Origin of the sequence: Herbaspirillum sp. C7C8, from assembly GCF_022627875.1 — a bacterium.
Lineage (GTDB): Bacteria > Pseudomonadota > Gammaproteobacteria > Burkholderiales > Burkholderiaceae_D > Herbaspirillum.
In genome coordinates this window covers 57,194-114,456 of record NZ_JABXGG010000012.1, presented here as the reverse complement: position 1 = coordinate 114,456, position 57,263 = coordinate 57,194, and the positions used below count along the sequence as shown (strand labels likewise).

Here is a 57,263-nt window from a genome sequence, read left to right as displayed (position 1 = left end):
CAGGCAGCCTGGGACAGGCCCGGGTCATCGATGCGCTTGTTGCGCATGATGGCGCGCATGATGTTTTCCTGCGTGGCCTCGGCCTTGGGCAGGTGGCCCACGAACTGGCCTTCGTTCATCACGTAGATGCGGTCGCACATGCCCAGCAGTTCCGGCATTTCCGACGAGATCATGATGATGCACTTGCCCTCGGCGGCCAGCTTGCTGATGATGTTGTAGATCTCGAACTTGGCGCCCACGTCGATGCCGCGCGTGGGTTCATCCAGGATCAGCACTTCCGGCTGCGAGAACAGCCACTTCGACAGCACCACCTTCTGCTGATTGCCGCCGGAGAGGTTGACCACTTTCTGCAGCACGCTGGAACAGCGGATGCGCATCTGTTGCTTGAAATCGGCCGCGATCTTGTACTCGCGCGCCTCGTCGATGACTGTGCGCTCGGCCACGCCGCCCAGGTTGGCCAGCGAGATGTTCTTCTTGATGTCTTCTTCCAGCACCAGACCATCACCCTTGCGGTCTTCGGTGACGTAGGCGATGCCCTTGGCGATGGCCTTCTCGATGGTGGACAGGTCCACTTCCTTGCCATGCAGGAAGGCCTGGCCGGTAATCTTCTTGCCGTAGGCACGGCCAAAGATGCTCTTGGCCAGTTCGGTACGACCGGCGCCCATGAGCCCGGCAATACCGACGATCTCGCCGGCACGCACGGTCATGTTGACGTCCTTGATGGCCAGGCGATCCGAGTGCAGCGGGTGGTGTACACGCCAGTCGCGCACTTCGAAGATGACCTCGCCGATCTGTGGATCGCGCTGCGGATAGCGGTCGGCCATCTCGCGGCCCACCATGTGCTGGATGATGCGGTCTTCGCTGATCGGCTCGGCGCGGCAGTCGAAGGTATCGACGGTGGTGCCGTCGCGCAGCACGGTGATGGAATCGGCGACCTTGGAAATTTCGTTGAGCTTGTGCGAAATGAGGATCGAGGCAATGCCCTGGCGCTTCAGTTCCAGCAGCAGTTCCAGCAGGGCATCGGAGTCGCTTTCATTGAGGCTGGCAGTGGGCTCGTCCAGGATCAGCAGCTTGACTTCCTTGGAGAGCGCCTTGGCGATTTCGATGAGTTGCTGCTTGCCCACGCCCAGGTCGCCGACCTTGGTCAGGGGTGACTCCTTCAGGCCGACCTTGGCCAGCAGTTCCTTGGCGCGCACGTAGGAGTGCTCCCAGTCGATGACGCCGCCACTGGCTTGCTCGTTGCCCAGGAACAGGTTTTCCATCACCGACAGCAGAGGCACCAGGGCCAGCTCCTGGTGGATGATGATGATGCCCAGGTGTTCGCTGTCGCGAATATCCTTGAAGGCACGCACCTCACCTTTGTAGACGATGTCGCCGGAATAGCTGCCGTGCGGGTACACACCCGAAAGCACCTTCATCAGCGTGGATTTGCCGGCGCCGTTCTCGCCGACGATCGCATGGATCTCGCCTTCGCGCACTGCCAGGTTGACGTTGTTCAACGCCTTCACACCCGGGAAGCTCTTTTCGATGCCGCGCATTTCCAGAATGTTGCTCATGATGCTGACCTCTCTTTTGCCGGTCTTGCGTGGGTGACGTAGCCGGACTTGCCTGTCTCGTTTGCGTTGCACGGGGGCAAGCGCAACGCTGAAAGAATTAGTCCCGCACAGAGCGGGACCATGCTGTTCTTCTTGCCTGCTTCTGCTTGTTGTTCTTGTCGGGTACGGCGGTGACACACTCTTGCCACGCGCGGCAGCGTCATTGACGCTGCCGCCCGCGTATTACCTCAAACGATTACTTCAGTTGCGCTTCGGTGTAGTAGCCGCTGCCCACCAGGATCTGCTTCCAGTTCGACTTGTCGACCACGACCGGCTTCAACAGGTAGGACGGCACGACCTTCACGCCGTTGTTGTAGGTCTTGGTATCGTTGATCTGGGGCTGCTTGCCGCCCATGAGTGCATCCACCATACCGACGGTGACCTTGGCCAGTTCGCGGGTGTCCTTGAAGATGGTGGAATACTGCTCGCCACGGATGATGGACTTGACCGAAGGAATTTCGGCATCCTGACCCGAGACATACGGGAACGGCTGTTGCGGAGTACCGTAGCCCACGCCGCGCAGCGAGGACAGAATACCGATGGACAGGCCGTCATACGGGGACAGCACGGCGTTGACCTTGGCATTGGTGTAGTAGGCCGACAGCAGGTTGTCCATACGGGCCTGGGCGGTTGCCGGATCCCAGCGCAGGGTCGCGACCTTGTCCATGCCCATCTGCTTGGAACGCACCACCAGCTTGCCGCTGTCGATGTAGGGCTTCAGGACCGACATGGCGCCGTTGTAGAAGAAGAAGGCGTTGTTGTCGTCCGAGGAACCGCCGAACAGTTCGATGTTGAACGGGCCCTTGCCTTCCTTCAGGCCCAGAGCCTTTTCCAGCGACTGCGCCTGCAGCACGCCGACCTGGAAGTTGTCGAAGGTGGCGTAGTAGTCGACGTTCTTGGAACCACGGATCAGGCGGTCATAGGCGATGACCTTGACGCCCTTGTCGGCGGCCTTCTGCAGCACGTCGGTCAGGGTGGTGCCGTCGATGGCGGCGATCACCAGCACCTTGGCGCCCTTGGTCAGCATGTTCTCAATCTGGGACAGCTGGTTGGGGATGTCGTCTTCGGCGTATTGCAGGTCGGTCTGGTAGCCCTTTTCCTTGAGGACCTTGACCATGTTGTTGCCGTCGGCAATCCAGCGGGCCGAAGACTTGGTGGGCATGGCCACACCGACCAGTGCCTTGCTCTGCGCGCTCACCTGTGCGCTGATGGACATCAGGGTCACACCCAGGCCGAGGGCGATACCGCTCAATACGGATTTGATTTTCATGCTTCGAGTCTCCAGTCTCATTGTTGGAATGGCGTGTTGTAGTTATCTAAAACAGCGCCGCTATTTCTGATGAATGTCATGCAGAGCAACTGTTTTGCGGGCTCTACATTAATTGCTTTACCAATACATTTCTAATGATTTTTTGAGCGTAATGGATATGTTTTTCGGTATAACTCCCTCTATGTAAAGTTATCTTAATTAAGCTTAAAAAATCCCGCCTAAGCCCCGGCTGGCGCGGCTTTCGCCGATCCGGCCGGTTTGCCGCGCAGGGCTCCCAGAGAAATGACGCGCTGTGCGACACAAAAGACGAACAACAGCGCGCCGATGAAGATCCTGGTCCACCAGGAACTGAGGCTGCCATCGAAGGCAATGAGGGTCTGGATCACGCCAAGGATGAGTACGCCGGTCAGTGTTCCGGCCACGTAACCATAGCCGCCGGTGAGCAGGGTCCCGCCGATGACCACGGCCGCAATCGCATCGAGCTCCACACCTTGTGCATGCAGCCCGTATCCCGAGAGCATGTAGAAGGAAAACAGCAAGCCGGCCACCGATGCGCAGAAGCCGCTGAAGGCATACACCAGAACCTTGGTGCGTCCCACCGGCAAGCCCATCAGAAGAGCTGACTGCTCGCTGCCACCGATGGCATAGACGGCACGACCGAAGCGGGTGCCATGTGCCATCCAGATCGCCACGGCCAGCACCAGCAACGCGATGACCACGCTGGGAGAAATGAACAGACCGGCGAACTCGATCCGCGTCTGCGACAACGTGACGAACAGCGGATCATCGATGGTGATGGAATTGATGCTGATGAGGTAGCACAGCCCGCGCGCCAGGAACATCCCGGCCAGCGTGACGATGAAGGCTTGCAGCCGGAAGTAATGGATCAGCGCCCCCATGGCCGCGCCAAAGCCGGCGCCCATGAGCAACACGGCAGCCATCACCAGCAGCGGCGGCCAGTGCCAGTTCTGCAGCAGGAAAGCCGCCACCATCGTGGTCAGTGCCAGCACCGAGCCGACCGAGAGATCGATGCCGCCGGAGAGGATGACGAAGGTCATGCCGATGGCCACCACCAAGAGGAAGGCATTGTCGATCAAGAGATTGAGCATCACCTGGGGCGACAGGAAACCATCATAGCCCATTGCCCCGACTACCAGCATGAGCACCAGCAACACCACCGTGACCATGGACGTGAACCACGGCGCGTGCGAAGCACGCCGCAAGAAAGAAACAGGCATCATGATTTGGACATCCTCAACATGCGGCGGAACTCCGGCGACTGCGACAGGCAGACCAGGAACACCACGATGGACTTGACCACCATATTGACTTCAGGCGGCACGCCCAGCGAATAGATCGTATAGGTCAGCGTCTGGATGATGAGCGCGCCGATGACGCTGCCCACCAGGCTGAACTTGCCCCCGGCCAGGGAGGTGCCGCCCAGGGTGACGGCGAGGATCGCATCGAGCTCCAGCAACAGGCCAGCATTGTTGGCGTCGGCACTCTTGATGTTGGAGGCGATCATCAGTCCGGCCAGCCCGGCACAGGCGCTGCAGAACATGTAGACAAAGAAGATCAGCGCAGCGGTACGGATACCGGCCAGGCGCGAGGCCACCGGATTGATGCCGACCGACTGGATGAACAGGCCCAGCGCAGTCTTCTTCATCAACAGCGCCAGCAGCAGGAACATGGCCGCGGCGATATAGAGCGAGAACGGCAGTCCGAACAGATAGCCGCCCCCCAGGAAGAAGAAGGGCTTGTAATACACCGTCACGATCTGACCATCCGTAAACAACTGCGCCAGCCCGCGTCCGGCCACCATCAGGATCAGCGTGGCGATGATGGGTTGCAGCCCGAGACCGGCCACCAGCAGGCCGTTCCATGCGCCACACAGCAGCGCCGCCGCCATCGCCGCGCACAGTGCCCACACCATCGGCACGTTGCTGACGTATTCCGGGACGCCATTGACCACCACCATCTTGCCGCCGATGAGAACGGCCGCGACCGCACCGGAGATGGCCACTACCGCCCCCACCGAGATGTCGACGCCGCGCGTGGCGATGACCAGGGTCATGCCCAGCGCCGCCAGCATCAGCGGTGCGGCGCGGTTGATGATGTCGATGACCGCGCCATAGAGGTGGCCATCCTTGATCTCCAGCCGGAAGAAGCCGGGCACCATCAGAAAATCGATCAGCAGCAGCAAGGCCAGCGCCGCCAGCGGACGCATCAGCGGATGACGCAGCAGTACCGCGAAGACCGGCGCGCTGCCGGTGGCGGCGCTGTCGGGAATGAGTTTGGAATCCATGGATGCACTCATGCGGCCTCTCCCGCGATTACCTGCAAGACCGACTGCTCGTCGAGCTCGCCGCGCCGATACTGGCCGCAGGCACGGCGGTCGCGCAGCACCAGCATACGGTCGCTGCAGCGCAGGACCTCGGGGATTTCCGAGGAAATGAAAAGAATAGCCTTGCCCTTGCGACACATGGCGATGACGAAATCCATGATCTCCTGCTTGGCGCGCACGTCGATGCCGCGCGTGGGTTCATCCAGGATCAACATGCCCGGATCGGTGGCCAGCCAGCGCGCCAGCAAGGCTTTCTGCTGGTTGCCGCCGGAGAGCAGGCCGATGGGGGTTTCCAGGTCGGCGGTCTTGATGCCCAGCCACTTGACGTAATCTGATGCGATCTGGTTCTGGCGCTTGCGCGGCAGCACCCGGAACAGACCCTGGCTTGCCTGCAACGCCAGGATGATGTTCTCGCGCACGGACAATTCGAGGATCGCACCTTCCTTCTTGCGGTCTTCCGAACAAAAACCGATGCCCGCCGCAATTGCATCGCGCGGCACGTTGAACTTCACGCTGCGGCCCTCGACGCGCAGTTCTCCGCAATCGGCGCGGTCGGCACCGAACAGCAGGCGCGCCATCTCGGTCCGCCCTGAACCGAGCAGACCGCACAGACCGAACACTTCACCGCGCCGCAATTCCAGATCCTGCGGGGCCAGTACGCCGTGGCGGCCAAAGCCATCGGCCTGCAGAAAGACCTCGCCCTTGCCGGATTCATCGCCGGACAGTTCCGAGGCCAGGGCCTCGGCACCGGCGTCGACCTGACGATGATCGACCGCGCTCACGCCCACCATCTTGTTGACCAGCTCCAGTCGCGACAGGTCAGCAACCAGATACTCGCCCTCGCGCACGCCATTGCGCAGTACGGTGATGCGATCCGATATGTCATAAGTCTGGTCCAGGAAGTGCGTGACGAAGAGAATCGCCATGCCCTGTTCGCGCAGGCGGCGCAGCACCTTGAACAGTTGCTGGACCTCGGCATCATCAAGACTGGAAGTCGGTTCATCCAGGATCAATACCTTGGCCGAAACCGAGAGGGCGCGAGAGATTGCCACCATCTGCTGGATCGCCAGCGGATAGGACGACAATTGCGCGCCCACATCGATATCGATCTGCAACTGCTGCAGCAGCTGCCTGGATTGTGCATGTACGCTTTTCCAGTCGATGCGCCCGAAGCGGCGCGGATAGCGGCCCACGAAGATATTCTCCGCCACCGACAGGTTGGGACACAGGTTGACTTCCTGATAGACCGTGCTGATGCCCAGCGACTGCGCCTCCAGGGTGGAGGCCGGCGCAATGGCGCGGCCATCCAGTTCAATCCTGCCTTGATCGGGTTCGTGCACGCCGGTGAGCACCTTGATCAGCGTGGACTTGCCTGCGCCATTCTGTCCCATCAGGGTATGGACTTCCCCCGGGAACAGCCGCAAGCCGACATCGGTGAGCGCCTTCACGCCCGCAAATGCCTTGTGGATACCGCTCAATTCCAGCATGGGACGCGCCTGCGCCCCGACAGACATCGTCATCGCAACTCCATCAGAACCATCGGAACCCCGATGCAGGGCCGCTGCGCAAGCAGCGCCCGGCATCAGGCCAAACCAGCACGGCGCGCGCCCTGGAAGCTCCAGTGCGCGCGTCGGGCCGTCATGCCGCGATCAGTACTTGCGGTTGGGGAATTCCTTGGCGGCCACTTCGGCCGGGAAAACGCCTTCCACGGTGGTGATGCGCTTGGGGACTTCCTTGCCTGCCTTGATGTCCTTGGCCACCTGCATCAGTTGCGGGCCCAGCAGCGGGCTGCATTCCACGGTCACATTGAGCTTGCCGGCCATCATGGCTTCGAAGGCGCCCTTGACGCCATCGATGGAGATGATGGTGATGTCCTTGCCGGGCTTGAGACCTGCCTCTTCGATGGCCTGGATGGCGCCGATGGCCATGTCGTCGTTGTGGGCGAAGAGCACATTGATCTTCTTGCCCTCGGCCTTGAGGAAGGCTTCCATCACTTCCTTGCCCTTGGCGCGGGTGAAGTCGCCGGTCTGCGAACGGATGATCTTCAGGCGCGGTTCGCTCTTGATGACTTCTTCGAAGCCAGCCTTGCGATCGATGGCCGGGGCCGAACCCACGGTACCCTGCAATTCCACGATGTTGATATCACCGGCCGGCATGGACTTGGCCTTTTCCAGCAGCCAGCGGCCGGCGCGACGTCCTTCCTCCACGAAGTCCGAACCGATGAAGGTGACATAGAGCGACTTGTCGCTGACATTGACGGCGCGGTCGGTCAGGATCACCGGGATCTTGGCAGCCTTGGCCTCACGCAGCACGGTTTCCCAGCCCGATTCCACCACCGGGGAGAAGGCGATCACGTCGACCTTTTGCGCGATGAAGGAGCGGATCGCCTTGACCTGGTTTTCCTGCTTCTGCTGGGCGTCGGCGAATTTCAGGTTGACACCGGCCGCCTTGGCGGCCTCCTTGATCGATACGGTATTGGCGGTGCGCCATTCACTTTCGGCACCCACCTGCGAGAAGCCCATGGTCAGTGGTTTGTCGGCGGCAAAGGCCGAGAAGCTCACGGCGCTGCTGCCCAGGCTCATGCAAATGGCTGCGCCCAGAAGCGCTCTTCTCTTCGAGTTCATTGTCAGTCTCCGTTGGCAGGGAATTGTGGACTTCCCTTTTTTCTATGCGTGGGGTGCGCTGCGCCGCAATGCGTTTGATTTGTAGGTATGAATTGGAAGCGGCGCGGTGCGGTTGGAATCGCGGACAGCCCTGATCGCCCTTGATTCGCGCTCAATATTAGGCAAGCGACCAATCCGTATCCAATGAATTTTTAATGTTTCTCGATATCGTTTCGCACATCGTTGGAAGCAACCGGTCTCTTCGTGAGGCGTACCGGGGCACGCAGGCCGGTCGTTTTGCTTGCCGGCATGCGGCGCGCATTTTTGATATCGTTTGCGATGTTTTTTTCATTATTCCCTATCGGAGTGCAGTGATAGGATCAGCCAGATTTTTTTTGAAGCGCACTGCATGAAGACCGGGCGCGAACCCACGTGAACCGACTCCCTCTTCCTGCCGACGACTTCAGACAGCCCCAAGAGGGACGACGCGTTGGACAACGCGTCCCTGTGCCGACGATGCACGCAGCACTCCATAACAAGATACGAGACACCATGCCATCCCGAGCAAGCGATGCCCAACCCGCAGGCGCCCAGGGGCTGCCGGAAATCCATACCCTGCAATCGGGGCGCCAGCGTCTGCACGTGCTGCCAGCGCTAGGCGGCGCACTGGCCGGCTGGGAATGGCAGCGTGAGCGCAAGTGGCTGCCGCTGCTGCGCCCTTGGAGTGCCGACCCGGCCAAACTGTACGCGACCGCGTGCTTCCCCCTGCTGCCCTGGTCCAATCGCATCACCGGCGGCGGCTTCGAGTTCAACGGCAAGCATTACCCGCTGGCACCCAACCGCGCCGGCGAACCCTATCCCATCCACGGCGACAGCTGGCGTCAGGCGTGGTCCATCGTGGCCCAGGCCGAGGACCGCATGACCCTGGAACTGGACTCGGATCGCTGTGACGGCAACCCTTATGTCTATCGTGCGCGCCAGGTGCTGACCCTGCGCGAGAATGCGCTGGAAATCGAACTGCGCGTGACCAACACCGGCGACGAGACCCTGCCCTACGGTCTGGGCCTGCATCCGTATTTCCTGCATGACGCACAAACCCGCCTGCAATTCCGCTCGCGCGGGGTGTGGCTGTCGGGACCGGATCGCATCCCGACGGCTTTCTCGCGTGAACTGCCGGCCGACTGGGACTACAACCGCGCCGCATCGCTGCAGGGCGGCCTGATCGACAATTGCTTCGAGGGCTGGGATGGCCTGGCCATGATCGAAGATCCCACGCGCGGCCTGCGCCTGCAGATGCACACCACGGATCGCAGCGGCTATGTGCTGATGTTCCGCCCCAATGGCCTGCCGTATTTCTGCCTGGAGCCGGTCACGCATCCCATCGATGCCTTCCACCTGCCCAAGCAACCCGGCCTGATCGCCCTGGCCCCGGGCGAGGACATGGTACTGCTGACCCGCTTCACGGTCTGCGAGATCGCCCAGGACCCGGTGCAGGGCACTCCCCGACAAACGAGCCTTGCGCGCTGACGCGCCCTCATGAAGATGAACCAGGAATTGAATCAAGACTGTGCCCTGATCGCCCTAGACTGGGGGACCTCCTCGCTACGCTGCTATCGTTTCGATGGCAGCGGCCAGGTGGTCGAGCGCCGCGCCCATCCGTGGGGCATCATGAACCTGCCAGCCGTCGGCCATGGCGAAGATGCCCAGGCGCCCTACCGCGCGGCGCTGGAAGCAGCCTGCGCAGACTGGCTCAAGGCGGCCCCCGCCGCTCCTCTGATTGCCGCCGGCATGGTCGGCAGCAAGCAGGGCTGGCGCGAAGCCGCCTACCTGAACGTACCGCTGGCCCCCGCGCTGATCGGCCGCCAGCTGACCGAAGTCGATACCGGTCTGGGTCGCCCTCTGTGGATCGTGCCGGGCCTGCTGGAACAGGGGACGCTACCCAACGTCATGCGCGGCGAAGAGACCCAGGTCATCGGTGCCCTGCAAACCCGCCAGGAGCGCGAACTGCTGATCGGCCTGCCCGGCACGCATTCCAAGTGGGTGCGCGTGCTTGAGGGACGCATCGCGCATTTCGACACCTTCATGACCGGCGAAGTCTATGGCGCCCTGTGTGCCCACACCATTCTCGGACGCACCATGCACAAGCCCGAGGTGGCCGACGACGAAGCCTTTCTGCGCGGTGCCGGTGTGGCAAAGAGCGAGCAGGGCCAGAGCGGCGTACTGTCCAACATCTTCAGCAGCCGTACCCTGGGCCTGACCGGCGCGCTGGCGGCGGAGGCGCAGCCAGACTACCTGTCAGGCCTGTTGATCGGCCACGAAATCGCTGCACTCAAACGCCTGTATCCGTCCACCCCGGACATCGTCCTCATCGGCGACCCCGGCCTGTGCCGCCGCTACCAGCTGGTCCTGGACCTGTATGGACTGGGCCCGGCCAGCCAGGCCGACGCCGCCACCGAAACGGGCCTGTGGATACTGGCGCAGCACGCCGGTCTGCTGGCCTGATCGCCCCTCACTGCACAACGTACCCCGCATCACGAAAAAGACCATGACCACCCACTCCCAACGATTCCACGACGCCCTGCGCAGTACCGGCATGATCGCCATCCTGCGCGGCGTGCGCAATGAGGAAGCCCAAGCCATCGGCGCTGCCCTCTACGAGAGCGGCTTTCGCATCATCGAAGTCCCGCTCAATTCGCCCGCACCGCTGGCCAGCATCAGCATCCTGCGCAAGAGCCTGCCGGCCGACTGCATCGTCGGTGCCGGCACCGTCTTGAAACCGACCCAGGTGCAGGAGGTCAAGGATGCCGGGGGTGAGTTGATCGTCATGCCGCACAGCGATGGCGCCGTGATCCGTGCGGCGCGCGAGGCTGGCCTCTACAGCGCCCCGGGCGTGGCCACCGTGACCGAGGCCTTTGCGGCCTTGGACAATGGGGCCGATGTGCTCAAGATGTTCCCGGCTGAACAGCTGGGCCCGCAGGTGGTCAAGGCCTGGCGTGCCGTGATCGCCCGTGACATCGCCCTGCTGCCCGTGGGTGGCATCACCCCCGAAGGCATGGCCGTGTTCCGCGCGGCGGGTGCCTCCGGCTTCGGCCTGGGTTCTGCGCTCTACACCCCGGGCCTGAGCGCCGATGCCGTGCGTTCGCGCGCGCAGGCCTTCGTGGCCGCCTGGCAGGCGCTGGGCTGATTTCGCTCACAAGACATACAAGACATACAGGACATACATCGTCGTCACCGATCGCATGGCGATCATTCATCTGCACAACAGATTAAACGCATAACCGGACAGAACAATGAAAATCACCAAGATCTCCACCTTCATCGTGCCCCCGCGCTGGTGCTTCCTCAAGATCGAGACCGACGAAGGTATCGTCGGCTGGGGTGAGCCCATCGTGGAAGGCCGCGCGCACAGCGTGGCCGCGGCGGTGGACGAACTGGCCGACTACCTGGTCGGCAAGGACCCGCGCAACATCGAGGACCACTGGACCGTGCTCTATCGCGGCGGTTTCTATCGTGGCGGCGCCATCCACATGAGCGCCCTGGCCGGCATCGACCAGGCCCTGTGGGACATCAAGGGCAAGGCCCTGGGCGTACCGGTGCACCAGTTGCTCGGTGGCGCGGTGCGCAACTCCATTCGCGTGTATTCCTGGATCGGCGGCGACCGGCCGGCCGATACCGCTGCTGCGGCCAAGAACGCGGTGGCGCGCGGTTTCACCGCCGTGAAGATGAACGGCACCGAAGAACTGCAATTCATCGACAGCCACGACAAGATCGAACTGACCCTGGCCAATGTGCAAGCCGTGCGTGAAGCGGTGGGCCCGAACGTGGGCATCGGCGTGGACTTCCATGGCCGCGTGCACAAGCCCATGGCCAAGGTCCTGATCAAGGAACTGGAGCCGTACAAGCTGATGTTCATCGAAGAGCCGGTGCTGTCGGAGAACTCGGAAGCCCTGAAGGAAATCGCCCACCTGACCTCGACCCCGATCGCGCTGGGCGAGCGTCTGTATTCGCGCTGGGACTTCAAGCGCATCCTCTCCGAGGGTTACGTGGACATCATCCAGCCCGACGTCTCGCACGCCGGCGGCATCACCGAGACCCGCAAGATCGCCATGATGGCCGAAGCCTACGACGTGGCGCTGGCGCTGCACTGCCCGCTGGGCCCGATCGCACTGGCGTCCTGCCTGCAGGTCGATGCCGGCAGCTACAACGCCTTCATCCAGGAGCAGAGCCTGGGCATCCACTACAACGAAAGCAATGACCTGCTGGACTACATCCGCGACAAGAACGTGTTCGCGTATGAAGACGGCTACGTCAAGATCCCGCAAGGCCCGGGCCTGGGCATCGAGATCAATGAAGAATATGTCCGTCAGCGCGCCGAAGTCGGCCACCGCTGGCGCAACCCGATCTGGCGCCACAAGGATGGCAGCTTTGCCGAATGGTAAAGCGATAAGCCGAAACCTCCTCCTCGGTAGTCCCTCAACCCGGTCCGGCGCAAGCTGGCCGGGTTTTTTTGCGCACCTTGAGGCTGGAGGCAGCTTGTGTTCGACAAGAATACGGTGTGCCATTTCACCAGATTGAGGGGTTTCAGCAAACGCTGAAAGTGCCCTTTCCAGTGAAATCCGGCGCGGCACGCCCTACTGCGCTGCGGCGAGAGCCACCACATTCATCTGTGGAATCGATCAAGCCGATCTGAATAATCCATTTAACGAATGAATCAAAAACTGGCACAGTGACGCTCTTTGACTTTCGCCAGACCTCTCCATGCTTTCAGGCAGCTCATCCGCACCCGCTTGCGAACCACACCGCATCCGCCACGCCACCCGCGCCACCATGGCGCAGTTCTTCGTCAATGGTGCCACCTTCGCCACCTGGGGCATCCTGATTCCCTCGGTGAAGGATCGCTTCGCCCTGTCGGACGCGGTGTTGTCGCTGGCCATGCTGGCCGTGGCCGGGGGAGCCCTGCTGACCATGGGCCAGTCCGGCAAATGGATTGCGCGAGTGGGCAGCGCGCGCGCCTTGCGCCAGGCCGGCATCCTCTACGCGGCCACGCTGCTGCTGATCCCGCTGGCGCCGCAGTTCTGGATGCTGGTGGCGCTGCTGCTGGTGTTCGGCAGCGCCATGGCGGCTTTTGACGTCGCGATGTCGGTCCAGGCCGCGTTGGTGGAAGGTCGCCGCAGCCGGCCCATCATGTCCACCCTGCATGCCATGTTCAGCATCGGTGGTATCGCCGGTTCGGCCCTGGGCGCCCTGCCCGGCCTGTCGCCGCTGGCCCATGCCGGGCTGGTGGCAGTGGTGACGCTGTCGGTGGCCTTGTCCATCGGCCCCTTCGCCCTGCCTGACGATGCCCACGATGAAACGGCAGCCACGCCCGGCAGCGACAGGTCGGCTCGCCGCATGGTGCTGGTGCTGGGCGTGATCTCCTTCCTGGCGCTCATGTGCGAGGGCGGCATGTATGACTGGGCTGCGGTATACATGCGCGACATCGCCCAGTCGCCCGCCGCCTGGGTCAGCTACAGCTACGCCGCGTTTTCTACCGGCATGGCCGCCGGGCGCCTGACGGGCGACCGCATCCGCGCCCGTATCGGCGGCCTGCGTACCTTGCTCTGGAGCGGCGTGGCGGGTGCTGCCGGCATCGCACTGGCGGCGACCTTGCCGACCCCGCTGGCGACCATGGCCGGGCTGCTGCTGGCCGGGCTGGGGATTGCCAACCTGATGCCGATCTTCTTCCTGGCAGCGGCCCGCGTACCGGGCATGCCCGCCGCCGAAAGCATCGCCGCCGTGGCACGCTTTGCCTACGTCGGCATGCTGCTGGGGCCGGTGTGCATCGGTGGCGTGGCCGAGCACCTGGGGCTGCGGGCGAGCTTTGCGGGAGTAGCGCTGGTAATGATGGTGGTGGCACTGTTCGGGCCACGGGCGGTCAAACGCTTCATCTGACGCCCACAGGGGCGACGGAAATCGGCTACGGTGGCGCCCCCACCTGAAGCTGTCTTCATATCGCCCTGAAACCACCCAAGCGCAGGACATCGCGTGCTGATGGTAGTGCCGCGTTGTCATGCGGCCTTGTTCGAGGACGCGGGCCGGTCATCCAACATGCAGCGCCGAGTGGGGCGCAATCCTGCCGGGCCGCTGATTCAGCTTTTTTCCCGGGCCTGCGCCTGCTCCATCAACAAGGCCAGAAACGCCGCCGGTGCCGCATCGAGCACCAGTACGCCATTGCGGGCCGCCGCTTTGTGCGTAACCACCAGTTCCCAGCACAACTCCACCCCGCGCAGCTTGATGCAAGCCAGCCTGCCCCGCCGCGAGCGCACCAGGTCGCGCGGCAACAGCGCCACGCCCAGCCCATGCCCGACCAGATCCAGCAAGGTCACCAGGTCACTCACCTCAAAGGCCACACGACGCCGCAGGCCCGCTTCGGCAAAACCGCGATCGACCAGCGCACGCGTGCCCAACCCGGTTTCAAAATCGACGAAACCCTCGCCGGCCAGTTGTTCCAGCGTCACCGAACGCGCCTTGCCCAGGCGATGGCCGGGGTGGCAGGCCAGCACCAGTTCGTCGCAGGCGATGATGTGTTGCTGCAAACCCTCCCCGCTTTCCTCGATGGGCAGGATGGCCAGGTCCAGCTGGCGGGCATCGATCTTCTCGTTCAGTTCGCCCGCCGCCCCCTGGCACAGCCGCACCTCCACCGCCGGATGGCGACGGTGAAAACGTGCCAGCAGCGCCGGCAGATCAACAAAGGAGGGCAGGCTCTGTACCGTGCCGATGCAAAGCCGGCCGCGCCGCATGGCATTGACGTCGGCCACGTCGGTAGCCCCCTGCTCCAGGGCCGCCAGCGAACGGCGCGCGCTCTCCAGGAAGGCTTCGCCAGCCGCCGTCAGCTCCACCCGGCGCGTGGTGCGCACGAACAATGCGGCCGCCAGTTCTTCTTCCAGCAGGCGGATCGAGGACGACAGCGCCGATTGCACGACATGGCAGCGCGTGGCCGCCCGGGTAAAACTTTTTTCTTCTGCCAGCGCGATGAATTGGCGCAGTTGCCTCAGTTCCATGGAGTCCGTTGTGGTCGGTGATGCTGTGGGATTGATCAATGCAGTGAATGAATCATGCCGTTTGCATCGATTCTACTGACAAGTCTGCGCCAGCACCGCTGTTTGAAAAATTCTGCATCCTTCCTCGAAAAATCGCCAGGAACACGGAGCGATGCGGCAGCCGCCTGCCAGCCCGGCTAAAATAGTCGCCCGAACGACCGCTGCGCACCGCGCGGCACCCACCGAACAGACAAGCATGAGAAAAGTGAAGCTGCGCACCGCCGCAGAAATCGCCCAGGCCCGCGTGGCCGGGCAACTGGCGGCCGAAGTGCTGCACATCGTGGCCGAGCACGTCAAGGCCGGTGTCACCACCGACGAGCTGGACCGCATCTGCCATGACCACATCGTCAAGGTGCAACAGGCCACCCCCGCCAACATCGGCTACCACGGCTTCCCCAAGACCATCTGCAGTTCCGTCAACGACGTGATCTGCCATGGCATCCCGGGTGGCCAGGTGCTCAAGGATGGCGACATCATCAACATCGACGTGGCCGTCATCAAGGATGGCTGGTACGGCGACTGCAGCCGCATGTACTTGGTCGGCTCCCCCAACGCCACCGCGCGCAAGCTGGTCAACACCACTTATGAGGCCATGTGCGCGGGCATCCGCGCGGTGCGTCCGGGCGCCACCCTGGGCGATATCGGCCACGCCATCCAGACCGTGGCGCAGCGCGACGGCTTCTCGGTAGTGCGCGAATACTGCGGCCACGGCATCGGCACCATCTATCACGATGAACCACAAGTGCTGCACTACGGCCAGCGCAACAGCGGACTGCCACTCAAGGAAGGCATGATCTTCACCATCGAACCGATGTTGAACGCCGGCAAGCGCCATACCCGCCAGCTCGACGACGGCTGGACCGTCCTGACCGCCGACGGCTCGCTGTCGGCCCAGTGGGAACACATGGTGGTGGTCACCGCCAAGGGCTATGAAATCCTCACGCCCTGGCCGGAAGGCTGCGGCGACTATCCTTCCATCGCCACCCGCAACTGATGCAATGCCGGCCCGACGCGCATTTGTCGGGCCGGAAAAAATATTTTCAGATTACTGCATCCAGATCGGCTCCTCGCGGGTAGTACCTCATGTCAGCCCCGTTGTCGCGCATGCGGCGGCGGGCTGCACGAGACAACATCCCTTTCAAGAAACAAGGAGCCCATCATGCAAACTGCCGTCCTGTCTTCCCGTTCCCTCCGTATCGTCCTGCCCCTGGCTGCTGCCGTGTCTCTGGCGGCCTGCGCGCCCATGTCGACCATGTATTCGCAGGACGGCCTGCCAGAGGCCGTCAAGGTTCCGGCCGGCAACAAGGTCGTGCTGCAGACCGTGGGCGTGGGCGAGATCCTCTACGAGTGCCGCGCCAAGAAGGACATGCCCGGCCAGTTCGAGTGGAGCTTCGTCGGCCCGGATGCCGTGCTCAAGGATCGCAGCGGCATGCAGGTCGGACGTTACTATGGCCCGCCGGCCACCTGGGAGAGCAGCGACGGTTCCAAGGTGACGGGCGCCCAGGTGGCGGTCGCACCGGCCGGCACCGGCAATATCCCGCATCAGCTGGTCAAGGCCAATCCGGCCACCGGCATGGGCGCCATGACGCAGACGACCTATATCCAGCGCGTCGCCACCAAGGGCGGCGTGGCCCCGGCTGCTCGCTGCGACATGGGTTCGGCGGGTGCCAAGCAGAAGGTGGGCTACCAGGCCGACTATATTTTCTGGAAGGCATCCTGATGCGGGCTCATCCCTGGCTATAATCCAAGGCCTGTTTACCCCGGCCGGAGGTTCCGGCCGGGCAACCATCGCCCGGAGCCTGCTTTCGCGTGACTGACGTCCCCGCCTCGTTCGATCATGAAGCCGCCCTGCTCGCCTGCGCGCACGGCGAGCGTCGTGCATTGCAGGCGCTCTACGAGCACGAGGGGCGCACTCTGCTGGGAGTGGCCTTGCGCATCGTGCGTGATCGCGCACTGGCCGAGGACGTCCTGCATGACGCCTTCCTCAACCTCTGGAACCGCGCCGCCAGCTTCGACCCGGCGCGCGGTGCGGCACGCGGGTGGATCTATACGGTGGTGCGCCATACCGCCCTCAATCGCATCCGCGCCATGCAGCACGAAGTCGCCGTCGGTGACGACCTGGAAGAACTGGCTGAGCGCGCCGAGCCCGCCGTTGAAGCGCCCGAGTGGCAAGCCGACCTCGGTCGGCTCGACGAGTGCCTGGGCCAGTTGAGCGATGCCAAGCGCGCCAGCATCGTCTACGCCTATGTCGATGGCTGTACCCACGCTGAAATCGCCGAGCGTCTCCAGGCCCCGCTGGGATCGGTGAAGGCATGGATCAAGCGTGGCCTGGCCGCCCTGCGGGAGTGTATCGGATGAACGCATCACACGAAGATCTGCAATGGCTGGCCGCCCAGTACGTGCTGGGTACGCTGCCCTACGCGCAGCGCCAGGAGGTGGAGCGGCGCTTGCCCACGGACCCTGCCCTGCGCGCCGCCGTCGACGACTGGGAAGCGAAGCTGCACCCCCTGACCGCGCTGGCAGAGCCGGTACAGCCGTCGACCAGCCTGTGGCAGCGCATCGAGCGCAGCCTGCCCGCACCGGCAGCCGTGCGTCAGCGCGGTGGCTGGCGCGCTTGGTGGGAAAGCGTGCAATTCTGGCGCTGGAGTACGGCCACGGCGCTGGCCTGCTCGGTCCTGCTGGCCGTCATCATGTTGCGTGCCGGACCGCCCACCGGAGCACCGGCTTACATGGTGGTGCTGGTCGCACCGCAGGACAAGGCGCCTGGTTGGGTGGTACAGACCGGCGGCAGCGGACGTCTCAATCTGATCCCGCTGGGCGTGGCCACGGTGCCGCAGGAGAAGGCGCTGCAATTCTGGACCAAGGGCAGCAACTGGAACGGACCGGTCTCGCTGGGCCTCGTCAAGCCGGGCAAGACCCAGGAAGTGGCTCTGGACAAGTTGCCGCCACTGCAGCCGGACCAGCTCTTCGAGATCACGCTGGAGCCCGGAACCGGCTCCCCCACAGGCCGTCCGACTGGCCCCATTCTCTACATCGGGCGCGCGGTCAAGGTCACATCCTGAGTTCTCCCCGATAGCGCATGAGATGAGCCATCCCTCGCCAACGCGAGGACTGGCGAGATTCGTGGATAGCGCACATCACTTGCGATGGGGGTGTCTACCGCACGCTGGGAAATGGCCGCAAAACACGAGGCAAAACAAGCGGCCACGAAAAAAACCGGATAAGGAAGCAGCGTTTTAAATTAAGCTTGCGCGACATAATTACTTTCTGAGCAATGAATCGCCAAGTCTTCCGACGCGTTTCCTCCTGGAAAATCCTTCTCTGGGCCTGCAGCTGCATGCTTGGGGGAGTCATTCTGGCGCAGCTCGCGCTGACCGTCTCGGAGATTGTCCACATCGACGCCTCGTCGATGCAGGCCTTGCAGCGTGCGGAAGACGCCGGGCGGGCCACTGCCGATGCACTGCGCCGGGCCGAGGCCAGTCCGTTCGAAGCCTGTTCCGAGGGTGATCTCACCATGCTGCGCAACATCGCCTATGCCAACAGTTATGTGGCCGACCTGGGTCGCATCGAGCAGGGAGTGGTGCGCTGTACGGCCTTGTGGGGCAAGCTGGAGCAGCCGACCCGGCTGCCCGCACCGCACTATCGCGCGCGCGGCGGCTTCGACGTATGGAGCCGCCAGGAAGTCTTGCAGACGCACTACCAGAGCAATCTGGTCGCCCTCAATCACAGCCTGGCCATCGCCTCGCCCTCGACCTTCGAGCTCAACCGTTTTTATCAGGATGTGTCACTGCGCATCACCAACGGCGATGGCACGCACACCTATGCCGAGCGCACCGCCCTGCGCTACAACCCGGCCGGAGCGATGGATCTGCTGCCTCATATCGACATTACCGAGTGCAGTCGCGACATGGCCCTGTGCGCCCATGCCACGGCGCGCCTGCACTGGTTTGCGCTGGCGCATCCCTTGAGCTTCCTGGCGTTGCTGGCTGGCGGTTTCCTGCTGGGGGCGCTGGCCTGCCTGATGTATCTGCGCCTGCGCCGCAACCAGGGTGTGCTGGAGAAACTGCGCGAGGGCATTGCTCGTGACGAGATCGTGCTGCTGTACCAGCCCATCGTCTGCGTGCGGGATCTGAGCCTGACGGGTTACGAAGCACTGGCGCGCTGGAGACCGGCGGGCGAGCCCGAGATCGGTCCGGACATCTTTGTGCCGCTGGCCGCGCAGAACCGGCTCAGTGCGGCGCTGGCCAAGGTGGTGCTGGCGCGTGCGGTGCGCGAGATGCACGACCTGCTGCAGGCCGATCCGGCGCTGATGCTGGCTATCAATACCGAGGTCGCCGACATCGAGGATGCGGATTTCATCGAGTTCGCCCTGGAACTGACGGCGGCCACGCCGGGGCTACGTTCGCAATTGCACCTGGAAGTCACCGAGCGCGCCGACATCCGTTCGGCCACCTTCACGCAGAACATCGAACTGTTGCGCAAGGCCGGCTTTGCGATCTGGATCGATGACTTCGGCACCGGCAGCGCCAATCTCTCGCACCTGTCGTATGCGCAGTTCGACGGCATCAAGATTGACAGGCTCTTCACCAGCGCCCTTAGCACGGGATCGCCGCTGCGCTCGGTGGTCCCCAACCTGCTGCGCCTGGCCACCGAGCTGGAGCTGAAGGTGGTCATCGAGGGCATTGAAACGGAAGAACAGTTGCAGCTCGTGCGCAGCATCGCACCGCAGATTCATGCGCAGGGATGGCTGTTCAGCAAGGCGATGGAATTGAACGAGGTGATGCGGCAGAGGCGGCCTTATACGCTGGAGCAGTTTGGGTTGGCGGCGTGAACTCACGCCCCACGCGCGCCTTGCGACGTCGAGAACCAGGGGCACGCAGCCCCTCCCCCGGCCACCCGGCGTTCATTCAAACGTGAGCTCCCGGAACGTACAAAAGTGTCGCGCTTCAGCTTGGCCAGCAAAGTTCGACGAAGGCCTGCCTGTCACTGACATTCGCATTTCCCGTACGCGCCTTGAGTGCTTGCCCCAACGGCATGAGCAGCTTGTCCAGCGCGGCGTGCGTCACCTGGTTGGTGTCGCAGATCGCGTTGACATGTTTAACGAACAGCCGGTAGCAGGAGGCGTCATTGTCGCCAGTTCCGGTCTGCCTCCAGCGGCCGCTCCCCGTGAAAAGAAACTTCGTGCATTTTTCCTCTTCGGTTGCATCCAGCGAGCCTAACGCCCAAATCGCGCGCATCGCATGTTGATCATAAATCGGCGCATCAGGATCCCGAAGATACCTGGCGAAGGCAGAGAAAACGACGCCGCCGTCGGATGAGACTTCCCGGTCGAGATCATTGAAATTTTCCACGAATATTTTGTAGGTATTCCACTTGCCCATTTTCCAAAGCAGCGCTTCTGCCAGGTTCTGTGGGGTATCACCGATGTCACCGGAAAACTCTGCAGTGTTCGCGGGAAGCGCCGGGAACTTGTGTGCGTCATACGCCTTGTGACCGAGGGCCTGGAGCTGACCAATCGCATCGTTTATACGACGTGAATCAAGCGTGTTCTGTTTGATCGCCTGTTGAAGACTGGAAATCAGCTCTCTCATTGTTCTCTTTCCTTGATGTGGTTGACCCGAAAATGTATGCAGCGAAGGGATCGGCATCGGCATTTCTTGCTCGTCCCCTGACCAGCCTTGCCAGTGTCCCTCATCCATGAGACATTTTATGTCTCATTCGATTTCCTTGCTTTCTCATGTCCCCCCTCGACTACCCCATTCTTGCTCTCCTGCCAACCAGGAAATCGACTGATCCCTGGATGACCACGCCTGAAGTCGCGGATGCACTCAGACGCAGTGGCCTGAGCGTTCAGCACAACAAGACCGTTCAACGCCGCCTGGAGGCGTTTCGCGATGAGGGTGTGGTGATCAGCGACAAGATCGGCAATGCGCTGGCGTGGCAGAAAAAGGAAGGAGCCAGCGGCGTGGCCGCCAAAGCGGGCGGCATGATGACCTTTGACGAGGCCCTTGCATTGCAGGCGCTCAAACGCTTTGCCAGTCGCCAGATCCCGGCGCTAGTGGCCAATTCCCTTGCGGGACTGTTCGATGTCGCCCAAGAGCGGCTGAAACAGGGGATGGGATCGAATACCCGGCGACATGCCAGCTGGAACAAGAAAGTGGCCGTCGTCGATAGCGGCTTTCAGTTACTGGCTCCGGTGACACCGGAATCCATCTTCTTGTCCGTCTCCGAAGCGCTGTTTTCCGAGCAGCTTCTGGAGATCGTCTATCACGCCCGGTCCAGCCCGGACAAAACGCCGGAGGCCCGTTTGGTCATGCCGCTGGGCCTGGTCGAAATGGCCTCGTTCGTCTATCTGGTGGCCAAACGGACCTCCAAGCCCGATCCGGCCATGTACCGGCTCGACCGCATGAAGAGCGCACAGGTCTGTCCGGATCCGTTCTCCTATCCCCGCGACTTCTCCCTGGAGAAATACATCGCGCAAGAGAGGCAATTCGATTTCCTTCCGAAAGGAGATATCAAACTGGCCGTTCGCTTTGCCAAAGGCCGCAACCACGCCGTTCTGGAAGCTCCCATCTCAGGCGACCAGACCGTGGAAACACATCCGGATGGCAGTATCACCGTTCGGGCGACGGTCATTCTCAGCGAAAGACTGCGCTGGTGGCTGCGCTCCTTCGGCCCCCATGCCGAAATACTGGAACCCCGGAGCCTGCGCAAGGAATTCTCTGCAGAGGCCAAGGCCAGCGCGCGACTCTATGAAAAAGACCACTAGCGCTGTTCAACGCTCTGAAGGTCCTCAACGCCCTTGCCACTCTCAAGCGCTAGGATCTCTCCTGGGAAAAGCTGTCCAGCTCGCGCAGCACATCTATCGCCGAACCGGCAATTCCCGTTCCGATGTGCGGGGCAATGGCTGCTTCGCGTGCATTGATACGGATCACGCGCGGACCGTATCGTTCGCCGAAGCGTCGCACGGTCGGAAGTGCGGAGCCCGCTCCGATTTCGATGACCACAAGGTGCCGCGTGGCAGCGATCCATTGCTCCAGGCGCCATCGCTGCTGCACTGCCGACGTATGATGCCAGTCTACGTCGTCAAACATGAGGATATGTGGCCGCGCCAGGCCTGCACAGTGAGGACAGGTTGGCAGGTCCCCTTGCAGTAGACAGCTCACCTCGTCAACGTCCGGTTCAAAGCCCTCTGCAGACCAGACTGCGCTAGAGCAGGCGTTCACACATTGCATGGCGTGAATCGATCCGTGACATTCAACAATGCGCTGATCGGAAAAACCAGCCTTTCCGAAATGACCATCTACATTGCTGGTGAAGACGAAGGCGCCAGATGGCATCCTGTCGGCCCACTGTCTCAACAGGGTAAAACCGTGATGCGGCACGATTGCGCGATAGAGCGCCAGCCGGTGTCCATAAAAGCCCCATGCGCGCCGAGGATCGGACAAGAATGCCTGCGGGTTGGCGATGTCTTCAAAGGAGAGACCGGCCCGGCCCAGCGCCGGGTACGCAGCCCAGAACCCTTCCTCTCCCCGGAAGTCCGGCAACCCCGAATCGACGCCCATACCTGCCCCGGCCGTGATCAGAAGCCCGTCTGCCTCCTTTATCCAACCTGCAGCCCTCTGCAATTGTTCAAAACGTGGTGTCATCGAGGATATGCTTTCACTTTCCGATCATGCTATGGGTCAGCCCGCTCTTCACCAGCAAGCCCGATCAGGCCAACATTATTGTAAATACCTGTGTGAATCGCGTTCCAAGACAAATGAGAGGTAGAGCACATCACGCTGACGTTTCCTTGCGATCGCATCAATGTGTTCAATCAATACCGGCATCTTCTGGCTCCTTTTACGGTTCATATCCCGGTCCCTGGCAATCGGATTGCAAAAGGCCTCCTTGTTGCTGAAGGAATGAATGATCGCACCGGGAAGAGACATTATTTGTCTCAACTGATCCGTGGAGAAGGGAGCCGTCAGAGCAGGCAAGCAGGGACAAGAACCGTGACGGCGGAGAGGGGCCGACCCTGAGGTTCAGGAGAGGAAGGTCAGCGCTCGCTGCACCAACTCCGCCGCCGTCCCGTCATCACGCAAGCCAAGCCTGCGCGCAATGCGGTCATCGAGCACGGGATAGCGGCCAAAGACCGCCTCCACCGGCTCTTGCGGTGCATAGCGCACGAGCGCATTGCCATCAACGCCATACAAGGCCGAGAGCGTTTCGACCACTTCCTGCATGGACAGCCGCAACACCGGCAAGGCCCAGGTGCGGTCCATGTGGCCTTCCGTATCCAGCAGCGGATCCATGGTCGCCGCATGCAGCAGGTTTTCTGCACAACGTTGCGCCGACATCCACCACGCGGTCGCTTGCGGCCCCACCGGCAGGGTCACTGATTCACCTGCGGCCAGTGCATGCAGCAGTTCGCTCATGAAGGCCGAGACCAGTCCGGATGCAGTGCGCGGGCGGGCCACGATGCCCGGCAAACGCAACGAACGACCATCGAGCACACCGCGCCGCGTGGCATCGGCCAGCAGGATTTCGCAGGCCCGCTTGTGGGCGCCATAGATCAAGGCCGGTCGCGTGGGCGTCGTCGGAACGACCGGGTCGGGCAAGGGCGTACCGTACACCGCGATGGTGCTGGCATACACCACCACCGGCGCTGCACTTGCTGCGGCCCTGCCCTCAGCCAGCAAGTTGAACAGATCGAGCGTGGCATCCAGGTTGACACGGCGGCTCAAGGCCGGATCGGCTTCGGCCGCGCCACCCGGAACCGCGGCCAGATGAAAGCAAAGATCAGCACCGAACTGCGCCAGACGTGACTGCACCTGCGCATCCTGCAATTGACCCTCGATACCTTCAACGGTATCTGGCAGCGATGGCAAGCGCTTGTCCATGGCCGCCAGCCGCGCAATGCGTCGCGTGCCGACCTGCCCCGTCTGCTGCAGCAACCGCAGCAGGGTCGCGCCGATGAAGCCGCCCGCGCCGGTGACCAGGACCTTCATGCTGCCCGCACCACGCGTTGTTGCACGATGCCGAAGGGACCGGCACTGCCATCCTCGTAATGCGCCTGCATGCGCACCTCGTCGCCGAAGTGCATGAAGCCGGTACGGATCTCGCCGTGATCGATCTTCTCGATCACGCGCCGCTCGGCGATGCAAGCCGAACCGGCCGCGCGCGCAACATTGGAAACGGTACCCGAGCCAATGATGCAACCCGCCGTAAGACGGCGGCTGTGCGCCGCATGGGCAATCAACTGACCGAAGGAAAAATTCATTTCGCCGCCGTGCGGTTCGCCAAAGCGCGCGCCATTCCATTGCACATGCAAGTGCATGTGCACACGGCCATCGCGCCAGGCCATGCCTAGTTCATCGGGCGTGACGGCAATAGGTGCAAATGCCGTCGAGGGCTTGGCCTGCAGGAAACCGAAACCGGTCTTCATCTCATGCGGGCCAAGTGCGCGCAGGCTCCAGTCATTGAGCTGCACCACCAGGCGCACGGCCTGCAGGGCCTCGTCCGGTGTCGCGCCCATGGCGACCGGGCCGACCACCACACCGAACTCGCCCTCGAAGTCGATGCCTTCGGCTTCCGAGCGCAGCGGCACGTCCTGCTGCGGCCCGAGGAAATCATCGCTGGCCCCCTGGTACATCACGGGAACGGTATCGAAATACGGAATCGGCGGCGTCTTGAAGGCTTCTTCCATCAAGCGTCCGTGATTGAGGAAGGCGGATGCGTCCAGCCATTGCGGTGCGCGTGGTAGCGGTGCCATGCACAGCTGCGCATCGAAGCTGATGACACCCTCGGCCCGGCCTTCATTGAGGGCCTCATAACGCTCGGTCAGTGCAGGCTTGACCTCGTCCCAGCGTGCCAGCGCATCGATCAGGGTGCGCGCAATCTGCGACACCGGCAAGGCAGTGGCGGCATCACGCGCGACCAGTACCAGCGCGCCATCAGGCGAGCCGTCGCGCAGGGTAGCGAACTTCATGGCTTATGCTCCCTTGCCCAGTTGCGCGGCAATGGCCGGGTCATACTCGCCATCGACCAGGATGAACAGCATGCGGCAGGGCTTGCCCGAACGATTGGCCCAGGCGTGGTTGGTGCCGCGCTGTACCACCACGCTGCCGGGTTTCAGGGCAACTTCGCCACGCTCCAATACCAGTGTCATCTCGCCTTCGATGACGATGCCGTAGTCCACCGATTCGGTCCGGTGCATCAGCGGGTGCGGGGAGTCGGCCTGCACGGTGGAGGCCGAAGCCTCGCCGATCTGGCTGAAGGCTTCGTGCATCTTGCTGTTGCCGCTGGCAAGGAATTCCTCGGTATCGGCCGGGATGTCCACGAAACGCATGCGCGTGCCGCGTTCAGGCGGTGACAGGACCAGCGCTCCCAGGGTGGGATCAGCCCCATTGTCCACACGTGCAGGCGTGGCGCCGGTACTCCAGACTTCATGGAAGAGCGTGCCGGGAATGGCGGCCACCTCCACGACGGTGGGCAGCGGGCCGTCGCTGCTGACGATGGATCGGCCTTGTGCATCGTGGCCGGTGACGACGCGGTGTATCGGTGGGAAGGACATCATGGGCTCCATGGAAATGCTGGTCGTGCGTGAATCTGCTGATGGCTGCCAGGGTGGCAGCCGGGTTCAGCCTTCGTCGAAGATCGCTACCGCGCGGGTCCACCCGGCGCTGGCGCCACGAATCTTGTGGGGAAAGCAGCTGATGGTGAAGCCGTGCGCAGGCAAGGCTTCGAGGTTGTGCAGCTTCTCCAGGTGGCAGTAACCGATATCGCGACCGGCCTTGTGTCCCTCCCAGATCAGCGCCTTGTTGCCGGTCTCGGCCACGCGCTGTGCGGTATAGGAGAAGGGTGCATCCCAGCTCCAGGCATCGGTACCGGTCAGGCGCACACCGCGTTCGAGCAGGTACATGGTGGCTTCGTAGCCCATGCCGCAACCGGCACCGAGATAGTCGCGATGACCGTAGCGCGATCCGGCGCGGGTATTGACCACGACGATATCGAGTGGCTGCAGCACGTGGCCGATGCGCTTGAGTTCAGCGTCCACGTCGGCGGCGGTGGCCACATAGCCATCAGGAAAGTGACGGAAGTCCAGTTTCACGCCGGCCTGAAAGCACCATTCCAGCGGGACTTCATCGATGGTGATGGAGGGACGTGCGCCCCCGTTCCTGGCATCCTGCGTGGAGTGGAAATGCCAGGGTGCATCCAGGTGCGTGCCATTGTGCGTGGTCAGCGTGACCCACTCGGCAGCGGCGGCTTCACCATCGGGATAGTCCTCGGGCTGCGTACCGGGCAGCATGGCCATGAACTCGGGCAGGGTATCGGCGTGCTTCTGGTAAGTGATCTTCGGTGCCAGGGGTGGCGGGTCGGAGAGTACGTCGTTTTCAAGGTAGATGGACAGGTCGACGAAACGATGACGCCGACGCGCTTGCGGGGATACGGTCATGCCAGGGCCTCCTGGGGTTGAACGGCGACCGCACGTGGCAGTCGCGAGAAACAGATCGATGCACTCACGCCCAGGAGCAGGGCCACCGGTCCCAGGCTGCCATAGCCCCAGCCCTGCACCAGCGTGCCGCCGAGGATGGGGCCGATGGCCGCGCCCGTCATGAGCATGGCGGGCGTGGCGGCCATGGCGCGACCGCTGCGGTCCAGCCGGGCCATGAGGCCAAAGGCAAAGGTGTGCGTGAAGATCATCACGGCAGCAAAGACCGAGGCCGCCGCGGCATAGGGTGCAAAGCGTGCCGAAGTCATGATCACCACCACCAGCAGCGCCTGCACCAGCGGGCCGGCCATGAGTACGCTGCGGGCCGGCAGCCGTTTTTCCAGCAGGGCCGCCAGCGGCGCGGGCAGGAGATTGACGAAGCCCAGCGCGATGAGCACACCCGTGACCGCTTGCAGTCCGAATCCGCGATCACTGCCCACGCGCTCCAGGAAACTGAACGTCATCGATTGCACCAGACCCATGCAGGCAATGCCGGCAATGCCGTACCAGACCTGGCGTGGCACCGGCTGGCGCGGCGCAGCCACGCGGGCCGTGCCATCGGTCTCGGCACGCGGAAACGCCAGGGCGCAGGCCAGCGCCCCCACCGCCATCACGCCCGCAAACAGGTAAAACAAGGCAGCGCCCCCGAGGCTGGCGATGACAGGCGGTGCACTGCCCAGGAACAGGATGGCGAACACGCCCAGCGCGATGCCGACCAGTGCAAAACCGCGATGCGGATTGCTGCCCCGCGCGATGGTGCCATGCGTGACGCTCAGGGAAAGACCGGTGGTCAGCCCGCACACCGCATGCAGCAAGGCCAGCAGCAGGTAATGTTGGGTCTGCGCGGCCAGCGCAAAGAGCACCGCCGACAGGCCAAAGCCGATGGCCGCCTTCCAGCGCGCCGTTTCCGGATCGAAGCGCGGGGCCAGCACGGCACTGGCCAGTACCGCGCCGCCCAGGAACAGCGACGCCAGCAAGCCTGCCTGACGCGCATCGAAGTGGTAATGCGCCACCAGCGTGCCGACCCAGACGGGCAGCGCGACCAGGTCGATCATGCCGGCACAGTGGGCCAGCATCAGCGCAGCCAGGGCGCGCTTGGAATAGGTCGTGATCATCTTGTCTCCTCGCGTCGTACGCGGATTGCAGAACCGTTAATCGTTTATATTTTTTATAATCTTTATGGATGTCAGATGGGCTGGACCAGTGCCGCATGCGACTCGCGCATGATGCGGGAATGCTCTTCCTTGTCGCCGCCCTCGACCTCGATCTCGCCCAGCCGCGCCGAGTTCTCCACCACCATGCGGCAACGTTCCCAGCGGCGCTCCTCGAAGGCTGACAGGGCCAGTGGTACGCTGGTGTTGCGCGCCAGTTCGTCGGCCAGCACCAGGGCGTCTTCGATACCGATACAGGCTCCCGAAGCCAGGTGCGGCGTGGTGGCATGGACCGCATCACCGATCAACACGACACGTCCCTGGTACCACGGACGCGGCAGCAGCAGACCTTCCAGCGGACGGAAGATGATGCGGGCGTTGTCATCGAGCTGGTCACGGATGGTCTTCAGGACCGGTGCACTGAAATCTTCCAGCAGGCCGCGCAGACGCGCCACGAAGCTGGCCGGATCAAGGTGCTCGTTGACCGGGCGCGGCTCGGTCACGAAGAGGTACATCTCGTCCTTGGAAACCGGATTGACGCCGGGCTTGATGCGCGGCCCCATCCACATGGTGCAGGTGGTGATCTCTGCCGGACGTGGCAGGATGGCGCGCCATACCGCCTGGCCGCTGTAGCGCGGTTTGGGTGCGTCGGGGAAGAGCTGGGCGCGCAGCTTGGAGTACAGGCCGTCGGCACCGATCACCAGATCGTAGCGACGGGTCTGGCCGTCGGTAAAGTCTACCTCGACCTCGTCACCGATCTCGCGCACGGCAGTGAATGTGCAGCCCAGGCGCACATCGGTACCGGCTGCGCGGGTGGCATCGGCCAGGATGCGCGCCAGCACCGGACGCAGAATGGCGCCGCCGCCAGGGACATCGGGCGAGGCCAGGCGCGGCGTGGGCAGTTCGGCGATCTGCGGTCCGTGCGGCAGGCACAGGCGCACGCCGTCACCGGCCGCACCTTCGCGCAGGAAGACATCGAGTACGCCCAGTTGTTTGAGGGCACGCAGCGTGGCCGGGCCCAGGCTGATGCCGGCGCCATAGTTGCGCCACTGGGCATCCAGTTCCACCAGGTCGACTTGCGCGCCACGGCGGCGCAGATCGATGGCGGCGGACATGCCGGAAAAACCGCCGCCGATGATGAGGATGCGTTGGGCTGCGAGTGTCATGGTGTCTCCTGAATCTTGTTCTTGAAAGGGTTAAGCATCGGCGCCGGTGGCCAGGTGCAGGCCGCCGTCGTCGTCGAGGCGCAGCGCCACCGGCGTGAGCGTATCGCCCAGGCAGGGGCCGAGGGTGCAGACGCCAGTGAGCGGATCGAACAGCGCACCATGTGCGGCACAGACCACGTGTTGGCCGCTGGCGTCGAGATAGGCATCGCGCCGCCACGGTAACGGGGTGCCGTGGTGCGGGCAGCTGTCACGCCAGGCGCGGATCTGGTCGCCCCGCCGCAACAGGAAGATGGTGGCCTGCCCGGCCCCGTCGGTATCGAAACCGCGTGCACCGTCTTCGGGCAATTGCGTGACATGACACAGGTACATGGCCGTCTCCCCGCGCGGATCAGCGTGCGGCGCCCGGCGGCGGACCACTCGGCGCCCACTTTTCGCGGTACTGGAACAGGAACAGTTGCGAGGCATCAGCACCCATCGGCGCCTCGCGCGCGGCCCACTGTTCGTCGTGCAGGTCCATGTCGGCATCGTATTCGACGTGGCAGCCCAGCGGTGAATTGAAGTACCAGAACCAGTTGCTGCCAAAGCGATGACGCCCCGGCCCCCAGAAGCTCTGGTAACCCTTCTCGACGAAACGGGTACCGGCCAGCAGCACTTCGGTCGGACCGCCCATGTGGAAGGTGAAGTGTTCGCAGCCTTTCATGAAGGGCGGGGTCTGGATCATGAACAGGGTATGGTGGTCCTGCGTACCCGCGGGACGCAGGAAGGGACCCACGCCGGTGAAGCGGTCGGTACAGACGAAGCCCAGGCGCTGATAGAAAGCCTCGGCCTTGGCGGCGTCAGGAACGAAATACACCACATGCGACAGCGTACGCGGCAGGGCCTGCACATCGGCGGGCAGGCCCAGCTGGTTCGGTGCGCGCTGGGCATCGCCAGGACCATTGACGCGTTCGGAGGGGATGGCAAGCGGGCGGCGTACGGTGACCTGGAAGGCCAGCGCGAAACCCATGTCGTCGACGCTGCGCACCACGCCATCGCGGCGGCTGACCTCGCGGTCGCGGCGCAGTTCGGTTTCGATGGCATCCAGCGTGGCGTTATCGGCCACGCCATAGACGGTCTCGCGCAGCAGGCTGGCGGTCGCCATGGGCGGTGGCAGGGTGGCATCGTCCTTGGCGCGCAGCACGATGGCGGTACCGTCAAGGGCTTCGTAACGGTCATGACCGACATCCTTCAAGCCATAGTCGATCAGGTATTGGCGGCAGGCGGGCAGATCGTCCACGCCAAAGACCAGGGCATCGGGTCCAATGATGTTCATGCGGATTTCCTTGTGATTGACTCGGTGTTGTGTCGTAGCGTCGTGCGCATCAGGCCTTGGTGCGCCCGCCCAGGGTCTCGGCCACCCAGTCGGCGATGACGTGGCCGGCGTTGATGGAGTTGTCGAAACTGGCGTGCTGCGCGCCGCCTTCGCGATCGGTGAAGACCTTCAATTCGCGCTTGGGGCTGTTGACCAGTTGTTCGTAGGTGCGGTGCGCCCACTTCAGGGGAATCTGGGTGTCCTTCTCGCCGTGGGTGACCAGGAAAGGCACGCGGATCTTCTCGACCACGCCATCCAGATGCACGTCTTCGGCGATGCGCATGAAGTCGTCGATATCCTTGGTGCCCCACACCCAGCTGACGTGCTGCCAGTAATGCGGCACGGGGAAATCGCCCTCTTTTTCCAGGCGCTTTTTCTGCACATCGCGCCAGTCGTGATTGGCTCCCCACACCACGCCACAGGCAAAGCGCGGCTCCATGGCCACCACGCGCGGGCAGTAGTAGCCGCCCAGGGAGACGCCTTCACAGCCGATGCGGCTGGCATCCACATCATCACGCTGCTCCAGCCAGTCCACCACGTGACTTGCCCAGTGCTCCGCATCGAAGCGCGCGGTCATGCCATGCAGGCGCAGCGCTTCGCCGGTGCCGGGCTGGTCGATCACCAGCGAGGACACACCGCGCTCGGCAAGCCAGCCGGGCAGGCCGACCAGGTATTTCATTTCCTTGGTCGAATCCAGGCCATTGAGCTGCACCAGAATCGGGGCCGGACCTTTGACCTTGTTGGCGCGTACATACAAGCCGGAGATGACCTTGCCTTGATAGGGAATCTCGACCCGCTCGCAGTTCTCGCCGGCCAGGGTGATGCCGCGCTGGAACACCTCCAGGAAGCGCCGATACAGTTCCAGCCGACCGGGCGCGCCATGCGCCTGCAGGCGTTCGCAGGTCAGCAGGTAGCTGGCCGCACGCTTGTACTTGGCGCCTGCGGAAAGCAGCCGGCCGCGTACTTCGTCTTCGGCGGCCAGGCTGCACAGCTTTTCTGCCATGTCCGCCCAGGTGGCGCGGAAGGCAGCGGTGCCTTCGGCGTCAGGCTGTTTGGCCGCCTCCTGCAAGGGGGCGCACATGGCTTCGATTTCACCGATGCGCGCGCCCATCTCGATGGCGAGGTCGACGGAAAGATTCCAGACATAGTTCGTCGGGAAGTAACGGAACATGGTGTAACTCCTTTGATGATGAGTGATGCCCGGCGAGGCCGACGCCGGCTCAGCGCGGGCCGCCCAGCCACAGCGGCATGGCGAAGTTGATCCAGACGGCATTGCTCTTGGTCGTATTGGCGGCATACAGACCGCGCTGGTAGTTCATGTTGATGCTGTAGGTACCGGCGTTGTAGGCCACCGTGGGGCCCATGGCGAAGCTGCGGGAGCGATTGCCGGTGATATCCGCGCCGTTCTGGCGATCATCGGTGAACTGGTTCAGGTAGGAACCGGTAACGCCCACCTTCCACTTGCCGAAGTTCCAGCCGCCGATGAAGTCGGCCACATAGGCCGTGCCGGAGCGGTAGTTGGTATCGCTGTTCTTGTCATTGAAGAGCAGGCGGTTGGAGATGCCCAGGTCCAGTCCGTCCGGATCGTTGTGGCGGATCGCCAGCACCGGCTGGTAGGAGTTGTAGCCCACTGCCACGCTGGTCCGCTTGGCATCATAGGAGCCGGTCTTGAGCGCGAAGTCGAAGCCGAAGGTGACATTGGTATGTGCGGCGACATCCCAGCGCAGCAGCAAGGGCGTGAAGGTGATGTTGGACAGACCGCTGTGATTTTCGCCATGGCCGGCCACTTCGGTATGCAGCGAGACCACCGGCAGCACCAGTTGGGAATACACCTTGGCCCCCATCCATTGCACACCGTAGGAAGCCAGCAGGCGCGTGGTGGCCGAGTAGACATCCGTCTTGAAGGGGATAGGACGCTTGTTGCCGTTGTTGTCGTAGAGTCCGTCGGCACTGCTGTAGTTGAACTGCTGCACCGCGAACAGGCCCGCAATGGGCGGCAGGGCGGCAATGTATTCACTGGTGGACCCGGTGGGGAATGGCGAAACACCCCCTTCGAAGGCTTGCGCGGACTGCATGCTGGCAGCACCGATCACGGCCAGGGTGGCCAGGACGGCACGATTGCCCAGCCGCCGGGCTGGTACGGTTCCTCTCTTCACTGCTGTCTCCTTGTCTCCTACCCTGCCTGGCTTGTTGTTCGCCGTCGCGGCGTCTTGTCGGGGCCAGGCTCAACAGTGGCGCAACCAATGCGCCACCAGCTTGCCGTGCCAGCCTTTTCTCGTGTCTGTCTGCGAGGCCGTGCAGCGGTTGGGTGAAGATTAAGGTTGTGGTTGATATTGATCAAATGGATTGTTTTGATTCATGATATGGACGGGATCAATACATGACCGCGCCCTGCAAGCCTTGCACAGAAGAAAGGCCGGCCCCCGACAACGGAGACTTATTCATGCGTTTCAACAAGCTCGACCTCAATCTGCTGGTCGCCCTGGACGCCTTGCTGACCGAACTCAACATCAGCCGCGCCGCCGAGAAGATCCACCTGAGCCAGTCCGCCATGAGCAATGCACTGGGGCGCCTGCGCGAGTATTTCGATGACGAGTTGCTGATCCAGGTCGGCCGCCGCATGGAAGCCACGCCCCGTGCCGAAGTGCTGCGCGACGCGGTCAACGATGTGCTGCGGCGCATCGAAGGATCGATCGCGGCCAAGCCGGCCTTCGTGCCGGCCGACTCCCATCGGGAATTCCGCATCTCGGTGTCGGACTTCAGCCTGAACGTGCTGATCCCGCGGGTGATCGCACGCGCCCACGCCGAGGGGCCGCAGATCCGCTTTGCGCTCATGCCGCAGGTGCAGGACCCGACCCGCTCGCTGGACCGGGCCGAAGTCGATCTGCTGGTATTGCCGCAAGAATTCTGTACGCCTGATCATCCTGCGGAGGAAGTGTTTCGCGAACGTCATGTCTGCGTGGTGTGGCGCCACAGTCCTCTGGCCAAGGGCAAGCTGACGCTGGAGCGCTACATGGAGGCCGGTCATGTGGTGATGGTGCCGCCGGGTGCCAATGCCTCGTCGGTGGAAGCGTGGATGGCCAACAAGCTGGGCTTTGCACGGCGGGTGGAAGTGACCAGCTTCAGCTTTGCTTCCTGCGTAGCGCTGGTGCAAGGGACCAACCGCATCGCCACCGTGCATGGCCGGCTGGCGCGCAGGCTGGCGGCGCAGCTGCCGGTGGTGTTGAAGGAGAGCCCGCTGCCGCTGGCGGAGATGCACCAGATGATGCAGTGGCACCGCTATCGCACCAATGATCCGGGCATCGAGTGGTTGCGGCAGGTGTTCCTGGAAAGTGCGAGGGAGATGGACATGGAAATGGCTTGATGAAGCAGCCTGAGCCATTTCGATAATCAGTATAAATTATTTATATCGACCAAGTTTTTTAAAAAAAATACCCTGCTGCCTTTCAGCAGCAGGGTATTAGATGCAACTCACAACTAAGTACGTGCAAATCAGAAATCGACCTGTGCCGACAGCACCAGAGTGCGCCCCGATGCCGTGCCGACATAACCGTTCTGCATCAGCCAGTAATTCTTGTCGAACAGGTTTTCGATGTTGGCGCGATAGGTCACGACCTGCCCTGCCGTTCGGGTGATGTAGCGCGCACCGATATCGACGCGGGTCCATCCCGGCACCTTGAGCTTGTTCTCGTTGCTGTACCACATCGAGCCGGTACGGGTGACGCGGGTATTGAAGGCCAAGCCTTGCAGCCAGGGCGCATCCCAGTCCAGGCCGAGATTGAAATTGCTGTTGGGGATGGCGCCGACATCCTTGCCGTCATTGGTGCCATTGTCGGTGTGGTACTGCTTGGCATCGAAGAAGGTGCCGCTGGCATTGAAGCGCAGGCCGCGCCGTATTTCACCATAGGCCGCCAGTTCCAGTCCGCGCACGCGGTTGCGGCCATCCTGGGTGGTGGTGCTCACGCCATTGACCAGCGTGGTGCTGGAATTGGCCTGCTCGATCTGGAATACGGCGGCGGTGGTGGTGATGCGGCCCCAGTCGACCTTGGCCCCGGTTTCCACCTGCTTGGACTTGTAGGGCGGGAAGAGCTGGTTGGGATTGCCGTCGCTGGCCGAAGTGAAACCACCGGCACTGAGCGCCGCCGTGTAGTTGGCATAGAGCGAGACGTTCTGCACCGGCTTGACGACCACACCCAGTACCGGCGAGATGGCGGTCTTGTTGGAGGTCTGGGTGGCATCGACCAGGCTGTGCGAATAGACCTGTTGACGGCGCAGGCCGACGATGAAACGCAGGCGGTCATCGGCCAGCGACAGCGTATCGGTCAGGGCAAGGCTGGTCAGGCGTACCTGGCTTTGCGGCGTGGGCTGGCCGCGTGCACCGGTAATGGCGGCCAGCGCCACCGGGCGATACAGGTTGGAGGTGACGCTGCTGCTTTCGGAGAGGTAGAAATAATCGGTCTGCTGGTCCAGCATGTTTGCGCCCAGCATCACGGTGTGCTTGATGCCACCGGTGTTCAGGCGCGCGCGCAGGCCCACATCGGCGGAGGTGGAGACCACCTTCTGGTCGTAATAGCCATTGGAGAGAGTCCCCGTATCACCGGCTGCATTGAGGATGGTGGCGCTGGGAAAGCTCTGGTAGGAGCTGGCCTCGTGATAGCCCACGGCACCGTAGGCGGTGAGCTGGTCGTTGATGTCGTATTCCAGGCGCGTGGTCACGGCCTTGTCGTCCGATTGCAGGGTGGTGCCCGGGTAGAGGTTGGTCTTGCCCGAGGGCGCTTCCGGCATGACCAGGCTGCTGACGCTGAATTGCGGGCGGAAGTTGCGCGCGTCTTCATGCTGGGTATACGCATCCAGGCTCCAGCGCACGCGGCCACCGTTGTAGTCGAGCCCGACCGAGCCCATGCTCTGCTGCTGATTGCTGCCGGACAGGCCGGTATTGCCATCGGCATAGAGGGCATTGACGCGGATGCCCCATTCCTGCTGCTCGCCGAAGCGACGTCCGAGGTCGGCCTTCACGCCGAACTGCGAATTGGAGAGATAGGTGGCCGTGACGCTGGAGACCGGATCTTCATGTGCCCGCTTGGGGATCAGGTTGACCGCCCCGCCGACCCCGCCGGCCGGCCCCATGCCATACATCAGCGTTCCCGGCCCTTTGAGTACTTCAATGCGCTCGACCATGGAAATGGGCATGCGTGTAAGCGGCACCATGCCGTAGAGTCCGTTGAAGGCCACGTCATTGGCCGACATGGTGAAACCGCGAATCTGGTAGCTGTCGCCGAAACCGCCATTGCCATTGGTGTTGCGCACCGAGGCATCGTTGGTGATGACGTCACCGATGGCGCGCGCCTGCACATCCTCGATGCCTTGCGAGGTGTAGTTGGTGGTGCTGAAGGGCGTGTCCATGACGCTGGCCGTGCCCAGCACGCCCAGGCTGCCGCCACGCGCCACCAGGCCACCGGCATAGGGCGCGGTGGGGTCGGCGCTTTCGGTGATGGTGACGGTGGGCAGGACGGCATTGGCATTGCTGCCGGTGATGCCTGCGGGGGCCATCACGGTGTAGCTGCCATCGGCATTGCGGATGGCTTGCAGGGGCGTGCCGGCCAGCAGCGCGGCAAAGCCTTCGGCCACGGTATAGCGGCCGGAGAGCCCCTTGCTCTGGCGCTCGCGCGTGAGGGCCGGATCGAAGGACAGCAGCACGCCGGCACGGCGGGCGAAACTGTTGAGGCTCGGGTCCAACGGCCCGGCGGGGATGTCGTAGCTCTGGCGTTGGGTGTCGGTGGCTTGCGCCTGAACAGCCGCCATGGGGCTGGCTAAAGCGGCCAGTATCGCCAGTCGGGACAAGGTCGGACGCGAGGGGAAGCAGGTTCGGATGGTCATGGATCTCGTTGGGTGATTAGCTGAAGAGGACTTGCTCTCTGGTAAACCGAACGAGATCCAAAAACCTGCAGAAAAAAATGAAAATGATTTACGCCAATGCCTGCATCAGGTGGCATCCCGTGGTCGCAAGGTGATCCAGTAGTCCGTGAAGGAATCGACCCGCACCGGCAAGGTCCGGGCGATCGCGGCCAGGATGCGGGCGGGCTGGTCGAGCGGAAACACGCCTGAGATCGGCAGGCTGGCGACCGCAGGATCGCAGCGCAGCCTGCCAGGCAGGCTGCGCTCCAGCTCGGCCACCAGTTGGCCCAGGGGCATGTGATCGGCGATGATGACGCCCTCGATCCAGGCGCTGGCCTGCTCATTGGCCGGGGCGAGACTGCCGACCAGTCCTTGCGCATCGAACAGCCCCTGTTGCCCGGCGTCCACGCGTACCGCCGCGAGCTCATCATGAGCACGGAATTCCACCGCGCCCTCATAAACAGCCAGGCGCATGCCCTCCTGCGCATCACGCAACTGGAAGCGCGTGCCCAGCGCGCGCGCCTGGCCCAGTCGGGTCTGCACCAGCAAGGGCCGATAGGGGCGATCACGTTCATGTCCCGTGCTGATGAGCACTTCGCCGCGATACAGGTGCAGCAGGCGCCGCTGCTGGTCGTAATCCGCATCCACGGCGGTGGCGCTGTTGAGTTCCAGCACGGTGCCGTCGGCCAGCACCACGCGGCGCCGTTCACCGGTGCCGGTAGTGTACCCGGCCATCCACGCCTGCCATGGCGCCAGGCGCGCAGCGCTGGTGGCCAGCAGCCCGGCACCGATCGTCATGCACAGGGTCTTGAGGGCGAAGCGGCGGTTGTGGCGGGTACGGGCAGGACTGGCGCCGATGCTGCCATGGGCCAGGGTCGCGGGCAGCGTGGCGATCCGTTCGCTGAGGCACTGCAGGCGCTGCCAGGCCAGCTCGTGCTGCGGGCATTGAGCCCGCCAGCGGCGGCAGGCTTGCTGGTCGTGGTCAGTGGCGCTGCCCGATTGCAGTCTGACCATCCAGTCGATGGCGGCCATGACGATGTCCTCGCTCGGCGGGCTGATGTCAGCGGCCATACTGCAGGCGGTAACAGGCGGTGAAGGCGCGCCTCATGTATTGCTGCACCGAACTGAGCGAGACCTGCAGACGGGTCGCGATCTCGGCATAGCCCAGGCCATCTAGCTGGGACAGCAGGAAGGCACTGCGCACCTTGGGGGGGAGCGCGGCCAGCATGGCGTCGACTTCGTTGAGGGTTTCCAGCACCAGCAGTTGCGCTTCGGGCGAAGGCAGATGCTCGGGCGGCATCTGCGCAAGCATCTCCAGGAAGGCCGCTTCCAGCGCACAGCGGCGGAAATGGTCGATCATCAGGCCGCGGGCGATGGTGGCCAGCAGCGCGCGCACTTCATCGAGGCTGAAGTCGCGGCGCGCCACCATCATCTTGACGAAGGTATCCTGGGCCAGGTCGGCGGCCAGGTCGGCATTGTCGGTGCGACGGCGCAGCCACCCCAGCAGCCACCGGTGATGCCCGGTGTAGATGCCAGCGATGTCTTGATGACGGGAAGATGCAAGGTCGGCCATGACCGCAAGAAAATGAAATGAGAACGTGTCTCATTATAATCTTGAAATGCGCTGACGGGGCGGCCCGGTTTTTGGTCGATATGAAACAAAAAGCCCCGGCACCAGGGCCGGGGCTTGTCACAGCGGCTTCATCCGGTACCGTCATGGAACCGGATGTGAAGCTTGTTGCTTACTTCACCACGCTCAGCAGGGTACGCTTGCCACCCTTGTAGGTGTACAGGGTCAGGGTGCCGTTGAGGATGTCGCCCTTGGAGTCGAAGGCGATTTCACCGGTCACACCCTTGTGGTGGATCTTGGCCAGGAACGGCAGGTAGACCTTGGGATCCGACGAGCCAGCCTGCTGCATGGCATCAGCCAGGGTCATCAGCGCATCGTAGGTGTACGGTGCGTAGATCACGACGTCCTGGTTGAACTTCTTCTTGTAGGCTGCCTTGAAGTCTTCCAGCGGCTTCTTGCCGGCTTCGGTCACGCCACCGGCTTCGGCGCAGACCACTTCGCTGTCCTTCAGGCCGGCACCGGCCAGGGCCGGCAGTTCGGTGGTGCAGATACCGTCACCGCCCATGAACTTGGCCGAGATACCCAGCTGGTCCATCTGGCGCAGCATCGGGCCGGCCACGGCATCCATGCCGCCGAAGAAGACCAGATCCGGCTTCTTGGACTTGACCGAGGTCAGGATGGCGTTGAAGTCGGTGGCCTTGTCGGTGGTGTACTGGGTTGCCACGATGGTGGCACCGGCAGCCATTGCGCTCTTGCGGAATTCTTCGGCCACGCCTTGACCGTAGGCGGTGCGGTCGTCGATGACGGCCACGCTCTTGCCCTTGAGCTCATTGACGGCATAGCGGCCCAGCACGCCACCAAGCTGGCCATCGTTGGCCACCACGCGGAAGGCAGTGTTGAAGCCCTGTTGGGTGTACTTGGGGTTGGTGGCCGACGGCGAGATCTGCGGGATGCCGGCGTCATAGTAGATCTTGGAAGCCGGGATGGTGGTGCCGGAGTTCATGTGACCGACCACGCCCTTGACCTTGGCATCGACCAGGGCCTGAGCCACGGTGGTGGCTTGCTTCGGATCGGAAGCGTCATCCTGGGCCACCAGCTGGAAGGTGACCTTCTTGCCGGCGATCATGAAACCCTTGGCGTTGAGTTCGTCCACGGCCATGCGGGCGCCGTTTTCGTTGTCCTTGCCGATGTGCGCGTTGGGACCGGTCAGGGGAGCGACGTGACCGATCTTGATGACTTCTTGTGCTTGCGCAGCCCCTGCGAATGCGAACGCTGCCACCAGTGCCGTAGCGACAGGAATCATTTTGATTTTTTGCATGAATTGCTCCTATTACTTCCAATGAAAGATTGAAAACGCAGTTCGTTGTGCCATTTGTTATGTGCACTGACCGATCCTGAGCGCCATGTGGACGGTGCCATGATCGGAAAGCGCCGCAGCGCCTCCCAGTCGCTGACCGGTTCTTGCTTGCGGACTCTGCTACTGCAAAAAACGAGCCATGCCTTGCAGCATCTCGACTCGGGCGCTTTCCGCATGGTCATCCCCGGTTAAAAAGGGACGGAGCCACAGCAGGCAAGCGGCCCGGCCAAAGCGCCAGGCCAGGCGGGGCAGCTCCTCCGATACACCGCCCCGCCGGGCAGAATACACCGTAATGGTGCGGCTGGGAGAGCGAGTTCCGTGCCAACGCGGTTGTTCATTCATATCGCACGTTTTATGCACTTTTTTGAATCGAAATGCGAAGGAGCGCACCAATAAGGGTGGGCGACCGGAAGAAAACTGCACTTGAAACTCAGGCAGACTACCCCGGAAACCTCAGTCCACGCGCAAATGATCCTGCAAAATGAGAATTTTCATTCATTTGCCGCAGATTCCGGCCTTGATGCGCTGATCGCACCCGTCAGTGAGGGGCCGCCGTCAGGAACCTTCCATGGCGGCCCGTTCACGACGCGTCTTTCGCAGGCGCTGATCAGAATGCGTAACGCCCCTGCACGTACAAGGTACGCGGCGCGCCCACCAGCTTGCCAGGATTGCCGTCCACGGTACGGGTGAAGTAGCGGTGATCGGTCAGGTTGTTGATGCCGGCGGTGACATCAAGCCCCTTCCTGCCTGGCACCTTCCAGCTTGCCTGGGCATGCCAGAGGCGGAAACCCGGAATTTCCCCGAGGCTGCCGTCGGTGCTTTCGGCCAGGGTGTTGGCTTCATCGGCGAACTGTCGGCTCTGGTGCGTCGTCGACAGGCTCACACCCCATGGGCCGGACTTGAAGCGTGCGCCAAGCGTATCGGTCGTACGGGCATAGAACGGCAGGTCCTTGCCGGGGTTGCTGCCCGACTTCTGCAGGGCCCGGGTGTAGGTGTAGTTGGCAAAGACCGACCAGCCCTGCAACGGACCTTGCTGGTCAAAGGTATAGTCCGCTGCCAGTTCGATGCCATCGTGTCGGGTCTTGCCGATGTTGCGGAAGACACTGGGATTGGTTCCCTGGACGGACACGATCTGGTTGTCAAAATCGAGGTGGAACAGCGTCGCTTCGGCAGACGCCTGCGCACTCTTCCAGCGCGCGCCCGCTTCCATTGTCCTGGCCAGCTCCGGGGAGAGCGGATTGGCCGAGGACATGGTGTTGAGTTGCGAATTCTGCACCACGCCGAAGGAGGTGTTGTAGTTGCTGAACAAGGTCAGTTGCCCGGTCAGCAGGTAGGCCACATTGATGGAGGGCAGCGGCTTGTTGCTGCCGGTCTCGTAGGATGCCTTTTTATTCACGTCAACTCGGGTCGACCTGACGTACTCGAAGCGCAGGCCCGGGGTGATGCGCCACTGGCCGAAGGCGATCTTGTCGTCGATATAGCCGGCGTGGGCATCGGTACTGTTACGGAACTGGGCAAATCCGCTCAGTGCGCCGGTGCGCACTGACTCGTTATAGAGGTTGTCGTCGCCACGCTCGCGGACATGGCGATAGCCGACCGTGACATCGTGCGTGACGCTGCCCCAGGCAAGGCGATGCGTATAGCGTGGCTCGATGCCGAGGGTTTCGTAGTTGCGCGGTTGATGCGAGAGCTGCACCCGGGCAGCATTGATCAAGGTACTTTGGCGGGTGGCCTGGTTGAAATAGCTACGGATCTCGAACTCCTGATGGTCCGATATGGTGTTGAGGTAACCCAGGTCGAAGCCTTTGCGGGTGCCGCTCCAGTTGTCGCGCGGGCGTGTGTTCTGGAACGGATCGGCGGCGTACTGCGCCGTGGTCAGCCCGCCCGGCGTGCGACTCATCACGTCGTAGTAGTTGAGCTTGGCGTAGAGTTCGGCGCTCGGCGAGAGGGCGTAACGCATCTTCAGTGCAAAATCATTGAGGTGCTCGTCACTCTTGTCGCGCCATCCGCGGCCATCCTGCCCCGAGTAAAGAAAGGCCATGCCGATGCCGTTGTCGTTCTGGCCGCCGGCGTAGGCCGTGGTCTGCGTATTGCCCCCACCCTGACCGTAACTGTTGTAACGCACCGAGGCATCGCCGGAGATGCCAGTGGTTGCCGGGATGGAGCGCGTCTTGAAGTTGATGACACCACCCACGTTCTGCGGCCCGAAGCGCACGGCCCCGCCACCGCGGACGATGTCGATGGATTCGATGTTGTTCAGACTCAGTGGTGCGAAGGACAGTTGCGGCTGTCCATAGGGCGCCACCGCCATCGGAATGCCGTCCAGCAGGATGGTGGAGCGCGGCGAGAAGCGCCCGGTCAGTCCCCGCACGCCAATGTTGAGGGCGATGGCGCTGCCTGCCGTGCCGGCGTTGTCGCTGGACTGCACGCCGGGGATGCGGCGCATCAGATCGCCGATGCTGATGGCGCCCGTGCTGTCGATCTCCTGCTTCTTGACCACGGTGCGCGCCCCCGGATAGGTCTTCACGCTGCTCTCCAGACTGGTGCCGAGCCAGTCGCCACTGACCTGGATGGGCTCCAGGCCGGACTGCACCTGGGCCGCGGCCGGCTGCTGTGCCAGGCTTGCCAGGGGCCAGCCGAGCATGGCCAGCGAGACGAGGGTTGAGGTGGCGATGCGTAGATCGTGCGCAAAAAGCAAAGTGGCCTGACTAGTCTTCATAACATTTCGGTCCAATAAAAATATTGGCGAACCTCCGCCGTTTATTTCTTGTTTCTTGTTGAAAAAAGGAATCTTTCGGGCAGACACCCGAAAGGAGGCGGAATAGTAATGATTCGTATTAAGTCATGCGCATTTTTCGGGGCGTTTGATAATTATTCTGATTAAGCCTCGAATTTTTTTGAGCTCCGGACTGCCCTGCGGCAGCGGAAAACCTCAGGCATGGCCATCGACGCCTTGAAAATTCCCCGCCCCATCCCTATACTTAGCACTCGTCACGGCAGAGTGCTAACAGCACCGCCGGACGCAATCCCCTTTTTCTTGCGGTGAGGTTTGCTGCATTTGGAAGAAAACCGTTGCAGGCTACGCCGCAATCAATGCTAACTTATTGAAAATTAAGGAGTTCTCATGAATCTTCGCCCTTTGCACGATCGCGTTATCGTCAAGCGCCTCGACCAGGAAACCAAGACTGCTTCCGGTATCGTTCTGCCTGACGCAGCGACCGAAAAGCCGGACCAAGGCGAAGTCCTGGCCGTCGGCAACGGCAAGATCCTGGAAGATGGCAAGGTCCGTCAACTGGCCGTGAAGGTCGGCGACCGCGTTCTGTTCGGCAAGTACTCCGGCCAGGCCGTGAAGGTCGATGGCCAGGAACTGCTGGTCATGCGCGAAGAAGACCTGTTCGCCGTCGTCGAGAAGTAATTCGGCATCCGGCCTTCCTTTTCCTTCTATATAGATAGAGAAAATCTGAAGGCCTGCGGCAGCAAGACAGCAGCCGGCGCCCCTGAAATTTCAGTCGCGCGCCAGGCTATATGAACTGAACCGAATTTCTGGAGAATCCAACATGGCAGCAAAGCAAGTTATTTTCGGCGATGAAGCACGCGCCAAGGTCGTCAACGGCGTCAACATCCTGGCCAATGCAGTCAAGGTCACCCTGGGTCCCAAGGGCCGCAACGTCGTGCTCGAGCGCAGCTTCGGCGCCCCGACCGTGACCAAGGACGGCGTTTCCGTCGCCAAGGAAATCGAACTGAAGGACAAGCTGGAAAACATGGGTGCCCAGCTGGTCAAGGAAGTCGCTTCCAAGACCTCCGACAACGCCGGTGACGGTACCACCACCGCCACCGTGCTGGCGCAAGCCATTGTGCGCGAAGGCTTCAAGTACGTCGCCGCCGGCTTCAACCCGACCGACCTGAAGCGCGGTATCGACAAGGCTGTCACCGCCATCGTCGGCGAAGTGAAGAACCTGGCCAAGCCCACCACCACCTCCAAGGAAATCGCTCAAGTCGGCTCGATCTCGGCCAACTCCGACGCGGACATCGGCGACATCATCGCCAAGGCCATGGAAAAGGTCGGCAAGGAAGGCGTCATCACCGTCGAAGACGGCAAGTCGCTGGAAAACGAACTGGACATCGTCGAAGGTATGCAGTTCGACCGCGGCTACCTGTCGCCGTACTTCATCAACAACCAAGAGAAGCAGATCGTCGCCCTGGACAATCCCTTCATCCTGCTGTTCGACAAGAAGATCTCCAACATCCGTGACCTGCTGCCGGTGCTGGAACAAGTCGCCAAGGCTGGCCGTCCGCTGCTGATCGTGGCTGAAGACGTCGAAGGCGAAGCCCTGGCTACCCTGGTGGTCAACAACATCCGTGGCATCCTGAAGACTGCTGCCGTCAAGGCTCCTGGCTTCGGCGACCGCCGCAAGGCCATGCTGGAAGACATCGCCATCCTGACCGGCGGCCAAGTGATCGCCGAAGAAGTCGGCCTGACCCTGGAAAAGGCTACCCTGGCTGAGCTGGGCCAAGCCAAGCGCGTTGAAATCGGCAAGGAAAACACCACCATCATCGACGGCAACGGCGAAGCCGCTGGCATCGAAGCACGCGTGGCAATGATCCGCACCCAGATCGGCGAAGCCACCTCCGACTACGACCGTGAAAAGCTGCAAGAGCGCGTGGCCAAGCTGGCTGGCGGTGTTGCACTGATCAAGGTTGGCGCTGCCACCGAAGTCGAAATGAAGGAAAAGAAGGCCCGCGTCGAAGACGCCCTGCACGCTACCCGCGCTGCTGTTGAAGAAGGCGTCGTGCCTGGCGGTGGCGTGGCCCTGCTGCGCGCTCGCGCCAACGTCAAGGACCTGAAGGGCGACAATCCTGACCAGGAAGCCGGCATCAAGATCGTGCTGCGCGCCATCGAAGAACCGCTGCGCCAGATCGTCTTCAACGCCGGCGACGAGCCGTCGGTGGTGGTGAACAAGGTGCTGGAAGGTTCGGGCAACTTCGGCTACAACGCTTCCAACGGCACCTACGGTGACCTGGTGGAACTGGGCGTGCTGGATCCGGCCAAGGTGACCCGTTCGGCCCTGCAGAACGCTGCCTCCGTGGCCAGCCTGATCCTGACCACCGACGCCCTGGTGGCCGAAGTGGCAGAAGACAAGCCGGCCGGCATGCCTGGCGGCATGGGTGGTATGGGCGGCATGGGCGGAATGGACGGCATGATGTAATTGGCCTTCCGGCTGCGGGCCATGCGCTGCATGGCCTGTGCTGCAAGTGAAAAACCCGCATCAGCGATGATGCGGGTTTTTTGTTGCCCTGCGCTCGGACCGGCTCCCTTGCGCCATCACCAAAACGATGCCAAGGCCCTTGCGTACCCGCGCTGTCAGGAAAGCCGCTCAGCGCACTCTGCGCCGGCACCATGTGTCGTCACGCACCGAGGTATAAAAAAAACCCGCACCCTTGCGGATGCGGGCCAAACATCGGGCTCCCACGAGCCCGGATGCAGTGCCAGATCTTAGAAGCTGTGGATCAGGCCGGCGTTGATGCCGGTCTGGCTGCGGTCCAGACCAGGGACGCGTTCCTTGCCCAGGCCCACGCTGTACATGTCGGACGAACGCAGGTTGCGTACGACGGCATAGGTGCTGGTGCGCTTGGACAGGTCATACTTGGCGCCCAGGTTGACCTGCAGCAGGCGGCCATCGGCGCTGCCGATGAACCTGGCGCGGGTGTACTGCAGGCTGCTGATCAGCGACAGAGACGGCGCGACGCGGTAGTTCACACCGATATCCAGCGTACTGCTGGAACGGTTGTTGGCACCGCCGATGACGTAGTGACCGGTGCTGTCCATCGTGTACGTCGGCTGGGGATTGCGGCCCTTGGGATGTGCCAGCGAGGCGAAGCTGTAGTCATGCTTCGGATTGTTGGCGATCTCCGACGGTACCTTCCCCAGCGGCAGCGCCACGTGCGAATAGGAACCGTAGACCCTGGCCGCACCGAAGTCGTAGGCCGCAGCCAGCGTCCAGGTCTTCAGACAGGTATCACCGGCACGGTCCTTGCCAACCACCTCGCCCTTGCAAGCCGCAGGACCGTTGACATCACTGGAGCTTGCGCCCAACTTGCTCTGGAAATAACCCAGACCGATGTTCAACGGACCATTGGCGTAGGTACCGCCCAGGCCGAAGGACTGGCCGGCGCCGGTGCTGCCGGCTGTCTCGCCGAAGCCGTAGATGACGCTACCGGTGAAACCGTTGAAGTTCGGGGTGTTGTAGCGGATGGAGTTGTTGACGCGCTCGCCGTTGGTGCGATCCAGGTTCAGCGAGTGGACCCGGCTGACCACGCCGCCGAAGTCGCCCGCCGAGCTGATGCTGCCCACATCGTCCAGGACGTCCTTCTGGCGGCCGGCCAGGATGGTACCGAAGTTGCCGGACAGGCCGATGGTCGCCTGGCGGCCCCACAGCACGCCGCCCTGACCTGCCTCACCGGTATCGACATTGAATCCGTTCTCGATCGTGAAGACGGCCTTGAGGCCGCCGCCCAGGTCTTCGATACCCTTGATGCCCAGGCGCGAACCCTTGAGCAGACCGGAATCGAGCGCCATCTGGCCGCCCGTCTCCTTGCCGTCCTTGGTGGCGATCTTGTTGGTATAGGACAGGCTGGCATCGACCGCACCGTAGATGGTCACGCTGCCGCTTTGCGCGTGCGCCGCGCCGGCGAAGGCACCCAGCACGGCCAGGGCCAGGATGGACTTTTTCATAGAGTACTCCGTAGTGGTTTGATTGCTGTTGATTGGCGGGCGGGCGTCGCAGCATGGCGAAGGCACCACCCAGGCTTCCCAAAGTAAATCAAGAAGTCACGGCAAATCTAAACCGTCTTTATTTCTTCAAAAGCATCATTCCTTGGATTTAGCTCATTTATGAGACTATTCCGATGTTTTATCGCAACACCTGTCGCGTATAGTGGGAGTCAAACTTGGGAGGCCATCAGAAATGGAAGCGGCATTGATGGATCACCACCCTGCCCGCCACGCGCTCGATGACCAGACGATGTTCGCCATGCAGGCGCAGGGCGAACAGACCGGGCAGACGCAGGGGCAAGGCCACCTGTCGAGCCGGTGGAATGCAGGAGTCGTCACGTAGCCGACGCATCAAATGAAGCAACTGACGCGCAACCCGACGGTCGTGACGGCGCCACCAGGCCAGGTCTTCCCGGGCCAGCGGGGTCATGCAGAGCGGGGTCATGTCGGATTGTTCAGCGGCAGCAGCTCGGCGCGCAGTTGCAGCAGGCTGCACAGCAGACGCTCGGCGTTCAGATCGTTGCCCAGCAGGTGCAGGGCTTCCTGCACCCCGCGCCAGACAGGTTCGCGCACCAGCACCAGGTTGTCGGCACCTTCGCGGGTGAGAATGACTTCATCGATATCGGCCAGCTCCAGCAGCGCATCGAGGCGCAGGGCGAGGTCCGTGACAGGAAAGGCGTACATGGGAGGGATTCCGGCGTCTTTGCCCGGCGCGCTGCAGCACGCCGGACAAAAATTCAGGAAGATAAGCGTCCGCTGCGTCATCCAAGGCATTCCAGCGAAAAATGGACTGAACGACAAAATTTATTCGAATACTTTCTCGTTCAACAACGAGACAAGCTATTGGCCTGCCCTCTCCGCGAACCGCGATCCGGTCAGCAAATCCAGTCCACAAAGCACTTCCCGCCCCGTGCTAAGACGCGCCGGTTATATACATAGGCGAAAAATTATTTTCCCTATATAACCTTGCAGCCTTAAAATAGCGGCTTCTTATAAAAATATTGATGGCAGTGGAGACCTGAGGTCCTGACCCGCCCGCAGCGTCCCATGATGCCGCGCTGGCGCAGGCGCCCGGGGCCCGCTGCCATTTCTTCTTTTTCATCATGATCGAAATACAAGCTGTCACCCAGCGCTTCGGCAATGTCGACGCGGTGCGCCATGTCGATTTGTCGATCCGCAAGGGCGAGATCTTCGGCATCATCGGCAGAAGCGGCGCCGGCAAGAGTACGCTGGTGCGCACCCTGAACCTGCTCAACCGCCCCACTGCCGGCCGCATCCTGCTCGACGGCCAGGACCTGACCTCGCTGTCGGCCTCGCAACTGCGCGAGGCTCGCCGTGGCATCGGCATGATCTTCCAGCATTTCAACCTGCTCTCTTCGCGCAGCGTCTACGACAACATCGCCCTGCCGCTGGAACTGGCCGGCAAGAGCAAAGCCGACATCGCCGCCAAGGTCGAGCCCCTGCTGGAACTGGTCGGACTGACCGCCCTGCGCGACCGCTATCCGGCGCAGATTTCCGGCGGCCAGAAGCAGCGCGTAGGCATCGCCCGCGCCCTGGCCAACGATCCCAAGGTCTTGCTGTCGGACGAAGCCACCTCGGCGCTGGACCCCGAAACCACCCGCTCCATCCTCGAACTGCTGCGCAAGATCAACCGCGAACTGGGCCTGACCATCGTGCTGATCACGCACCAGATGGAAGTCATCAAGGACATCTGCGATCGCGTGGCCGTCATGGAAGCCGGCCAGGTGATCGAACAGGGTGAAGTGCTGGAGGTGTTCCGCCAGCCGCGCCACGAAGTCACCCGTGCCCTGATCGGCGACGTCATCGCCCACGAACTGCCCAAGGGGGTGCTGGCGCGTCTGCGCGAACGCCTGGCGCGTGCCGATGCCGGACAGGGGACCGACCACCTGTTCCGCTTCGCCTTCACCGGCAGTGATGTGGACCAGCCGCACCTGTCGGAAGCGGTGCGCCGCTTCAACCTGAACTTCAACATCCTGCACGGCCAGATCGACGAGATCCAGGGACAGGCTTTCGGTTCGCTGGCGATTCTCGCCAACGGCACCCAGGACAACATCAACCAGGCCATGCAGTACCTGCGCGAACAGGGCGTGGTCGTCGAGGAGCTCAACCATGTCATCTGAACTGATCGATCTGTTCATCAGCGCCTTCGGCGAGACGCTGATGATGGTGGCCATCTCCGGCGTGGTCGGTTCGCTGCTGGGCATCCCGCTGGGCATCGCCCTGCACATCACCGAATCCAAGGGCGTGCTGCCCAATGTGGCGTTCAATCGCGTGGCCGGCCTGCTGGTCAATGCAGTGCGTTCCACGCCCTTCATCATCCTGCTGGTGGCGGTGATTCCGATGACGCGCTTCTTCGTGGGTACCTCCATCGGCACCGCCGCGGCCATCGTGCCGCTGACCATCGCCGCCGCGCCCTTCATCGCGCGCCTGGTCGAGACCGCATTGCGCGAAGTCGATCACGGCCTGGTGGAAGCGGCCCAGGCCATGGGTGCCACCACCTGGCAAATCATTTACAAGGTATTGGTGCCCGAGGCATTTGCTGGTATCGTCGCCGGTCTCACGATCACCTTCGTCAGCCTGGTCGGCTATTCGGCCATGGCCGGCGCCATCGGCGGCGGCGGCCTGGGCGACCTGGGCATCCGCTATGGCTACCAGCGCTTCCTGCCGGAAGTCATGCTGGCCGTGGTGCTGATCCTGATCGTGTTCGTCCAGGTGGTGCAATCCCTGGGAGACCTGCTGGTCCGCAAGCTCAGCCACCGCTGAGCACTGCAATCTCTACAAAAACGGCAGCTATCCGCTGCCCACCTCAAAGCTCGAAAGGAAAGTCATGAAGCGTCGTCAGTTGATTCAATTCATCGCCGGTCTGGGTCTGGCCGCCGGCCTGATCTCGGCCCCGGCCATGGCCGAAGACCAGATCAAGATGGGTGTGACCGCCGGTCCCCACGCCGAGATCATGGAACAGGTCAAGAAGCTGCTCGAAAAAGACGGCGTGAAGATGAAGGTCATCGAATTCACCGACTACATCCAGCCCAACGCCGCCCTGGCCGCCGGTGACCTGGACGCCAACTCCTACCAGCACCAGCCCTACCTGGATGCGCAGATCAAGGACCGTGGCTACAAGTTCGTCAGCGTTGGCAGCACCATCACCTTCCCGATGGGCGTGTACTCCAAGAAGATCAAGTCGCTCAACGACCTCAAGCCGGGCGCTCGCGTGGGCGTGCCCAACGATCCGACCAACGGTGGCCGTGCCCTGCTGGTGCTGCAGGCCAAGGGCGTGATCAAGCTCAAAGCCGATGCCGGTCTGAAGGCCACCCCGCTGGATATCGTCGAGAACCCCAAGAAGATCAAGATCGTCGAGCTGGATGCTGCGCAACTGCCGCGTTCGCTGGATGACTTCGACGCTGCCGTCATCAACGGCAACTACGCTGAATCGGCCGGCCTGTCCCCGACCAAGGATTCGATCGCCGTGGAAGCCTCCACCGGTCCCTACGTCAACGTGATCGCCGTGCGCGCTGCCGACAAGGACAAGCCTTGGGTCGCCAAGCTGGTCAAGGCTTATCACAGCCCGGAAGTAAAGAAGTTCGTGCTGGAAAAGTACAAGGGTTCCGTGATCACCTCCTGGTAATCCGCCACGCCTCACTTGCCTGCATCAACGAAAAGGCCAGCTCATCGAGCTGGCCTTTTTCATTGAGCGGGAATTGGTGCCTTGCCGGTGATCCCCAAAAAACTTAGTTTCTGAAATCCGCTTTCTAAGTTTTCCGCAGAGCAAAACTTAGATTCAGCGCCCCCGGTGATCCGGAGCGTCTCGCCAGTCGTAGTCCTCGTCATCTTCCTCTTCATCCTCGGCCTGCAGTGCCTCAGGATTGTCGGTGGACCGATAAGTCGCCAGCAGCTCGGCACGCGATTGCGGTGTCTCCAGCGAGATGCGACCCAATGCACCGCTGCGATAATCCTGCAGGAAGGTATGGGCGGCCTTCTCGAAATCGAAGTCGCCCCCCTTGAGACGGAAACCGCGCTTGGCCGCCACCCCCTCCACCACCGCCACGCCATCCATGCCGTCGGTATTGAAGCCATACCGTGCCTTGAGCAGTTGCGGATAACGCTGCAGCAGCAGGTCGGCCAGGAAGGTCGCCACTTCCTCTTCGATGAGGGCATTGCTGCCCACCGCATGGCTGGCCGCCAGCATGAGGCCATCGCTGGGATGCTCGATCTTGGGCCAGAGCATGCCGGGGGTATCGGTGAGCACCATGTTGTTGCCGAGATAGAGCCGCTGCTGCGTCTTGGTCACGGCCGGCTCATCGCCCACGGCGGCCACGCGCTTTTTCAGCAGCGCATTCATCAGGGTCGACTTGCCCACGTTGGGGATGCCCATGATCATCATGCGCAGCGGCTTCAGGGCGGTGCCGCGATGCGGTGCCACCTGCATGGCCAGCTTGGGCACGCGCGCCACATCCGAGGGCTTCTTGCAGGACAGCGCCACGGCAGTCACGCCCTTCTGGCTGTTGTAGAAGTCGATCCAGGCTTGCGTAGCTACCGGGTCGGCCATGTCGGTCTTGTTCAAGATCTTCAGGCAGGGACGCTGGCGCGCATTGCGCAACTGCTCGATCATGGGATTGCAGCTGGCCTGCGGCAGGCGGGCATCGACCACTTCGATGACCATATCGACTTTTTCCATGCTCTCCGCGGCCTTGCGGCGGGCAGAATTCATGTGACCGGGGAACCATTGGATGGACATGCGGAGCTTCTTTCTGATGCGTATTTCGTGAAGGCGCTATTTTACGACCCTGCCCCGCCAAACCCTAACAAATCCCCAAGAAAACGGCCTGCCGCGCACAAGTCGGGGCAGGCCATTGGACAGGGAACAACACCCGCACTCACGCGCGCCGGGTCACCCATTGCTCCTTGACAACGCCCACAAAGCGCCACACCAGCCACAAGGCGACGCCGTAGGCCAGCGCCATCACGCCGAAGGCCAGCGGATTGCGCAGGCTCCAGCCCTGAACGCTGTGCAGGATCGCGCCCATCAAGGCCACGCCGACCAGCGCACCGATCTGGCGATTGGCATTGAGTGCCGCCGCCGCGCTGTTGGCATGGGCCTTGCCGGCCACCTGCATGACCACCGTGGTCATGGCGGGAATGGCCGTACTGATGCCCAGGTTGGCCGCCGCGCATACCAGGGCCAGCAGCCAGTAAGGCGTCTCGGGACGGAAAACCATCGCCACGGCGGTAAAGACCGTGCCCACCGACAGCCCCAGCAGCAGCGGTACACGCGGCCCCCAGTGGGCGGCCATGCGGCCCGACATCAGATTGCCGAAGAAGATCACCGCCATCATCGGCACCAGCTGCAAGCCGGTCTGCAGCGCATCCGCGCCCCTGCCCTGCTGCAGGAACAGCGCGAGATAGAAGAGGTTGCCATAGACTCCGAAGTTGATCAGGAACCCGATACCATTGGCCGCCGCAAACTGCGGCGTGGCAAACAGCGCCTTGGGCAACAGCGGCGCAATGCCGCGCAGTTCATGCCGCACCAGCGCCACCGCAGCCAGCACCGCCACCGCCAGCGCAGCCAGGATGCGCGGCGAGGTCCAGCCATACACCGGTCCCTGGATCAGGACGAAGGACAGCCCGGCCAGCATGATCACGCCCGCCAGATGGCTGTAGAGGTGCAGTGCGCGGGCATGGCCGACCACCTGCGGAATGAACCTGCGCGCCATCAGCAAACCCAAGAGGCCCACCGGCACGTTGATGAGGAACACGCTGCGCCAGCCCAGCCAGTGGATCAGCACACCGCCCAGCAGCGGCCCGGCAGCAGCAGCCAGGCCGACAGTCGCCGACCAGACGCCCAGCATGCGGGCACGCACACGGTCATCCTCATAGACGTGCGTGAGCAGGCTCAGCGAACTGGGCATGAAGAAGGCCGCGCCCAAGCCTTGCAGCAGACGTGCTGCGATCAGGAAGGGGCCGTTGGGCGCGGCCCCGCACAGCAGCGAGGCCAGCACGAACAGGAACAGCCCGGTCAGGTACAACCGGCGCGCCCCGAAGCGATCAGCCAGAGCCCCCCCCACCAGCAGCATGGCGGCAAACGTCAGCGTGTAGCCGTCGACGATCCACACCAGCATGGACAAAGGCGCATCCAGGCTGGTGGAGATATTGGACAGTCCCACGTTGACCACCGTCACGTCCAGCATGGCCATGACGAAACCGATGGCCAGCGCCACCAGCGGCAGCATGCCGGCATGCGGGGTGGCACGGGCAATGGGAGGTACCAGCACCGAGGCTGGCGCACGAGGGCATTGTGTGGAAGACATGGCAACAGAACTTTCTGCACGCACGGTGCGAGGGAGAACCGCAAACCCGCGACCGGAAACGCCGGGGCGGGGTTCAATGGGGCAGATTCTAGGCTTGGACAGTGATGCAATAAAGAGGTATAAGATCAGCACGCTGATGCAAATTTGCATCAGACCATCACTTACCTCCCCTCTTGCAGCAAAGGCACATCATGGATTGGGACAACGCCCGCATCTTCCTGGCCATCTATCGCGTGGGCACCTTGCGCGGGGCCGCCGAACAGCTGGAGATCGACCAGGCCACTGTGGGCCGTCGTTTGGCCTCACTGGAAAGCTCGCTGGGAGCGCGCCTGTTCCTGCGCACGCCCAGCGGCTACGTACCGACCCCGGCGGGCGAGCTGGCCGCTGCGGCGGCCAACCAGATGGAGCAAGGCGCGGAACAACTGCAACGGCAGATGCAGGGCATGGACGAACGCCTGTGCGGCGTGGTGCGGCTGGCGGCCACCGACATTACGGCGCGCCATTTCCTGTTACCGGCCTTGCACCGGCTGCGCCAGGAGCATCCGAAAATCCGCGTGGTGCTCTCGACCTCCACCCAGATCACCAACCTCACCAAACGCGAAGCCGACATTGCCGTGCGCACCCTGCGGCCGGATGCGCCGGACCTGATCGCGCGCCATCTCAAGCGGCTGCATACCGGCATGTATGCCTCGAAAGCCTATGTGAAAAAGCGCGGACTGCCCGATCCCGGTACGGGCCTCAAGGGCCATGACGTAGTGATCTATCCGCGCAGCGTCTCGCCCAGCAAGTCCGAGCAGATCTGCGGCGAATCCATCGCCCACGCCAGCGTGGCCATGGAAGTGAGCACCGGCCTGGTCATGTATGACAGTCTGCAAGCGGGTTTCGGCATTGGCGAACTACCCACCCACGTGGGCGACAAGGCCAGCGGCCTGGTGCGCATCTGGCCGCAGCGCGCCGTGCCTTACGACATGTGGCTGGTGCTGCACAGCGACCTGAACCGCACGGCGCGGGTGCGGGCGGTGGCCGATGCGATCATTGCGGCGTATGAGGCGTATGAGCCTGCCGAGGTTTGATGAAGAATCCGGCATGCGGCCTGTGCATAAAACAAGGCGCGAAAAGAACCTTGGTTTTTATCGCGCCATTTCTTGAAACCGCCTGTGGAAAATCCAACGTTCATTCCAGGTCGGCCAAGACCTTCAGGTGCGCCACCACGCTGCGCCCCAGCGCCGAGAGGTTGTAGCCACCTTCCAGGCAACTGACGATACGGCCCTTGGCATACTGGTCGGCGATCTTCATGATCTGCCGCGTCATCCAGGCGTAGTCCGCTTCCACCAGGCCCATCTGGCCCATGTCATCCTCGCGGTGGGCATCGAAGCCGGCCGAGATGAAGATCATCTGCGGCTGGTGCGCATGCAGCGCCGGCAGCCATTTCTCGTTCACCAGCTGGCGCACCGCATTGCCATCGGAATAGGCCGGCACCGGCACGTTGACGATGTGCGACTCGGTCGGCCCGTCGCCCGAGAAGGGATAGAAGGGATGCTGGAAGAAGCTCACCATGAGCACCCGGGGATCATGGGCAAAGATATCCTCGGTGCCATTGCCGTGATGCACGTCGAAATCGATCACCGCCACCCGTTCCAGTCCATGCACCTCCAGGGCATGGCGCGCGGCCAGGGCCACGTTGTTGAACAGGCAGAAGCCCATGGCCTTATCGTGGGTGGCATGGTGGCCGGGTGGACGCACCGCGCAAAAGGCATTGTCCAGCTCCCCGGCCAGCACCGCATCGGTGGCGGCCACTGCCGCACCGGCTGCGCGCAGAGCGGCTTTCCAGCTGTGCTGGTTGAGCAGGGTGTCGCCATCAACCGAATGATAGGACTGGCCCGACAGGCTCAAGGCATGGCTGTGCTCGCGCACGTAGTCGACGGCCGCGGCCGTATGCACGCGTTCCAGTTCGGCCGGATCGGCCAGCGGGGCTTCGCGGCGGTCGAGGAACTGATCGATGCGGCTCAGGATCAGCTGGTCCTCGATGGCCTCCAGACGAGCGGGGGTCTCGGGGTGCCAGTCCCCCATTTCATGGCGCTGGCAATCGGCGTGCGTATAGATGGCGGTGGTCATTCTTGCTCTTGTTGCGATCTTGTTGCGATGATATTGCCACCCGGCAAACATCCTGCCTGCCGGGTTGTCTCCTTGGGCTAGTGTACATTGGCTGTCGCTGATCGTGGTCAAAGCCTGCTCACGCGCATGCACCGGCATGGGGCGGGGTGGCCGATGCGGTATACTTGGCCGCTTGTCTGGCCTCCCCCTGCTGCTCATCCCGCTCATGCCCATCTCCCTGCCTCGCCTGACCGCCCTCGTTTCCTCCCTGCTCATTGCCACATTGTGTGCCCTGCCGATGACCGCGCAGGCGCAGGACGGCAAGTCTGTGGAAAAGAAAAACCAGAAAAAGGCTGTGGATAAAACACACAAGAAACCGGCAGAGAAAAAATCCAAGCCGCAAGCCAGGAAGAAAATCGTCACCGATGAACAGGGCGAGTTCGTCAACTTCAATGAATGGAAGGACGTAGCCCGCTTCATGGATGAAATGGTGGACCGCAACCATTTCCAGCGCAGCGATCTCAATGCGCTCTTCGCGCAGACCCGCTACGTGGACAGCGCCATCCAGCTCATCAAGCCGGCCCCCGTGACCAAGCCCAAGAACTGGACGGCCTACCGCGCCCGCTTCGTGGAACCGGTGCGCATCAATGCCGGGGTCGATTTCTGGAACACCTATGGCGTGGCCCTGGCGCGCGCCGAGGCGCAGTATGGCGTGCCGATGGAAATCATCGTCGGCATCATCGGCGTGGAAACGGTCTATGGCCGCAACACCGGCAACTTCCGCGTCATGGATGCGCTGACCACGCTGGCCTTCGATTATCCCAACACGGCCAACCGCGATGCGCGCATGGCCTTCTTCCGGGGCGAACTGGAAAACACCCTGCTGCTGGCCCGCGAGGCCGGCATCGATCCGATGTCCTTGCGCGGCTCCTATGCCGGCGCCATTGGCTGGCCGCAGTTCATGCCGGGCAGCATCCGCGAATATGCGGTGGACTTCGATGGCGACGGCAAGATCGATCTGCGCAATTCTCCGGTGGACGCCATCGGCAGCGTGGCGCACTATCTGGCCGTCCATGGCTGGCAACGCGGTGAGCCGGTGGCCTTCCCGGTGCAGGTCTCCAGCGACAACCGCCAGTGGGAAGCCATGCTCAACCAGGGCCTGGAAGCCAAGTACACCGCCGACGAGCTGCATGCCGCCGGCATCTCCACGCCGCCCCTGCCGGCGGGCATGCGCTTTGGCCTGGTGGACCTGCAGAACGGCACCGGTCCCACCGAGTACTGGATCGCCACCAACAACTTCTATGCCATCACGCAGTACAATCGCAGCTACTTCTATGCGATGTCGGTGGCCGACCTCGGTCGTGCCGTTGCCACGGCACGCAACCGCTGACCTTCCGTCCTGCCCTGATTGCCCTGATTGCCCTGACTACCCTGTTGATGAGGGAGCGCGCACGGCGTGCTCCTGCTGCTTCCCTTCCACGATAGAACCACGATGAAACGCATTGCACCCCTGGCCTCCACGCTGATGCTGACGCTGGCCGGCACCTCGCTGAGCCTCTCGGCCACCGTCCGCGCAGCCGATGTCGGCGACGACAAGGGCGACTCCCTGCCCACCGTCAACGTCACCGCCAGCGGCACCGGCAAAGACGACAGCCGGGCACGTTCGGCTGCGGTGGCCGGTTTCGACGATGCACCGCTGATCGACACGCCGGCCTCGGTGGCCGTGGTCACCGCCGCGCAGATGCAGGACCAGCAATCGCGCCTGCTCTCGGACGTGGTCAAGAACGATGCCTCCATCAACGAGAACTATGCCCCGGTCGGTTACTACGAGAACTTCAGCATCCGCGGCATCACGCTGGACCCGGCCAGTGCCTATCGCATCGACGGCCTCACCGTGGCCGGCGAGCAGACCGTCGCACTGGAGAACAAGGAGCGCGTCGAATTCCTCAAGGGTGTGGCCGGCCTGCAGGCCGGTGTGAGCAGCGCGGGCGGCATCGTCAACTACGTCACCAAGCGTCCGGCCGATGTGCGTTCGATCACGCTGGGGACGGACTCCTACGGATCGCGCTATCTGGCCACCGACCTGGGTACGCTCTTCGGTGAGCAGAAACAGTTCGGCCTGCGCATCAATGCCGCGCACGAAGACATCCACTCCTACGTCAACAACGGCGATGGCTGGCGCGACTTCGCTTCGCTCTCAGCGACCTGGGCGTTGTCGTCGAAGACGCTGGTGCAGTTCGACGCCGAATACCAGCAGAAGGCGCAGCATTCGGTGGCCGGTTACCAGCTGCTGGGCGGCACCACGCTGCCCTCGGGCGTCTCGCCCCAGACCATGCTGACACCGCAATCCTGGGCGCAGCCGGTGCGGGACAGCTCGCTGAACTACCGCCTGCGGGTGGATACCGATCTCAATGCCGACTGGCATGCTTACGTGCAGGCCGGGCGCAGCCGGGCGGTCATCGACGACAATCTGGCCTTCCCGTATGGCAGCGGTGGCGGGGCTTCTTCAAGCTTTGCCGCCAATGGCGATTTCGACGTGTACGACTATCGCGTACCCGATGACGAACGCCGCAATGACGAGGCGCAGGCCGTCATGATCGGCAAGTTCGCCACCGGCTGGCTCAAGCATGAGCTGACCATGGGGATGGCCATGTCGCGCCGGGTGGTGGATAAATCGGATGGCATCAGCGTACTGGTCGGCAGTGGCAACATCTATTCCGGCACCCCGGCACTGGCCCCGGCCACCGATGTCCCCGGCCCGGCATATCGCAATCTGGACAGTCGCCAGAAGGCGCTCTTCTTCAGCGACCGACTGCTCTTGTCCGAGCACTGGCAAGCCATTGCCGGAGGCCGTCAGGTGTGGCTCAACGAACAGGCCTTCGCCTCCGATGGCAGCGTCACCCGCACCACCTCGCGCAATCTGTTCCTGCCGCAACTGGCCTTGATCTTCAAGCCCATGCACAAGCTCTCGCTCTACGGCAGCTATGCCGAGACGCTCACGCTGGGGACCTCGGCGCCGTTCTGGGTCAGCAACTTCCCGACCACGCTGCCGCCGTCGGTAGCACGTCAGCTGGAAGCCGGCGTCAAATACGATGTCTCGCCGGATCTGGCCCTGACCGCGGCCCTGTTCCGTATCCGCAAAGCCTATGAGTATCAGCAACCGGACAACAGCAGCAGCGGTTTCACCTACGTCCAGCAAGGTCGGCAGACCAAC

Annotated in this window: 50 protein-coding genes (2 of these 50 running past the window's edge); 20 read left to right on the top strand and 30 right to left on the bottom strand. The window is 62.7% G+C overall.

Annotation, left to right across the window (positions count from 1 at the left end; translation table 11 throughout):
• The 6 genes from mmsA to HWE01_RS15205 form a co-directional block, all read right to left on the bottom strand.
• Positions 1–1,556, bottom strand: the 5' portion of a protein-coding gene (gene mmsA / locus HWE01_RS15230) for a multiple monosaccharide ABC transporter ATP-binding protein (protein ID WP_249791672.1). Its footprint begins 1 nt before the window's first position; only the first 1,556 of its 1,557 coding nucleotides appear in the window; its start codon is at positions 1,554–1,556; only part of the stop codon is in view: it crosses the left edge, with 2 bases visible at positions 1–2.
• A 235-nt stretch (positions 1,557–1,791) separates the two neighbouring features.
• Positions 1,792–2,865 (bottom strand): multiple monosaccharide ABC transporter substrate-binding protein, encoded by a 1,074-nt coding sequence (gene chvE, locus HWE01_RS15225; protein ID WP_175342776.1) that lies wholly within the window; start codon positions 2,863–2,865, stop codon positions 1,792–1,794.
• 218 nt (positions 2,866–3,083) lie between these two features.
• Positions 3,084–4,106 (bottom strand): galactofuranose ABC transporter, permease protein YjfF, encoded by a 1,023-nt coding sequence (gene yjfF, locus HWE01_RS15220; protein ID WP_008326078.1) that lies wholly within the window; start codon positions 4,104–4,106, stop codon positions 3,084–3,086.
• Entirely contained in the window at positions 4,103–5,182 is a 1,080-nt protein-coding gene (locus HWE01_RS15215; RefSeq protein WP_034349819.1) for an ABC transporter permease, read from the bottom strand. The genes yjfF and HWE01_RS15215 overlap by 4 nt, the downstream gene beginning before the upstream one ends.
• The gene (locus tag HWE01_RS15210) at positions 5,179–6,729 is read right to left on the bottom strand and encodes a sugar ABC transporter ATP-binding protein (RefSeq protein WP_241822243.1); all 1,551 of its coding nucleotides are present in this window, start codon (positions 6,727–6,729) and stop codon (positions 5,179–5,181) included. The genes HWE01_RS15215 and HWE01_RS15210 overlap by 4 nt, the downstream gene beginning before the upstream one ends.
• 129 nt (positions 6,730–6,858) lie before the next feature.
• On the bottom strand, positions 6,859–7,833 hold the full coding sequence (locus tag HWE01_RS15205; protein ID WP_008326073.1) for an ABC transporter substrate-binding protein: 975 nt from the start codon (positions 7,831–7,833) through the stop codon (positions 6,859–6,861).
• Between the two features lie 531 nt (positions 7,834–8,364).
• Here HWE01_RS15205 and HWE01_RS15200 point away from each other — a divergent pair.
• From HWE01_RS15200 to HWE01_RS15180, 5 genes are all read left to right on the top strand, one after another.
• Positions 8,365–9,339 carry an aldose 1-epimerase gene (locus tag HWE01_RS15200; protein WP_008326071.1) on the top strand — a complete coding sequence of 325 codons (975 nt, stop codon included), beginning with the start codon at positions 8,365–8,367 and terminating at the stop codon, positions 9,337–9,339.
• 15 nt (positions 9,340–9,354) lie between these two features.
• Positions 9,355–10,314, top strand: coding sequence for a 2-dehydro-3-deoxygalactonokinase (locus HWE01_RS15195; protein ID WP_241822275.1), 960 nt, complete (start codon positions 9,355–9,357; stop codon positions 10,312–10,314).
• A gap of 43 nt (positions 10,315–10,357) precedes the next feature.
• The gene (locus HWE01_RS15190) at positions 10,358–10,996 is read left to right on the top strand and encodes a 2-dehydro-3-deoxy-6-phosphogalactonate aldolase (protein ID WP_008326066.1); all 639 of its coding nucleotides are present in this window, start codon (positions 10,358–10,360) and stop codon (positions 10,994–10,996) included.
• A 106-nt stretch (positions 10,997–11,102) separates the two neighbouring features.
• Entirely contained in the window at positions 11,103–12,251 is a 1,149-nt protein-coding gene (gene dgoD / locus HWE01_RS15185; RefSeq protein WP_088755358.1) for a galactonate dehydratase, read from the top strand.
• A 319-nt stretch (positions 12,252–12,570) separates the two neighbouring features.
• A complete protein-coding gene (locus HWE01_RS15180; RefSeq protein ID WP_241822242.1) occupies positions 12,571–13,743 on the top strand; it encodes an MFS transporter in 1,173 nt (390 codons plus the stop codon).
• Positions 13,744–13,940: 197 nt separating this feature from the next.
• On the opposite strand, the gene HWE01_RS15175 is transcribed toward HWE01_RS15180, so the two are convergent.
• Positions 13,941–14,852 carry a LysR substrate-binding domain-containing protein gene (locus HWE01_RS15175; RefSeq protein WP_241822241.1) on the bottom strand — a complete coding sequence of 304 codons (912 nt, stop codon included), beginning with the start codon at positions 14,850–14,852 and terminating at the stop codon, positions 13,941–13,943.
• Between the two features lie 235 nt (positions 14,853–15,087).
• Here HWE01_RS15175 and map point away from each other — a divergent pair, with 235 nt between their 5' ends.
• The 5 genes from map to HWE01_RS15150 all read left to right on the top strand — a co-directional run bounded on the left by map (position 15,088) and on the right by HWE01_RS15150 (position 19,722).
• Positions 15,088–15,885: a type I methionyl aminopeptidase gene (gene map, locus HWE01_RS15170; RefSeq protein WP_034349815.1), complete on the top strand. Its 798-nt coding sequence runs from the start codon at positions 15,088–15,090 to the stop codon at positions 15,883–15,885.
• A gap of 165 nt (positions 15,886–16,050) precedes the next feature.
• Positions 16,051–16,611 (top strand): DUF3455 domain-containing protein, encoded by a 561-nt coding sequence (locus HWE01_RS15165; protein ID WP_241822240.1) that lies wholly within the window; start codon positions 16,051–16,053, stop codon positions 16,609–16,611.
• 89 nt (positions 16,612–16,700) lie between these two features.
• Complete coding sequence (locus tag HWE01_RS15160) at positions 16,701–17,249, top strand: sigma-70 family RNA polymerase sigma factor (protein WP_175342769.1); 549 nt, start codon at positions 16,701–16,703, stop codon at positions 17,247–17,249.
• The gene (locus HWE01_RS15155) at positions 17,246–17,953 is read left to right on the top strand and encodes an anti-sigma factor (protein ID WP_008326055.1); all 708 of its coding nucleotides are present in this window, start codon (positions 17,246–17,248) and stop codon (positions 17,951–17,953) included. Before HWE01_RS15160 ends, HWE01_RS15155 begins: the two co-directional genes overlap by 4 nt.
• Positions 17,954–18,228: 275 nt before the next feature.
• Positions 18,229–19,722: an EAL domain-containing protein gene (locus HWE01_RS15150; protein WP_241822239.1), complete on the top strand. Its 1,494-nt coding sequence runs from the start codon at positions 18,229–18,231 to the stop codon at positions 19,720–19,722.
• Between the two features lie 115 nt (positions 19,723–19,837).
• Here HWE01_RS15150 and HWE01_RS15145 read toward each other — a convergent pair whose 3' ends face one another.
• Complete coding sequence (locus tag HWE01_RS15145) at positions 19,838–20,590, bottom strand: hypothetical protein (protein ID WP_241822238.1); 753 nt, start codon at positions 20,588–20,590, stop codon at positions 19,838–19,840.
• Between the two features lie 101 nt (positions 20,591–20,691).
• Here HWE01_RS15145 and HWE01_RS15140 point away from each other — a divergent pair, with 101 nt between their 5' ends.
• Positions 20,692–21,660 carry a helix-turn-helix transcriptional regulator gene (locus HWE01_RS15140; RefSeq protein ID WP_241822237.1) on the top strand — a complete coding sequence of 323 codons (969 nt, stop codon included), beginning with the start codon at positions 20,692–20,694 and terminating at the stop codon, positions 21,658–21,660.
• A 49-nt stretch (positions 21,661–21,709) separates the two neighbouring features.
• Here HWE01_RS15140 and HWE01_RS15135 read toward each other — a convergent pair whose 3' ends face one another.
• The 11 genes from HWE01_RS15135 to HWE01_RS15085 form a co-directional block, all read right to left on the bottom strand.
• Positions 21,710–22,540, bottom strand: coding sequence for an SIR2 family NAD-dependent protein deacylase (locus tag HWE01_RS15135; protein WP_241822236.1), 831 nt, complete (start codon positions 22,538–22,540; stop codon positions 21,710–21,712).
• Between the two features lie 378 nt (positions 22,541–22,918).
• The gene (locus HWE01_RS15130) at positions 22,919–23,884 is read right to left on the bottom strand and encodes an NAD-dependent epimerase/dehydratase family protein (protein WP_008326045.1); all 966 of its coding nucleotides are present in this window, start codon (positions 23,882–23,884) and stop codon (positions 22,919–22,921) included.
• The gene (locus HWE01_RS15125; protein ID WP_241822235.1) at positions 23,881–24,864 is read right to left on the bottom strand and encodes a fumarylacetoacetate hydrolase family protein; all 984 of its coding nucleotides are present in this window, start codon (positions 24,862–24,864) and stop codon (positions 23,881–23,883) included. The genes HWE01_RS15130 and HWE01_RS15125 overlap by 4 nt, the downstream gene beginning before the upstream one ends.
• A 3-nt stretch (positions 24,865–24,867) precedes the next feature.
• Positions 24,868–25,449 (bottom strand): cupin domain-containing protein, encoded by a 582-nt coding sequence (locus tag HWE01_RS15120; protein ID WP_034349905.1) that lies wholly within the window; start codon positions 25,447–25,449, stop codon positions 24,868–24,870.
• 66 nt (positions 25,450–25,515) lie between these two features.
• Entirely contained in the window at positions 25,516–26,331 is an 816-nt protein-coding gene (locus HWE01_RS15115) for a cyclase family protein (protein WP_241822234.1), read from the bottom strand.
• On the bottom strand, positions 26,328–27,482 hold the full coding sequence (locus tag HWE01_RS15110) for an MFS transporter (protein ID WP_241822233.1): 1,155 nt from the start codon (positions 27,480–27,482) through the stop codon (positions 26,328–26,330). Before HWE01_RS15110 ends, HWE01_RS15115 begins: the two co-directional genes overlap by 4 nt.
• A gap of 71 nt (positions 27,483–27,553) precedes the next feature.
• Positions 27,554–28,684 carry an FAD-dependent oxidoreductase gene (locus HWE01_RS15105; RefSeq protein ID WP_241822232.1) on the bottom strand — a complete coding sequence of 377 codons (1,131 nt, stop codon included), beginning with the start codon at positions 28,682–28,684 and terminating at the stop codon, positions 27,554–27,556.
• Positions 28,685–28,714: 30 nt separating this feature from the next.
• Complete coding sequence (locus HWE01_RS15100) at positions 28,715–29,053, bottom strand: Rieske (2Fe-2S) protein (RefSeq protein ID WP_008326003.1); 339 nt, start codon at positions 29,051–29,053, stop codon at positions 28,715–28,717.
• 19 nt (positions 29,054–29,072) lie between these two features.
• Positions 29,073–29,996 carry a VOC family protein gene (locus HWE01_RS15095; RefSeq protein WP_008326002.1) on the bottom strand — a complete coding sequence of 308 codons (924 nt, stop codon included), beginning with the start codon at positions 29,994–29,996 and terminating at the stop codon, positions 29,073–29,075.
• A 49-nt stretch (positions 29,997–30,045) separates the two neighbouring features.
• Complete coding sequence (locus HWE01_RS15090; RefSeq protein ID WP_241822231.1) at positions 30,046–31,206, bottom strand: alpha/beta hydrolase family protein; 1,161 nt, start codon at positions 31,204–31,206, stop codon at positions 30,046–30,048.
• Between the two features lie 49 nt (positions 31,207–31,255).
• The gene (locus tag HWE01_RS15085; protein ID WP_050978060.1) at positions 31,256–32,110 is read right to left on the bottom strand and encodes a SphA family protein; all 855 of its coding nucleotides are present in this window, start codon (positions 32,108–32,110) and stop codon (positions 31,256–31,258) included.
• 368 nt (positions 32,111–32,478) lie between these two features.
• Between HWE01_RS15085 and HWE01_RS15080 the strand changes: the two genes are divergently transcribed.
• Positions 32,479–33,399 (top strand): LysR family transcriptional regulator, encoded by a 921-nt coding sequence (locus HWE01_RS15080; RefSeq protein WP_008325999.1) that lies wholly within the window; start codon positions 32,479–32,481, stop codon positions 33,397–33,399.
• A 128-nt stretch (positions 33,400–33,527) separates the two neighbouring features.
• Here the strand turns inward: HWE01_RS15080 and HWE01_RS15075 are convergent, their stop codons facing one another.
• From HWE01_RS15075 to HWE01_RS15055, 5 genes are all read right to left on the bottom strand, one after another.
• Positions 33,528–35,912, bottom strand: a complete 2,385-nt coding sequence (locus HWE01_RS15075) for a TonB-dependent receptor (RefSeq protein WP_241822230.1) — start codon at positions 35,910–35,912, stop codon at positions 33,528–33,530.
• A gap of 105 nt (positions 35,913–36,017) precedes the next feature.
• Positions 36,018–36,962: a FecR domain-containing protein gene (locus tag HWE01_RS15070; protein WP_241822229.1), complete on the bottom strand. Its 945-nt coding sequence runs from the start codon at positions 36,960–36,962 to the stop codon at positions 36,018–36,020.
• 28 nt (positions 36,963–36,990) lie between these two features.
• The gene (locus HWE01_RS15065) at positions 36,991–37,503 is read right to left on the bottom strand and encodes a sigma-70 family RNA polymerase sigma factor (protein ID WP_241822228.1); all 513 of its coding nucleotides are present in this window, start codon (positions 37,501–37,503) and stop codon (positions 36,991–36,993) included.
• Positions 37,504–37,672: 169 nt separating this feature from the next.
• Positions 37,673–38,818 carry a branched-chain amino acid ABC transporter substrate-binding protein gene (locus HWE01_RS15060; RefSeq protein ID WP_008325990.1) on the bottom strand — a complete coding sequence of 382 codons (1,146 nt, stop codon included), beginning with the start codon at positions 38,816–38,818 and terminating at the stop codon, positions 37,673–37,675.
• Between the two features lie 646 nt (positions 38,819–39,464).
• Positions 39,465–41,576 carry a TonB-dependent receptor family protein gene (locus tag HWE01_RS15055; RefSeq protein ID WP_241822227.1) on the bottom strand — a complete coding sequence of 704 codons (2,112 nt, stop codon included), beginning with the start codon at positions 41,574–41,576 and terminating at the stop codon, positions 39,465–39,467.
• A gap of 405 nt (positions 41,577–41,981) precedes the next feature.
• Here HWE01_RS15055 and groES point away from each other — a divergent pair, with 405 nt between their 5' ends.
• Together groES and groL are read left to right on the top strand one after the other, a co-directional pair.
• Positions 41,982–42,272 (top strand): co-chaperone GroES, encoded by a 291-nt coding sequence (gene groES, locus HWE01_RS15050; protein WP_008325967.1) that lies wholly within the window; start codon positions 41,982–41,984, stop codon positions 42,270–42,272.
• A 142-nt stretch (positions 42,273–42,414) separates the two neighbouring features.
• The gene (groL, locus tag HWE01_RS15045; protein WP_008325965.1) at positions 42,415–44,064 is read left to right on the top strand and encodes a chaperonin GroEL; all 1,650 of its coding nucleotides are present in this window, start codon (positions 42,415–42,417) and stop codon (positions 44,062–44,064) included.
• Between the two features lie 287 nt (positions 44,065–44,351).
• Here groL and HWE01_RS15040 read toward each other — a convergent pair whose 3' ends face one another.
• The 3 genes from HWE01_RS15040 to HWE01_RS15030 form a co-directional block, all read right to left on the bottom strand.
• Positions 44,352–45,590, bottom strand: coding sequence for a porin (locus HWE01_RS15040; RefSeq protein ID WP_008325964.1), 1,239 nt, complete (start codon positions 45,588–45,590; stop codon positions 44,352–44,354).
• A 226-nt stretch (positions 45,591–45,816) separates the two neighbouring features.
• Positions 45,817–46,074 carry a type II toxin-antitoxin system YoeB family toxin gene (locus HWE01_RS15035; RefSeq protein WP_175342738.1) on the bottom strand — a complete coding sequence of 86 codons (258 nt, stop codon included), beginning with the start codon at positions 46,072–46,074 and terminating at the stop codon, positions 45,817–45,819.
• Positions 46,071–46,313: a type II toxin-antitoxin system Phd/YefM family antitoxin gene (locus tag HWE01_RS15030; RefSeq protein ID WP_008325962.1), complete on the bottom strand. Its 243-nt coding sequence runs from the start codon at positions 46,311–46,313 to the stop codon at positions 46,071–46,073. Before HWE01_RS15030 ends, HWE01_RS15035 begins: the two co-directional genes overlap by 4 nt.
• A 419-nt stretch (positions 46,314–46,732) precedes the next feature.
• Here HWE01_RS15030 and HWE01_RS15025 point away from each other — a divergent pair, with 419 nt between their 5' ends.
• The 3 genes from HWE01_RS15025 (at position 46,733) to HWE01_RS15015 (ending at position 49,275) form a co-directional block, all read left to right on the top strand.
• A complete protein-coding gene (locus HWE01_RS15025) occupies positions 46,733–47,770 on the top strand; it encodes a methionine ABC transporter ATP-binding protein (RefSeq protein WP_008325960.1) in 1,038 nt (345 codons plus the stop codon).
• A complete protein-coding gene (locus tag HWE01_RS15020) occupies positions 47,760–48,413 on the top strand; it encodes a methionine ABC transporter permease (RefSeq protein ID WP_008325959.1) in 654 nt (217 codons plus the stop codon). The genes HWE01_RS15025 and HWE01_RS15020 overlap by 11 nt, the downstream gene beginning before the upstream one ends.
• Before the next feature lie 64 nt (positions 48,414–48,477).
• On the top strand, positions 48,478–49,275 hold the full coding sequence (locus HWE01_RS15015) for a MetQ/NlpA family ABC transporter substrate-binding protein (RefSeq protein WP_008325958.1): 798 nt from the start codon (positions 48,478–48,480) through the stop codon (positions 49,273–49,275).
• Positions 49,276–49,428: 153 nt separating this feature from the next.
• On the opposite strand, the gene ylqF is transcribed toward HWE01_RS15015, so the two are convergent.
• Both ylqF and HWE01_RS15005 read right to left on the bottom strand, forming a co-directional pair.
• Positions 49,429–50,385, bottom strand: coding sequence for a ribosome biogenesis GTPase YlqF (ylqF, locus tag HWE01_RS15010; RefSeq protein WP_008325956.1), 957 nt, complete (start codon positions 50,383–50,385; stop codon positions 49,429–49,431).
• Positions 50,386–50,524: 139 nt separating this feature from the next.
• On the bottom strand, positions 50,525–51,955 hold the full coding sequence (locus tag HWE01_RS15005) for an MFS transporter (RefSeq protein WP_241822226.1): 1,431 nt from the start codon (positions 51,953–51,955) through the stop codon (positions 50,525–50,527).
• Between the two features lie 191 nt (positions 51,956–52,146).
• On the opposite strand from HWE01_RS15005, the gene HWE01_RS15000 reads away from it, so the two are divergent.
• The gene (locus tag HWE01_RS15000; RefSeq protein WP_241822225.1) at positions 52,147–53,028 is read left to right on the top strand and encodes a LysR family transcriptional regulator; all 882 of its coding nucleotides are present in this window, start codon (positions 52,147–52,149) and stop codon (positions 53,026–53,028) included.
• A gap of 100 nt (positions 53,029–53,128) precedes the next feature.
• Here the strand turns inward: HWE01_RS15000 and HWE01_RS14995 are convergent, their stop codons facing one another.
• A complete protein-coding gene (locus HWE01_RS14995) occupies positions 53,129–54,070 on the bottom strand; it encodes a histone deacetylase family protein (protein ID WP_008325952.1) in 942 nt (313 codons plus the stop codon).
• 205 nt (positions 54,071–54,275) lie between these two features.
• Between HWE01_RS14995 and mltB the strand changes: the two genes are divergently transcribed.
• Both mltB and HWE01_RS14985 read left to right on the top strand, forming a co-directional pair.
• Positions 54,276–55,439, top strand: a complete 1,164-nt coding sequence (gene mltB / locus HWE01_RS14990; RefSeq protein WP_241822274.1) for a lytic murein transglycosylase B — start codon at positions 54,276–54,278, stop codon at positions 55,437–55,439.
• Positions 55,440–55,541: 102 nt separating this feature from the next.
• Positions 55,542–57,263: the 5' portion of a TonB-dependent siderophore receptor gene (locus HWE01_RS14985; protein WP_241822224.1), read on the top strand. It continues 450 nt past the right edge of the window; the window shows 1,722 of its 2,172 coding nt (coding positions 1–1,722); its start codon is at positions 55,542–55,544; its stop codon lies beyond the right edge, outside the window.

Coding starts and splice junctions, on each gene's coding strand:
- HWE01_RS15175 (WP_241822241.1), bottom strand. CDS start 14,852: ATGGAACTGAGGCAACTGCGCCAATTCATCGCGCTGGCAGAAGAAAAA.
- groES (WP_008325967.1), top strand. CDS start 41,982: ATGAATCTTCGCCCTTTGCACGATCGCGTTATCGTCAAGCGCCTCGAC.
- HWE01_RS14995 (WP_008325952.1), bottom strand. CDS start 54,070: ATGACCACCGCCATCTATACGCACGCCGATTGCCAGCGCCATGAAATG.
- HWE01_RS15005 (WP_241822226.1), bottom strand. CDS start 51,955: ATGTCTTCCACACAATGCCCTCGTGCGCCAGCCTCGGTGCTGGTACCT.
- HWE01_RS15200 (WP_008326071.1), top strand. CDS start 8,365: ATGCCATCCCGAGCAAGCGATGCCCAACCCGCAGGCGCCCAGGGGCTG.
- chvE (WP_175342776.1), bottom strand. CDS start 2,865: ATGAAAATCAAATCCGTATTGAGCGGTATCGCCCTCGGCCTGGGTGTG.
- yjfF (WP_008326078.1), bottom strand. CDS start 4,106: ATGATGCCTGTTTCTTTCTTGCGGCGTGCTTCGCACGCGCCGTGGTTC.
- HWE01_RS15150 (WP_241822239.1), top strand. CDS start 18,229: ATGCTTGGGGGAGTCATTCTGGCGCAGCTCGCGCTGACCGTCTCGGAG.
- HWE01_RS15190 (WP_008326066.1), top strand. CDS start 10,358: ATGACCACCCACTCCCAACGATTCCACGACGCCCTGCGCAGTACCGGC.
- HWE01_RS15095 (WP_008326002.1), bottom strand. CDS start 29,996: ATGAACATCATTGGACCCGATGCCCTGGTCTTTGGCGTGGACGATCTG.
- ylqF (WP_008325956.1), bottom strand. CDS start 50,385: ATGTCCATCCAATGGTTCCCCGGTCACATGAATTCTGCCCGCCGCAAG.
- map (WP_034349815.1), top strand. CDS start 15,088: ATGAGAAAAGTGAAGCTGCGCACCGCCGCAGAAATCGCCCAGGCCCGC.
- HWE01_RS15210 (WP_241822243.1), bottom strand. CDS start 6,729: ATGACGATGTCTGTCGGGGCGCAGGCGCGTCCCATGCTGGAATTGAGC.
- HWE01_RS15080 (WP_008325999.1), top strand. CDS start 32,479: ATGCGTTTCAACAAGCTCGACCTCAATCTGCTGGTCGCCCTGGACGCC.
- HWE01_RS15020 (WP_008325959.1), top strand. CDS start 47,760: ATGTCATCTGAACTGATCGATCTGTTCATCAGCGCCTTCGGCGAGACG.
- HWE01_RS15070 (WP_241822229.1), bottom strand. CDS start 36,962: ATGGCCGCCATCGACTGGATGGTCAGACTGCAATCGGGCAGCGCCACT.
- HWE01_RS15115 (WP_241822234.1), bottom strand. CDS start 26,331: ATGACCGTATCCCCGCAAGCGCGTCGGCGTCATCGTTTCGTCGACCTG.
- dgoD (WP_088755358.1), top strand. CDS start 11,103: ATGAAAATCACCAAGATCTCCACCTTCATCGTGCCCCCGCGCTGGTGC.
- HWE01_RS15165 (WP_241822240.1), top strand. CDS start 16,051: ATGCAAACTGCCGTCCTGTCTTCCCGTTCCCTCCGTATCGTCCTGCCC.
- HWE01_RS15110 (WP_241822233.1), bottom strand. CDS start 27,482: ATGATCACGACCTATTCCAAGCGCGCCCTGGCTGCGCTGATGCTGGCC.
- HWE01_RS15180 (WP_241822242.1), top strand. CDS start 12,571: ATGCTTTCAGGCAGCTCATCCGCACCCGCTTGCGAACCACACCGCATC.
- HWE01_RS15100 (WP_008326003.1), bottom strand. CDS start 29,053: ATGTACCTGTGTCATGTCACGCAATTGCCCGAAGACGGTGCACGCGGT.
- HWE01_RS15015 (WP_008325958.1), top strand. CDS start 48,478: ATGAAGCGTCGTCAGTTGATTCAATTCATCGCCGGTCTGGGTCTGGCC.
- HWE01_RS15030 (WP_008325962.1), bottom strand. CDS start 46,313: ATGTACGCCTTTCCTGTCACGGACCTCGCCCTGCGCCTCGATGCGCTG.
- HWE01_RS15060 (WP_008325990.1), bottom strand. CDS start 38,818: ATGCAAAAAATCAAAATGATTCCTGTCGCTACGGCACTGGTGGCAGCG.
- HWE01_RS15000 (WP_241822225.1), top strand. CDS start 52,147: ATGGATTGGGACAACGCCCGCATCTTCCTGGCCATCTATCGCGTGGGC.
- HWE01_RS15155 (WP_008326055.1), top strand. CDS start 17,246: ATGAACGCATCACACGAAGATCTGCAATGGCTGGCCGCCCAGTACGTG.
- HWE01_RS15145 (WP_241822238.1), bottom strand. CDS start 20,590: ATGGATGAGGGACACTGGCAAGGCTGGTCAGGGGACGAGCAAGAAATG.
- HWE01_RS15130 (WP_008326045.1), bottom strand. CDS start 23,884: ATGAAGGTCCTGGTCACCGGCGCGGGCGGCTTCATCGGCGCGACCCTG.
- HWE01_RS15035 (WP_175342738.1), bottom strand. CDS start 46,074: ATGACCCCGCTCTGCATGACCCCGCTGGCCCGGGAAGACCTGGCCTGG.
- mltB (WP_241822274.1), top strand. CDS start 54,276: ATGCCCATCTCCCTGCCTCGCCTGACCGCCCTCGTTTCCTCCCTGCTC.
- HWE01_RS15135 (WP_241822236.1), bottom strand. CDS start 22,540: ATGACACCACGTTTTGAACAATTGCAGAGGGCTGCAGGTTGGATAAAG.
- HWE01_RS15025 (WP_008325960.1), top strand. CDS start 46,733: ATGATCGAAATACAAGCTGTCACCCAGCGCTTCGGCAATGTCGACGCG.
- HWE01_RS15040 (WP_008325964.1), bottom strand. CDS start 45,590: ATGAAAAAGTCCATCCTGGCCCTGGCCGTGCTGGGTGCCTTCGCCGGC.
- HWE01_RS15125 (WP_241822235.1), bottom strand. CDS start 24,864: ATGAAGTTCGCTACCCTGCGCGACGGCTCGCCTGATGGCGCGCTGGTA.
- groL (WP_008325965.1), top strand. CDS start 42,415: ATGGCAGCAAAGCAAGTTATTTTCGGCGATGAAGCACGCGCCAAGGTC.
- HWE01_RS15205 (WP_008326073.1), bottom strand. CDS start 7,833: ATGAACTCGAAGAGAAGAGCGCTTCTGGGCGCAGCCATTTGCATGAGC.
- HWE01_RS15140 (WP_241822237.1), top strand. CDS start 20,692: ATGACCACGCCTGAAGTCGCGGATGCACTCAGACGCAGTGGCCTGAGC.
- HWE01_RS15085 (WP_050978060.1), bottom strand. CDS start 32,110: ATGCAGTCCGCGCAAGCCTTCGAAGGGGGTGTTTCGCCATTCCCCACC.
- HWE01_RS15120 (WP_034349905.1), bottom strand. CDS start 25,449: ATGTCCTTCCCACCGATACACCGCGTCGTCACCGGCCACGATGCACAA.
- HWE01_RS15195 (WP_241822275.1), top strand. CDS start 9,355: ATGAACCAGGAATTGAATCAAGACTGTGCCCTGATCGCCCTAGACTGG.
- HWE01_RS15065 (WP_241822228.1), bottom strand. CDS start 37,503: ATGGCCGACCTTGCATCTTCCCGTCATCAAGACATCGCTGGCATCTAC.
- HWE01_RS15105 (WP_241822232.1), bottom strand. CDS start 28,684: ATGACACTCGCAGCCCAACGCATCCTCATCATCGGCGGCGGTTTTTCC.
- HWE01_RS15215 (WP_034349819.1), bottom strand. CDS start 5,182: ATGAGTGCATCCATGGATTCCAAACTCATTCCCGACAGCGCCGCCACC.
- HWE01_RS15075 (WP_241822230.1), bottom strand. CDS start 35,912: ATGACCATCCGAACCTGCTTCCCCTCGCGTCCGACCTTGTCCCGACTG.
- HWE01_RS15055 (WP_241822227.1), bottom strand. CDS start 41,576: ATGAAGACTAGTCAGGCCACTTTGCTTTTTGCGCACGATCTACGCATC.
- HWE01_RS15090 (WP_241822231.1), bottom strand. CDS start 31,206: ATGTTCCGTTACTTCCCGACGAACTATGTCTGGAATCTTTCCGTCGAC.